Source organism: Nemorincola caseinilytica (assembly GCF_039540515.1).
GTDB classification, from domain to species: domain Bacteria; phylum Bacteroidota; class Bacteroidia; order Chitinophagales; family Chitinophagaceae; genus Nemorincola; species Nemorincola caseinilytica.
Genome location: NZ_BAABFA010000023.1, coordinates 1 through 57,671 on the forward strand (window position 1 = coordinate 1; position 57,671 = coordinate 57,671).

Genomic DNA, 57,671 nt, shown 5'->3' on the forward strand with positions numbered 1-57,671 from the left:
ATGTGAGGCTCTTTGCTTTTATATATCTACCAGGCGCATGTACACAGGCATCATTGCTTATCTTTGAGCCTATGACCCGTTACATAGCTTTCCTCAGAGCCATCAATGTTGGTGGGCGCACCGTGAAAATGGAAGACCTGCGCCAGCATTTTGCAATGCCCGGCCTCAAGAACATATCTACTTATATACAGAGCGGGAATGTGATCTTCGAACACAGCAGTACCGATGTTCCAGCACTCACAGCCAAAATAGAGGCCCGCATGCTAAAGACACTAGGCTATGAAGTAAAGACATTTCTCAAAACCCCTCCCGAATTACAGGCCATAGTTGCTGATACGCCATTCAAAGACATACCCGCCGATATGGCCCAGCATGTGAGCTTTCTTTCTGCAGTGCCTGCAAAGGAGGCCGTAGAGCAGCTATTGCAGTTCCAGAATGAGAACGAGCAGTTCCACATCGTGGGTACAGATGTTTATATACTGGTAAAGAAGGGAGCATATGGCATGACGAAATTCTCCAATAATTTCTTGGAGAAAAAACTGAAAGTAGCGGCCACCACGCGCAACTGGGCCACCATCAGCAAGCTGGCTCAGATATGAGCTATACTTTTGTTTTGGTCTATTACTGAGTATATTAGCATATGCGCTTTCTCAAATGTCTACTTGTTATATTTTTTATAGGGCTGCATTATGGCCAGGCTCATGCGCAGAACAAGCAATTGAACGATAGCCTTGAACAAGTACTTAAGAATTTGCCTGCCAACGATACCATGCGTGTGCATGTACTGAATAAGCTAGGCAAGATATACCGCAGCATTGACGGCAAGAAAGCGCGTACCTATATACAGCCATCCATAGAGCTGGGGCAGAAGCTGAATTTTTACCAGGGTGTGGCCGAGGCATATAATGTGCTTGCCATGATATGCGACTATGAGGGCAATTACCCCGAGGCTGAGAGGAATTACCATGCAGCTATAGCCATGGGCACTCGTTCTCCCGATAAACTGAAGGTGGCAAAATTGTGGGATAATCTCGGGGGACTGTACAGCAGGATGAGCAAGTTCGATAGTGGACTTGCGGCCTACGACCGCTCCATGAAGATAAAAGAGATACTGGGCGATAAAAAAGGTATAGCCCTTACGCTAGATCAGGTAGCCAATGTATACAACGCACAGGGCCGTTACCCAATGGCCCTTGAGCATTACCTGCGTTCGCTGAAGATAAGGGAAGACCTGCCCGACAATAAAAAATTGCTTGGCACCAGCTACCTCCACCTTGCAATAGTATATGCGCAAATAAAGAACGATACCGAAGCGCTCAGTTACTATGCACGCGCATTGGACATACAAAAAGAAGAAAAGAATACAGAAGAGCTTCTGGCCATATACCTGAACAGGTCTTTCCTGTATGTGAACATGCAGCGCTACGAAGATGCCCTTGCTGATAACAAGGCCGCGCTGGAAATACTGAATAATAGCACCAACATAGCAGCGCTTGTGAATTGCTACAATAGTATGGGCAGCATTCATAAGGCTTTGAAGAATACCGATGAGGCTATAAAATATTATAAGCTGGCATTGCCCCTGGCTATCGAGATGGAAGACCGCTACATGATGGCCACGCTGAACAATAGCCTTGGCGAGATGGCGGCCGTGAAGAAGAATTATGCCGAAGCACTAAAATATCTGGCCACAGGCCACGAGAACGCTGTGGCCGCAGGAGTGCTGGAGTATATAAAAGAGAACTACCTGGCCTATGCCGATGTATACAATGGCATGAACGACCATCGCAATGCATATAAGTACTACAAGCTGTACAGCGAAACAAAAGATTCTATACTCAATAAGGATAATAATGAGGTGATAGCGGAAATGAAGACCCGCTACGAAACAGAGAAGAAAGAGAAAGAGATACTGCAGCTCACCAGCGCCAGGCAAAAGCAGCAATTGCTGCTGAACGAGCGCAATAGGCAACTCACCCTATTCATAGGGCTGTTCGTGATGGTGATAGGGGTAGGGGGCTGGCTTTACAACCGTAACCACCTGAAACAAAAAGCAAGGCTGGATATTGCCATAGCGAATACCGAGACAGTAAGGATGCAGACCATACTGGAGACCGAGCAGGCAGAGCGGAAGCGCATAGCCAAAGACCTGCACGACGAGTTGGGCTCGGGTATATCGCGCATAGTGCTCAGTAATGAGCAGGCGAAAAAACACATCAATGGCAATGTGTCACTGAACAATACGCTGCATAATATAGACAGGACCGTTACAGAACTGGCAGGTAATATGAACAGCCTCATATGGGCCCTGCAGGTAGAGCATGTGACACTCGATAACCTCTTTGCCAGGATGAGGGAATTCGCCAGCGACTTCTTCGACGATTCGCCCATAGAACCTGTGCTGGACCTGCAGAACATCACTGATGTGATGCCCATGAACAAGGAAGAGCTGAAAGACCTGTACCTGGTGTACAAAGAGGCGCTGAACAATGCCATGAAGTATTCCAAAGCCTCGCAGATACACATAAACGCCTCACTGAACGAGGATATGCTGCATATATCTATACAGGACAATGGCGTAGGCATGAATACCGGTAATGAGCAACGTATGGGCAATGGCATAAATAATATGCGGCACAGGGTAGAGAAACATGGCGGCCGGTTCCAGATAGCCGGTGGGCCGGGAGGCACACATATACAGATAGCTGTACCGTTCATACCGGCTACATCCCGGGCCTGAAGCCCTCATATATCATAATACATACCTGCCTTATTCTTAGTGGCCTTTGCAAAGGCATAAAAAAACTATATCAGCCTATGTACATAGTCGATACAGGTAGGTACATGTTTATGGTCAAATGTCCTAATTTTGATAGGATATCTCATTCATGAGCCTACCTTCATTATCGCTGCGACGCCCGGTTCTGGCCATTGTGCTCAACATCATCATTGTTGTATTCGGGGCTATAGGGTTCAAAACGCTGGGCGTAAGGGACTATCCGTCCATCGATCCGCCCATCATCAATGTAAAGACCACCTATGCAGGTGCCAACCCGGATGTGGTAGAATCGCAGATCACAGAGCCGCTGGAAAAATCTATAAACGGTATTGCCGGTGTAAAGAACATTTCATCGACCAGCCTGCAGGGTACCAGCAGCATCAGTGTAGAGTTCGATCTGTCTGTCGACCTGGAGGCTGCGGCCAATGATGTGCGTGATAAGGTATCGCAGGCCATAAAGAGCCTGCCACAGAACATAGATGGCCCACCTGTAGTGGCCAAATCGGATGCCAGTAGCTCGCCCATCATATCTATGACGGTACAGAGCATGACAAAGAACCCCATGCAGCTTACCGACTATGCAGAGAATGTACTGCTGGAACGTCTGCAGACCATACCGGGTGTAAGTAGCATACAGGTATGGGGGCAGAAGTCGTACGCCATGCGCCTCTGGCTCGATCCGCTGAAGATGGCTGCCTATGGTATCACTTTTTCCGATGTGCAGGCAGCGCTCGATAAGCAGAACGTAGAGCTGCCCGCGGGCAAGATATCGGGTGCAGGTACCGAGCTTGCTGTGCGTACACTGGGCAGGCTCAATAACGAGGAGGATTTCAATAACCTCATCATTCGCAATATAGACAGTACCGATATACACCTCAGCGATATAGGCGAGGCAGTGCTGGGCGCTGCCAATGAGGAAACACAGCTAAAGGAAAGTGGTGTACCTATGGTGGCGCTGGCCATCATCCCGCAGCCGGGCTCCAACTATGTTGCCATCTCCGATGAGTTCTACAAGCGTTATGAGCAGATAAAGAAAGACATCCCCGGCGACTTCAAGGTAGATATCGCAATGGATACCACTACTTTTATCAAGAAGTCTATAACAGAGGTAGAGGAAACACTGCTCATTGCCTTCCTGCTCGTTATCATCATCATATACCTCTTCTTCCGCGACTGGCTTATTGCCTTCCGCCCCCTTATCGATATCCCGGTGAGCCTTATAGGTGCGTTCTTCATCATGTACATCATGGGCTTCACCATTAATATCCTCAGCCTGCTGGCCATAGTACTTGCCACCGGCCTTGTGGTAGATGATGGTATAGTGGTAACAGAGAACATCTTCCGAAAGATAGAGCAGGGCATGAACAAGCACCGCGCCGCCAAAGAGGGTAGCGAGGAGATATACTTTGCGGTTATCTCTACTTCCATCACACTGGCTGTAGTGTTCCTGCCCATCATATTCCTGCAGGGCTTCACCGGCAGGCTCTTTCGCGAGTTCGGTATAGTGGTGGCGGGCGCCGTGCTTATATCGGCATTCGTATCACTCACCCTCACACCTGTGCTCAATGTGCTCATGACAAGGGATGTACACAAACCCTCGCGTTTCTACACTCGGTCAGAGCCCTTCTTCCTGTGGATGGAGCGCACCTACAAGAACGGCCTGGTATGGATAATGGGCCGCCGGTGGATAGCGCTTGCAGGTGTGCTGGCATGTTTCGCGCTTATATGGTTCATAGGCAAAGGTCTGCAGAGCGAGCTCGCGCCCATGGAGGACCGCAGCCGTTTCCGCCTGCAGGTCAGTGCGCCCGAAGGCACATCTTACGATGCCATGGACAACTATATGGATCAATTGGTGAATGTGCTTATGGACAGCATACCCGAGAAGAGGGTGGTGCTTTCCATTACAGCGCCCGGCTTCTCCAATGGTTCCATCAATTCGGGCATGGCCAATGTGCGCCTCTCTGAGCCCAATGAGCGTACCCGCAGTCAGGCCGATATAGTGCAGAACCTGGGCAAGGGACTGCAGAAAAAGAGCTTCGGTAAGGCATTCCCCATACAGGAGCAGACAATATCGGTGAAACGCAGCGGTAGCGCCTTTCCTGTAGCCTTCGTGTTGCAGAACATAGATTTCACCAAGCTGCAGAAGGTGTTGCCACGCTTCATGGACGAGGCCAATGCCGACAAGACCTTCCAGGGTGTGGATGTGGATCTCAAGTTCAATAAGCCGGAGCTGTCCGTAAGCATAGACCGTGCAAAGGCATCGGATATGGGCGTGTCCATCAGCGATGTATCGCAGACGTTGCAGTTCGCCCTCAGCAATGGCCGCATGGGTTACTTCACCATGAGCGGCAAGCAGTACCAGGTGATAGGCCAGGTGTTCCGTGGCGACAGGGACGAGCCTGTGGACCTCGGGCAATACTATGTGCGCACCCGCAGTGGCGAGCTCGTATCGCTGGATAACATTGTAGAGATGAAGGAGACCACAAGCCCTTCGCAGATATTCCACTACAACCGTTACAAATCGGCCACCATATCGGCCAACCTGGCCACGGGCAAGACCATAGGCGATGGTATAGATGCCATGACGGCCATCTACGAAAAGCTGGAAAAAGAAAAAGTGATAGACGATAGCTTCAGTTATGGACTGGCAGGTTCTTCGCAAGACTATGCAGAGAGTGCGTCCAATACTTCGTTCGCCTTCCTGCTGGCGCTGGCGCTCATATACCTCATACTTGCAGCCCAGTTCGATAGCTTCATCGATCCTTTCATCATTATGCTTACAGTGCCCCTTGCGCTGGCAGGCGCTGTCCTCACGCTCTGGGCATACGGGCAAACGCTCAATATCTTCTCGCAGATAGGTATGATCATGCTCATAGGCCTTGTTACCAAGAACGGTATACTGATAGTAGAGTACGCCAACAACCTGCGTGAGAAGGGGGCATCAAGGATGGATGCAGCAGTAGAGGCCGCCAGCCTGCGTATGCGCCCTATACTCATGACCAGCCTGGCCATGGTGTTCGGTGCGCTGCCCATTGCGCTGTCGCTGGGTGCAGCATCTACCAGCCGCAAGCCACTGGGCCTGGTCATAGTAGGCGGAGTCATGTTCTCGCTCGTGCTGTCGCTATTCATAGTACCGGTCATATACAGCTACCTTTCGCGCCGCAAGGTGAAGGAAGCATCTATACCCGAGGCCGATAGGCTGGGGGAATGATAGCTCACTCCGCGTTACGTTCCCGCCATTGTTCGGCCCTCATTTCGAAACGTATCTCGCCCTTGTCATATGTACCTGTCTCCTGCCAGCCTGCTGTGCGGTAGAAGGCCGCTGCACGCGTACCCGGCGATGTACTGAGCCATATGGTGGCAGCGGTCTGCGAGAAATACCAATGCAGCATGGCATCGTGCAGCCTGCGGCCTATGCCCCGGCGTTCGTAGGCCGGGTGCAGGAAGAGGGCCCATACATTGTTATGCAAAAGGTCGGCGATGGCAAAGCCCACCACATGTCCATCGGCCTCATACACCCATCCCTTACCATATTCGGTCATATAGGTCACATAGTCCGCATCGGGTACCAGCGCGGGGTCGGAGAGTACATTCTCGCGTACCGAATTGCGCACCACCTGCATTTGTGGTATGTCGGCAAGGGTAGCTTCTCTTAGTGCCATCAGGCCAGTTTTACCAGGCATCTTACATCATTTGGGTTCAGGTACATTTCCAGGCAGTAGCCGTTCGGGTCTATACGGTCGTCCTGTATCATTTGCTGAAATGTGCGGCCTATGCTCTCTACATCGGCCATGAAGTTGTGAATGTCCTTGCCCAGGTATTCGCCTTTCTTTATCACAAAGGGCGAGAACTCGCCACCCGGTATGCCGTCGGCCTCGGTCAGTTTTACCGCTGCCTTATATACCAGCGACCCCTTTCCATCCGGCCACGATATGCCGAAATAGGTACGGCCATTGCCGGGCGGATAAGTGGCATGCAGCCTGTTGTAGATATCTGCCAGTCCATCGGGGAAGGAAGTGGCAGTGAGGCAGTATATCGTAATGTCGTTCTCAAAAGTGTAAATGTTCATAGCATTATTGTTATGCTACAAAAATACCGGGCATTCGCCAGTGCGGCAAATGCCCGGTACTATGGTTTACACTCCTTATTATTTCACCACCGATAGCAGTTGCGATACGCGTATATCGCCGCTGCGCAGCATTACGGTATAAAGGCCTGCGGGCAGGTCTGCAGTAGATATGCTTATCTCCTGCATGCCTGCCATTTGTCGGGCGGGCGCTATGGCCACTCTGCGGCCCAGTGCATCATACACACATACATCCGTCACAGTGGCTTCGCCTAGTGCAAAGGATACCCTTACTTCATCGCTGGCAGGGTTGGGGTATAGCCGCATCTCTACGGGTGCTGCGTTACTTGTGCTGCTTACAGCAGCAGGCGCACCGGCCACCGGCGGGTGCGATGTGGTAGCGCTGTTCAGCACATGCCCATAGGTGGGGCTTTCAGTATTATTGTCTATCAGCAGGGCTATGCAGCGCAGCCTGTTGGGGTTCCAGTTGGCAGGTATGGTCACAGCCGGAAAGTCGTAAGAATAGAAAGAGTCGGTATGCAATGCAGAGGGCAGGCTTCCGGCTATACCATTGGGGTTCCTGTATAGGTCTTCGGGAATGCTCCATCGGGCTACAAAGCGGAACTTTATGCTGCCGGGGGCTATTATATCGGCAGAGTCGTCAAAGCTGTAGCCGCAGCCATACATTTCCAGCGCAGAGATATGGTAGGCGTTCGCCTGCTGGAACCACCAGTCCGTACCCGTCACGCCATCTTCGGTCACTATCAGTTCCAGCCTGTGGTCGCCGGTCAGTTCCATGGCGGGTTTTATGGTGGCGCGTGCTTTTAGTACGCCGCCGGTAGTGGTCTGTGTCACGCCTATGTCTGCAAAGCCGAATGTTTTCTTGTTCAGCCGCATCTCGTTGAATGTCTCGTCCAGGAGGTGCTTCTTGCGTCTGTCCAGTATCAGCGATGGGTAGCCATTCATCATATTGCGGTTGGTGAATGTGTCGTATATGCGTGTGGTAGCATTATCTTTCGCCATACCATCCTGCTCTACTTTAGAGTGTACACATACTATGCTGGCATATGCCGAATCCATCTTCCACAGCGAGTCCATATATACTATTCCCTTGGGGCACCAGCCGCACCATGTACCTGTCAGTTCCTCGGTAAAGAGTCTTTTGGTAGGCATGTGTGGTGCCGCGAACCCGGTGATGGTGGTGCGTATGGTATCGTTGGCGGGGTTGGTATCGCCGGGTGCCGCTATCCATATCTTCACATCTTTAGGACCCACAGATGGCACCACATAGGGTACCGAGAACGCCGTGAAAGATGTGACCCCGAACGAAGTACAGACCGGAGAAGTGAAGAACTGCGACATAGGCGTACCGCTGCCTATCTGCCAGTATACCGTATAGGCCGTTGCATCCGTCAGGCCGGCATTGTATATACCGCCTATGAAGGTGGCGGAATCGCCCACCCTTACATAGCTTTCTACTGTGCCCTTCTGTGGGGTTATGTAGGTAATGCCCAGGTCGGCAGCGGCTATGGGGTCGAAGATCTTTATGTTGTCGATAGCTAAGCCGAACAGGCCGCCACCATAGGCGCCCGAACCGGGCGTACTGTGATAGCAGAAACGCAGCTTGCAATTGGTAGCGCCAGTATAGGCAGACATGTCCATGAATTCCGTTGCCCATAGGCCGGTGATATCCACAGTATCCAATACGGTAAAAGAGGCGCCCCCGTTCGTCGATATCTCCACCCAGGCTATCTCATATCCCCAGAAACCCATGTGTACGCAGTCGAAAGAAAGGTGTGGGTTCGTAGCCCCTGCCATGCTGAAGGTAGTTGTGGTCAGTTGTGCTACATCGTTCCAGAATTTTTTGTTGTCATCTACTATGCAGTATGTAGTGTGGTCGGCCACCTCACCTAGTGGCCAGCGTGTGGGGCCTTTATGTGTCTCCCACCCGTCGCCCCCGCCAGAGTGGGTCTCTGTCCACCCCGTAGGCAGGCCGGGTACGGCAACGCTCTCAAAATTCTGAGAGTAGATGATGGTCTGCGCGTATGCCCTTAGCATACCGCAGGTAATGACAAGAACGAACAATAAATATTTTCTCATGTTTTTAGTTCCTCATGGTAGATACACACTTTAAGACAGTACAGAAATAGAAAATGTTTGATAGAAGCGCACATTTAATGGTAAAATGATGTGGTCGCAGTTATCGGCCGATACTTATACATTGTTGCTTATTCACCTGCGGTATATGGAAATGTTATAAAAAGTATGCTACCCTGCAAAAACGTCCATCCATCCCCAAATTCCCTTAAATTGCGTTGTTACAGAACTCTATGAACAATTACGATTGGCTGGTAGCGAGATTGGATGCATTCATACGAAAGTATTATGCCAATAAACTGATAAGGGGTGTACTCGTATTCCTTAGTTGTGTGTTGTTCTATGTGCTTATGGTCACCCTGGGCGAGTATTACCTGTACCTGCCGGTATGGGTGCGCGTAGGGCTGCTTTCGGTATTTGTGGCGCTGGGTCTTTCGGCCCTGGTGGTATGGGTAGCCATTCCGCTGGCAAAAATGGCACGCCTTGGTTCTGTTATCTCTCACGAGCAGGCCGCCGAGATCATAGGCCGGCACTTTCCCGAGGTAAGTGATAAGCTGCTGAACATTCTGCAACTGCACAGCCGCCCTGCCGACCGCGAAAGCCGCGAACTGGCCGAGGCCAGCATCAGCCAGAAGATAGGGCAGATATCTGTTGTTCCCATCTCATCGGCCATAGACCTCTCGGGCAACCGCAGGTATCTGCGTTTCCTGCTACCTCCGCTCATGGCCGGTATCTTCATACTGATAGCCGCGCCCAATGTGTTCAAAGAAAGCAGCGAGCGACTGCTGCGTCCCACTACAGAGTTCGAGCGGCCTGCGCCCTTCCGCTTCGTGGTGAAGAACAAGGACCTTACTGCTGTTCGTAACAGCGATCTCTCCATCACCATGCAGGTAGAGGGCGATGCCCTGCCTGCCGATGCATCTGTAGAGATAGGCGACGAACTGGTAGCCATGCGCCCCACAGAAGGCCATACTTTCGAATACACTTTCCGCAATGTTACCGAGGCCATGGAGTTCCGTTTTCATGCGGCAGGTTTCCGCTCCAGGCCATATGCCATACGGGTCATACAGCGGCCCGTGCTGCGCTCTTTCAGTATAGCCATACACTATCCTGCCTATCTGGACAAGAAGGACGAGGTGCGCAACAGCCTTGGCGATATGGTATTGCCTGTGGGCAGTACCGTAAGCTGGACACTACTTACCAACCATACCGATGCTGCTGCCATCCGCTTCGAGGGTAGCAATGCAGTAACACTGGGTAGCGGTACCGACAAGTATTCATATAGTTCGCGCTTCATGGGCGATAGTGCCTATACGCTTACCCTCTTCAACAATAAAGCAGCCGTTGCCGATAGCTTTACCTACCATGTACAGGTCATCCCCGACCAGTACCCTGTCATAGAGCTGCAGCAGTTCCGCGACAGCCTTAGCGGCAAGCAGATACTCCTGAGCGGATCGGCCGGAGACGATCATGGTATCTCCCGCGTACTCTTCCATTACAACATTACCGCTGGTGCCAAGACCGTAGAAAGCAAGAGCATACCGCTGAAGATCGGCTCAGGCGCGCTCGCCAGTTTCGAGCAGTACTTCGATATTCACTCGCTCAACCTTGCCGCCGGGCAGAAGGTATCCTACTACATAGAGGCATGGGACAATGATGGGGTACATGGCAGCAAGGCATCGCGCAGCGATGTGATGAGCTACCAGATGTACGATGCCGAGCAGATGGACTCTGCCATAAAGGAGAACAGCGAGCAGATAAATGCAGGCATAAGCAGCAGCGCCGAGCGTACCAAACAGTTGCAGAGCGACTACAAGGACGCCCAGAACAAAATGATGCAGAGCAGCAACATGGACTGGCAGACAGAACAGATGCTGCAGCAGATGATGGAGAAGCAGAAAGACCTGAAAACACAGGTGGAGAAGGTGAAGGAACGCTTTGAAGAACAGATACAGCAGAGCGAGCAGAAGAACTATAGCGAAGACCTGAAGGAAAAACAGCAGGAGCTGAACAAACAGCTCAATAATATGCTGAACGAGGAGCTGAAGAAGCAGATGGAGAAGCTGCAGGAGCTGATGCAGAAGCTGAACAAGGAGCAGGCCATGGAGGCCATGAAACAGCTGGAGCAGGAGAACAAGCTCTTCAGTATGGACATGGAGCGTATGCAGGAGCTGATGAAGCGCATGGAACTGCAGATGCGCATGGAAGACCTGGCCAATAAGGCCGAGGAGATAGCACAGAAGCAACGCGACCTGAAAGACCAGACCGTACAGAATAAAAAAGATGCTGCCACCCTGGCCAAGGAGCAGAAAAAGCTGCAGGAGCAACTGGAAAAGGCACTGAAGGAAGACCTGAAGGAGGCACAGCAACTGGCCAAAGAGACCAAGGAGAAAGACCGCATGGAGAACGAGGAACAGAAGGGCAAGGATGCGGCCAAGGATATGGAACAGGGCGCTCAGGACCTGGATCAGAAGCAGAACGACAAGGCAGGTAAGGAACAGGACGATGCCGCGAAGAACCTGGAAGAAATGGCCAAAAGCCTGCGCGAAAAGGCCGCAGGTATGGACATGGAGCAGATAGAGCTGGACATAAAGGCCACGCGCCAGATACTTTCTAACCTCATACGCCTTTCATTTGCGCAGGAAGACCTTATGGACAAGGTAAAGGTCACCTCCCCGGCATCGCAGGCATACCTGGAGAATATGACCGAGCAGAACAAGCTGCACCGCAATTCGAAGATGATACGCGACAGCCTGTTCGAGCTCAGTAAGCGCATAGTGAAGCTGGCGCCCAATATCAACAAATCTACCACAGACCTGGAGCGCCGTATGCAGATGGCCGTGAAGAACCTCGAGGATCGCCGCATACCCACTGCCACTACCGATCAGCAGTACGTTATGACGTACACCAACAATCTTGCACTCCTGCTCAACGAGCTTCTGGCCAACCTTATGCAGCAGCAGAGCCAGGGCAAGCAGGGTGGCTCGGCAGGTATGTGCCGCAAGCCGGGGGGCAAAAAAGGCCAGTCGGGTAGCGGGCCGCAACTGTCCGATATCATTACCCAGCAGCAGCAGCTGGGCGACGGCATGTCCAAGATGCAGAAGCCCGGCAACAAGCCCGGCGATGGCAAGGAAGGTCAGAAGGATGGTGATAAGCCGGGGCAACAGCCGGGTCAGAAACCGGGCCAGGGCAATAAGCCCGGGCAGGGACCCAACGGGCAGGGTAGTGCGGGTAGCGGCAATGGCCAGGAGGGTGATAATGGCGAATATGGCAATGCCGAACAACTGGCAAAACTGGCCCAGCAGCAGGCCGCCATACGCCGCCAGCTGGCCGAGATGGCCAGCAAGCTCAATAGCAAGGGCATGGGCGCACTGAGCAAAGAGCTGCGCGAGCTGGAGCAGAAGATGGACAAGAACGAGACCGACCTTGTGAACCGCCGCGTCAATAGCCCCGACCTCATGATACGGCAGAAGGAGATAGAGACCCGCCTGCTGGAGGCCGAAAAGGCCATACGCGAGCAGGAGCAGGACGAAAAACGTTCTTCCAAGAGCGCCGGGGACCCCAGCCGCCCCATACCGGCCGAGCTGCAGAAGTACATCACCGATAAGAAGCAGATGCTGGAACAGTACAAGACCGTTCCACCGCAGTTGCGTCCCTACTACCGCCAGATGGTAGAGCAGTATTTCCAGATCATCGGGAATAAATAAAAGCACTGGGTATAAAAGAGGCAAGGCAGCAAATGAAGAAGAGTTGCAGATGATGCGTATTTTTGCAACCGTTCAAAATATCCCTTGTTATCTTGAAAGACATTAAGTTGCACATACTGGCCATTGCGGCCCACCCCGACGACCTGGAACTTGGCTGCGGGGGAACCCTCATCAAGCATGCACAGGCCGGGCAGGCCATAGGTATAGTAGACCTTACCGAGGGCGAGCTAGGCACACGCGGCAGTGTGGCCCAGCGCTACGAAGAGGCCGCGCACGCTGCCAAAGTGATGGGTGTAGCGGTGCGCGAGAACGCCCGCATGGCCGATGGCTTCTTTGTGAACGACGAGGCCCACCAGCGCAGGCTCATAACATATATACGCCGTTTCCGGCCAGAGATAGTGATAGCCAATTCCCTCAGCGACCGCCACCCCGATCATGGCAAGGGCGGCAAGCTCATTGCCGATGCATGCTTCCTGGCCGGGCTGGCCAGGATAGAGACCATGCACGAAGGCGAGGCGCAAAAGCCATGGCGCCCCAAACGTGTCTTCCACATCATACAGGACAGAATGCTGGAGCCTACCTTCCTCGTAGACATATCAGACACCTTCGAGCAGAAGATGGAGGCCATAAAGTGCTATACCAGCCAGTTCCACGACCCCGCGTCCACAGAGCCAGCCACATATATATCTACCGGCCGTTTCCTTGACGACCTCCGCAGTCGTGATGCCCTTATGGGCAAGCGCATAGGCACCCGCTATGCCGAGGGTTTCGTATGCGAGAACATACCCGGCATAGCCAGCCTTGATGCCCTTATACTGCCCGAAATGGCCTAAAAACACTTACTTTTGCCCGCTTGTACACCAGGAAGAAACAGTACGTCTATCATTTTTTTATTTTTTTATTTTTTTATTCTGATCTTTCCCGTACCTTTGCGTTCCCAAAAATAATCGATCATGGCTCGCGTTTGTCAGGTAACAGGTAGAAAACCCGTAGTAGGACACAAAGTATCTTTCTCTAACAAGAAGGCGAAGCGCCGTTTTCTGCCCAATCTGCAGACAAAGCGTTTCTACCTGCCCGAGGAAGACCGTTGGGTAACGCTGAAGTTGACCACTGATGCTATCCGTACCATAAACAAGAACGGTCTGCTCAATACAGTGAAAGACCTCCGCGCTAACGGTGTCGCTATCTAATTTTTCAGTCAAGTAAAGTAAATAATTCTATAAAATGGCCAAGAAAGGAAACCGCGTTCAGGTAATAATGGAATGCACCGAGCATAAAGGTACCGGCATGCCCGGCACCAGCCGCTACATTACCACCAAAAACAAAAAGAACACTACTGAGCGTCTGGAGCTTAAGAAGTACAACCCCATCCTGAAGAGGGTCACAGTTCACAAAGAAATTAAATAATCTTATAAAATATTCTGATCAATGGCAAAAGCAGCTAAGACCGCGATAAAGAAAGACCCTAAGCTGGCAGCAGAAGCAAAGAACTACACCAAGGTCATAAAGGCGGTACGCAGCCCCAAGACCGGTGCATATACTTTCAAAGAGGGTATGGTGCACAAGGATAAAGTGAAAGATTTCCTTGCCAACGTAAAGTAAGCCAACCCCTGTAGGCCCGGGAACTATAATACCCAGGGACCTGTAAACATATTATCATACAGCCACTCTCACGGGTGGCTTTTTTTGCTATGGCCATTCGGCCTGCCTTTGTTATGCATACCATCGCATTGCTGTCCATACCACTAGCCATGGCGCTCACCGCCTGGTGCACGGCCTACTTCCTTTTGTGGGGTGTGCTGTACCCGCTCAGGCCGGCGCGTGTGTTCGGTATCTCCCTGCAGGGCTCCCTGCCCCGGCAGTTGCGCACATCGGCCGGGGCCATGGCCAGAGTGCTGGCCGTAGAGGTAGTGGCCGCGGCAGGCAGTATGGCCGCCTCTGCAGGCTCCACAGGTATGGCCGCCATGCGCCCGCTTATCGAAAGCCACCTCGATACCTACCTGCGTGTGCGCCTGCGCGAAAAAATGCCCGTCATAGCCTCCTTCATAGGCGATAGCACCATACTGAAGCTGAAAGAGAGCATGATAGAGGAGATAGATGTGCTGCTGCCGCAGGTGATGGCAGGCTACATATCATCTGCGGTGACCGTGCCTGCCGTACAGGACAAGATAAGGCTGGCGCTGGAAGCTACCGATGAGCAAAAACTGGAGACCCTGGCAGGTCCTGCGCTCAGGCAGGCACGCGCCCGTATACCGTGGTACTGTGCCCTTACGGCATTGGCGGCTGGTATACTCCTCTCTGCACTACTGTACTTTTTTGCCTGCTGATCCCCTTTGTCACCCGCTCACTGCTATTTGCGGTAAGAAATTTCATCTTTTTTTAACATGCATTGTGGAAAAAAGATGCGGTAAAAAACAAAAAAAATCGTAGAAAAAAGCAGTATGTATCTATTAATTATATAGCTTTGAACCTCATTAATTTATTGGCAATGATAAAAAGATCCTTACTATTAGCTGCTGCTTCGCTTTGTCTTATCCCTACAGGAAAGGCGCAGTCGCAGTTGCAACCTTGTGCTACAGACGAGATGACACATCTGAGGATGGCGGAACATCCTGAAATAGCAGACCTTGAAGCAGACTTCGAAAGGCAGATACAGGCAGCTATCAAGAAGATAGATCTCGGTATCGCTAAGAAGGGCACCGCCGATCAGAGCAATAACGAGAGCTTCTGGTACGATATTCCCATCGTTGTGCACGTTATACACGATTACAATACTTATAACACCACCACCTTCAACGGTGATTTCATACCCGACGACTTCATTTACAAAGCAGTACGAGACTGGAACATCGTATTCGCCAAGAAGAATGCCGATACTGCCGATGTTATCGCTCCATTCAAAAAATGGATAGGCAACCCCCGCATAAGGCTGCACCTCGCCACTGTCGATCCCTATGGCAACCCCACAAAGGGCATCCTGCGCAAGCGCTCTTACCTCACTTATGCAGGTGGCGATGACACCAAGTTCGAGAACTGGCCCAACAATGCTTACATGAACCTCTGGTTCATCAACAAGATGAGCGCAGACCATAGCCAGGCCGCAGCCTATGCCTACAAGCCTTCTACTGCTGCCTTCATACCATACTATGACGGCGTTATAGCCCTTGCAGGTTACATGAACAACGGCTCTAAGACCCTGCCGCATGAGCTGGGCCACGAGTTCAACCTGAGCCACACATGGGGCGATACCAACCAGCCCGATGTAGCATGTGGCGATGACAACGTGGATGATACACCGCCCACAAAAGGTCATAACACTACAGGCTGTACTGCATCAAGCATTTACGACAGCACCTGCGCTACCAACTACTTCAAGATCTACACCGATACGCTGGGCAATATACAGCTCATCAACTATCCGGATACTACCAACGCGCAGAACATAATGGATTACACCTATTGCGACAAGATGTTCACAAAGGGCCAGGTACAGCGTATGCACCTGACACTGAACAGCGATATAGCAGGCAGGAACAATCTGTGGGACTCTACCAACCTGGTGCTTACAGGTGCCATGCAGCCAATGCCAGACCTGAAGCCTACCCCCGACTTCTCGCTCACATATCCCGGCGTGGCAAGCTACCTTAGCAAGAATGCGAATTTCGCATTCCCCGATAAGGATGTGACCTTCACCAACTTCTCTTACAACGATACCGTTACCAATGTAGACTGGACATTCACTAACGGTTCTACAGTAGTTACCAAGTCTTCTATCACCAACTTCAACCAGCAGTTCTCTGTACCAGGCTGGTACGATGTGAAGATGGTGGCAAGGGGCAACAACTCTGGCGATGCAGAGCGCACATGGTCTAAAGCATTCTATGTGGCCGACCCCAACTCTACGTCTGCTGCCGGTTACATACAGGAGTTCGCAGAAGGTGGCGACCGCGATAAGTGGGCTATGTTCAACTACTTCAACAACGAATTCAAGTGGGAATATGCCAATGTAGGTGTGTATGACAACTCTTGCGTGAAGTACAAAGGCTATGACGACAGGTACAATCCTCCGTTCGCAAGGCCACTCACAGGTACCCCTAAAGGTGATTATGACGATCTGTTCTCTATACCGTTCAATGTTACCGGTATGGGCTCGTCTCCTTACCTCTACTTCCACTACTCTGGTGCTACACGTTCCAGCGCTACCGTCAACATCACCGATACCCTGCTTGTAGAGTACTCTGTGAACAAGGGCGTGAACTGGAACTCTCTGGCCAAGCTGGGCAAATCAGAGCTGTTCAACAAAGGTTCTATATACACTCCGTATACACCTACAGTTGTTACCGACTGGGTAGAGAAAGGTATAAAGCTGCCTGCTAACGCTGTTACCAACTACACTATCATCCGCTTCCGTTACAAGCCTAACGTAGGTTCTGACGGTATGAGCACCGGCAACAACTTCTTCCTGGACAGGGTGTCTATCAGCCCATTCGCGGTGAATGTGAACAATGTTGCAGCTAATACTGCCAACGTGTTGGTGCTGCCTAATCCTACACAGGGCGATGCCTATGTAGTGGTGAAGAGCGCTACTAATACTGATGCCAAAATATCGGTAACAGACATAACAGGTAAAGTGGTATACACTGCCGAGGCTGCTGTTACTGCCGGCGTAGCACAGATACAGATACCTGCATCTGCTATAGCTACCAAAGGTATGTACCTGGTACAGGTGCTTACCGGCAGCGAGACCTCTACACAGAAGCTCGTAGTGTACTAATAGCCAGCACATAAAAGAACAATGATAGCAGCGGTCGCACCACATGGTGCGACCGCTGCGTTTTTTCTTTTTGTTTCATTGCAACACCTCTATCTTTGTATAAACGCATAGCATGATAGAGGAAAGCACTCCGATGGAACAGCACAGCGACAGCTCGCTCAATATAGTATCGCTCAGGCAGGCCAATATATACCAGGGCAACAGCCTGGTACTGAACAACGTGAACCTGGAGGTAGATAAAGGTGAGTTCATTTACCTGATAGGTAAGACAGGTACCGGCAAGTCCAGCCTGCTGAAGACCCTCTATGGCGATCTGTACCTGAAGGAAGGAGAGGGCAATGTGGCAGGCTTCGACCTGAAGCAGCTCACATGGAAGAAGATACCGCTGCTGCGTCGCAACCTGGGTATCGTTTTCCAGGATTTCCGTCTTCTTACCGATCGTGATGTGTATGACAACCTGGAATTCGTGCTGAAGGCCACCGGCTGGAAAGATAAGGTGATGATGAAGGAGAAGATAGAGAACGTGCTGGCCAAGGTGGGCCTCAAGAACAAAGGCAGTAAAATGCCCTACGAGATGTCGGGCGGGGAGCAGCAGCGTGTAGATATAGCAAGGGCGCTGCTCAACAATCCCATGCTCATCCTGGCCGACGAACCTACCGGCAACCTGGACCCCGACACTACCGACGAGATCATGCAATTGCTCTTCAACATTTGCCGCGATATACAAACGGCCTTCATCATGGCCACGCACGACTATGGCATCATACAGCGCTACCCGGCCAGGGTGGTGCGCATAGAGCATGGCCATGTAAAAGAGATAAGCGCAGCAGGCGTATGACCCTTCTAAAAGCATACTACGCTACTACATACACAATGAAAAATGCCATCATAACAGTAATGTTGCTCTGCGGCCTGGTATTTGCAGGCTGCAAGAAGAAGAAAGGCGATATAGTGGCCTATGCCATGGAAGAACGTGCCCGCATAGAAAAAAAACTGAAAGAGTTCTCCATTCGCCAGGCCGATGACGTCATTTCTAAAGAAAAAGGGGCGCTCATAGGTTATTTCGACGGCGATGTGCCGCAAAAGGTAAGCAGCCAGAATTTTGGCTCGCGCAGCCGTACCTTCCGTACCTACTATTTTTCTGATGGGATGCTCATTCTTGTAGAAGAGCAGCGCTATGTGTACAATATGCCCGTTACCTATACCGAAGACGTGGCCCGTGCCCAGGGCGACAGTGTATGGTACGATGATAGCAAGACCGTGCTGGAGAAGAACTATTACTACCTGGATGATAACCAGTTGGTGAAGTGGATAGACGAGGAAGGACACGATATACCGGCGAACAATGCGGAATTCGTGCAAATGCAGCCCGAACTGCTCTCGCAGGCCATATATGCACTGAAGCAGTTGGAAGAGAAGTAATGCGCAAAAAAAATGGCACAGCGGCCGGTCATCCGGCTCTGGTGCCATGTAACATGCGTTCTTATTCGGGGGGAAACGCAAAGGGCCGGTCTACAGGGGCTTAGCAAGTGCTGCTATATAAGACGTGATCGCGGCCTTATATCTTGGGTACACGCAAAATAAAATACGTCACACAGTATCCACATCCGCTATTTTTACCCGGCAAAGAAGCTAAATTATCGTACTTTCGCACGCGGTATCACAGCCCTCTACATGTTGCAGCAAGAGACCATACAAGCCGGAGGTAACAGTAACCTTATCACTCGCATTAAGGACTACAACCAGTTGCTGAAACCCAATCTCAGCGGTATGGTAGTGTTCAGTAGTGTCATAGGCTACCTTATGGCGCCAAATATATCCTTCTCATGGGGCGATATAGGTATGTGGTTGCGGGTCATTGTGTTGTTCATAGGGGGTATGATGGTGACCGGCGGTGCCAATACCATCAACCAGATACTGGAGCGCGACAGCGACCGCCTTATGAAGCGCACCCGCACCCGCCCCCTGCCTGATGGCCGCCTCGGCGATACCGAAGCCTGGATATTCGCTACCGTCATGGGCGTTACAGGTGCCATTACCCTGGCATTTTTCTTCCATCCCCTTGCGGGTCTGCTTAGTTTCTTCTCCCTGTTGCTGTACGCCTTTGTGTATACACCCATGAAGAAGATACATCCCGTGGCCGTTTTCATAGGCGCCATACCGGGTGCATTGCCGCCACTTATTGGCTGGGTGGCAGCTACCGGCAGCATAGATGCAGGTGGCCTTGTGCTTTTCTCATTACAGTTCTTCTGGCAGTTCCCGCATTTCTGGGCCATAGCCTGGGTGGCCTTCGACGACTATGCCAATGCAGGTATACGCATGCTGCCCACGCGTGAGAAAGAATCGCGTTTCACGGCCATACAATGCATTATGTACAGCCTGGTGCTCATACCTATGGCCATGCTGCCCAATATGTTCGGTATGACGGGCAATATAGGCACCATACTATCGGTGGCATGTGGGGTCATGTACCTTGCCGCATCTATCGCTTTCTACATCCGCAACGATCACAGGTCGGCCCGCAGGGTCATGTTCGCATCTTTTATCTATTTGCCCGTAGTGCTGCTGGCATTGGTGATAGACAAGCTGTGAGCACCCGTTGGCGCGCTGTAGAACGGCATAGAAGAGAGCACGTCGCAGGAGGAGGTTCAATATGGAAATGATCAAAGAAAGACGGAAGATACATCCGCAGAAATTCATGATGTGGATAGCCATAGGCAGTATGGCCATGGCGTTCGCGGGTCTTACCAGTGGTTTCCTGGTAAGGCAGGCACAGGGCAACTGGCGCTATTATGAGCTGCCCTCCATGTTCTGGTATTCTACCGTGGCAGTGGTCATCAGCAGCATCACCATGATAATGGGTGTACGCGCCTTCAAAGAGCGCCAGATGCCCCGTTTCAGGTTGTTCATCTCTACCACGCTCGTTCTGGGTATTCTCTTCGGCCTGCTGCAATATGGCGGTTTCTACCAGCTATACCACCAGCTACAGCAGATCCGCATCAATGGCGAGACCCTCAAACAGGCCGCTCCCGTGCGTATAGACGGCAACCCCAGCGAATCTTTCCTTTTCATCATAGCAGGCCTGCACCTGGCCCATATGGCAGGGGGCGTTATAGGCCTCATTATAGTGTTTTTCAGGGCGTTCAGCACCCGTGTAAAGGTCTACAATGCCACCGGCCTGGAAATAATTGCCACTTACTGGCATTTTGTTGATATATTGTGGGTATATTTATTTGTCTTTTTTCTGGCAAATCAATAAAATTGTTTCGAAATTCGCACACGCATTCACAACTGATAATACATACACTTTCAAAGCACATTATGTCGCATTCTACAGTAGTTACTTCAGCACCTAAAGAAAATGTTTGGATAGGTGGCCGCTCGCCCTACAACGTGAGCTATGGCAAAATGATGATGTGGTTCTTCCTGTTATCGGATGCGCTCACTTTCGGAGCGTTGCTGATATCTTACGGTACCACTCGTTTCTTCAGCGCCGTATGGCCCGACCCCAACGAGGTCTTCAAGGCATTCCCATTCATGCATGGCAGTGCGCCCCTCCTCTTCGTGAGCTTGATGACCTTCATCCTCATCATGAGCTCTGTTACCATGGTGCTTGCTGTACATGCCGGTCACTATGGCGATAAAAAAGCAGTGGCCAAATGGCTCCTGTGGACCATCATAGGTGGTATATGCTTCCTTGCCTGCCAGGCCTGGGAATGGACACACCTGCATGGCGAGCTGGGTGGCCTGTGGGGTACATTCACCGATCCTAACACACCTGTTAGTTCGTTCCATCACTTCTTCAACCACCACACTGCCGGCCATGTGCTGGAAACACAACCGCTGGTGGCTATGCAGGCTACGCACAACTTCTTCAACTACTTCTTCACCATCACCGGTTTCCACGGTGGCCACGTTACATCGGGTGTTGTCTTCAACATCCTCATACTGGTGAATACCGTGAACGGTGTATACGAGCGCCGCGGCCACTACGAAATGGTAGAGAAGATAGGCCTCTACTGGCACTTTGTAGACCTCGTTTGGGTATTCGTGTTCACCTGCTTCTACCTGCTCTAACAGTAAGGGTCAATTCATAATTCATAATTCATAATTCATAATTATACAAAGAAATGTCAGCACATCATTCAGATAGCATACAGTCCCTGTACGAGGGCGATCAGTCGAAGCTCTACTCGGGTGTAATGGCGCACCACCACGGCGATATCAATTCCGCCGAAAGCAAAGCACAGATAAAGAAGATATGGAAGGTATTTTGGATACTGCTCGTTATCACCGTGGCCGAGGTGGTAGTAGGTATGTTCTTCAGTCATGCCATTGCCAAGGGTCTCGTTAACTTCTTCTTCCTTGCCCTCACCATCCTGAAGGCAGGCTATATCGTATCCATATTCATGCACCTTGGCGATGAGGTGCGTGCCTTCATCTCTACTGTGCTCATACCACTGGTACTGTTCGTATGGTTCATCATAGCCTTCCTTGCCGATGGCTTCTTCTGGCTGCGTATGAACAATTCATCACCTGCACGCGGCGATAAGGTCGAAGCAGTTCAGCATCACAAATAATGAGTACTAAAAAGAACGGTAATAAATTCATTTTCGGGTTAGCGGTGGCGTTCGTGCTACCGCTTTCTTTTTACATGATAGCCAAGCTGCTGTCGAAAGATAAGATACACCTGCCCGGCCATTACAGGGTAGAGCGTGTGAACGCTGTGGAGGAAGATGGCAAGACCTACAACGACACCATTTACCATTCCGTGGCCGACCTTTCGCTCACCAACCAACTGGGCGATAAGGTGACCCTCAATGGCACCCTCGGTGGCAGGATACTGGTGGTAGACTTCATCTTTACCAACTGTACCGGTACCTGCCCCAGGCTTACAGGCAATATCCGTATGCTGCAAAAGGCTTTCCGCCGCAACCCCAAGATGGAGAACGGGCTGGAGAACTCCGTGCATTTCCTCTCCATATCCGTCGACCCCACGCGCGATACTATAGAGGCACTGCGAGCCTATGCCGAGCGTGCAGGCGCCGATCACGACCATTGGTGGTTCCTTACCGGCGACAAGGCCGCTATATACAACTATGCCCGCAACGAGCTGGGACTGGCAGTAGGCCCCGGCGATGGTGGCGCCGAAGATTTCATACACACCGAAAAACTGGTGCTGATAGATGCCAAGCGCAACATCAGGGGCTACTACGATGGCCTCGATACCGTACAGATAAAAAAATGTGCCGACGATATAGTGCTGCTGACCATGGAAAAGGAAAAGAAACACCGTCGCTAACTATGTGACGATAGTTTTACCGTCAATAGGTACACTCTCATTAATTTCGCTTATTCATTCTTATACAATTCAGAAAGATGCTCACACCTGCGCTCAATAAGAACGACAAACAGGCCCGCTTGCTCATCATTACTTTCTCTTTCGTGGTATTTGCGGCCGTAGTGCTCCTTTCGCGCTTCAAGCTCGATGTGGACCTCGGTTTCGATGTACACATATTCGCCCTTATCAATGCTGTCATCAACTCTATAGTTTCCATACTGCTGGTAGCTGCGCTGATGGCGGTAAAAAAGAAGAACTATGTGCAGCACAAGAACATAATGATGGCGGCAATGGTGCTTTCCATCTTGTTCCTTGTATCCTATATAGCGCACCACCTGCTTGCCGGCGAGACAAAATTTGGCGGTACAGGCGCTATGAAGAGCATCTATTATTTCATACTCATCACACACATACCGCTGGCCGCTATCATACTGCCGTTCATTCTTTTCACGGCCTATCGGGGTCTTACCGGCGAATACCCCAACCACAGGAAGCTGGCCAAGTACACATGGCCACTGTGGCTCTATGTGAGCATTACGGGCGTGCTGGTGTATGTCTTCATCAGCCCATACTATGTATAGTACTATTCCGGTGATTTTCTCATGCCTATGACCTATTTTTATGGTCTTACGCTGTCTATGGATCTTCCTGCAAGGATATGTATCATGTTTTGCCTGCTGCTGGCCGGCAGGGTAGGGGCACAGTCGCCCGCTATCGACTCGCTGCAGCGCGTGGCCAAAAAGGGCAATGCTGCCGCACAGGTAGCATTGGGCGATGCCTATTTTCATGGTGCAGGTGTGCAGAAGAACTATATAGAGGCTGTGAAATGGTACCGCAAGGCTGCTGATGCAGGCGATGCCGAAGGGCAGAACGACCTGGGCTATATGTACGAGCATGGGCGAGGCGTGGAACGCAGCAATACCGAGGCCATAACCCTCTATCGCAAGAGCGCGGCACAGGGCTTTGCGCGTGGCGAATGCAACCTGGGCAATATGCACGAGAAAGGTAATGGCACCTTTGTAGACTATGCCGAGGCCATGAAGTGGTATCGCAGCGCCGCCGATAAAAAGTACGACTATGGCTACCTGAATGTGGGCAGGATGTATGAGAATGGATATGGTGTGCCTAAAGACGAGGCAGAGGCTGTGAAATGGTACCGCCTGGCATCGGATGGGGGCAATACCATGGCACAGGGCATGCTGGGCTATATGCTGGAGCAGGGCCGTGGCACAAAGGCCGATACTGCCGAAGCCCTGCTGATGTACCGTCGCGCTGCCCACAACGATGATGCCACTGCCCAGGCCAACCTGGGACGCATGTACTACTTTGGTAACCCTTACCTGAAGAAAGATGCGAAAGAGGCGGAATACTGGTTCCACAGGGCGGCAAGGGGTGGCAATGCAGGTGCACAGTATATACTGGGGCAGATGCACGAGACCGGTGTGGGCGATGTGATACCCAAAGACCTTACGGAGGCCGCAGAGCTGTATATGGCCGCCGCCAAACAGGACCATAAAGGCGCACAGGCCCGCCTGGGCAGAATGTACTACTATGGCTATGGCGTGCCGCAAGACCATGCCGAGGCCGCCCGCTGGTACAAGAAGGCCGAGGCCAGGGGCGATGCCTTTGCGGCCGGCTGCCTGGGTATAATGATGTACGAAGGGCAGGGAGTGGCAAAAGATAGCGTGAATGCCGTGCTGCTGCTGCGCAAGGCGGCGCGTGCAGGCATAAGAGATGCACAGACCTATATGGATACCCATGGTCTGAAATAAGAAGATCTGATAAAAACTGGCAAATGAAATTCGGTACGGAAGAGCTCATATATAGTGCGGCCATAGTGGCGCAGGTAGGCCTGGCATATTACCTTTTCAAAAGGGTGCAGAACAGCCGCAGGCAAAAGGCCGATGTGCCATATGCGTCCGGCTCTTACGAACAGAACAGGCATACCGCACTGCACATCACGCCACAGCAGTTGGGGCTTGCCATGCAGCCTGCCGTTACCAAGGTATATGGCGTGGTCATGGATTGGGATATGAGCGGTACAGTGCTTTCGCTATGTGCCTACATCACAGGCGCTGCCAACGCCTTTCTAAGTAGTGGTACCGCGGTAACAGGTGTGGGCGCCAACCCCGCCATTGCAGAGCAGGCATCAGAGCTGGTGCAGATGGCGCAGGGGTACCTGAGCAAGTGCATGCCCGTGGCCGATACAGGGCTGCCGCTACCGGGTACAGTACGCTTCTACCTCCTTACCAACAACGGTATCTATGCCGCGCAGGAGCTGCTGGGCGCTATAGAAGACAACAGTTCTCCCTGGCTGGGCCTTTTCTTTCGTGGCAATATGTTGCTGGATGAGATAAAGCAGGGGCCTGCTGCACAATAAGGATCATTCGCATTCCATGTTGTAGAACTCGCCCAGCTCTACCAGCCGCAGGTGTGATGAGTAGGTCTCATCGCCCATGCGCTTTTGCCTGAACACACAATGCGCTACCCCGCAGCGGCCATCGCGGGTCTCGCCATATAGCTCCATGTGTATGTAGCGGGCCACTATATTGCCGTCCTCGTTGGCCAGCACTTCCCAGTCGTCCGATACTATTTTGGCCAGTATATAATGCTCCTGGCAGCGTATGCTGGCCGCTTTCTTATTGGCCGCTACCAGCCCACTGTATTCCAGTTCGGGATCTCTCCATGAGCGCTTTATATCCCTGTAGCGCGCACTGTTCTGCGCATATGCACCCATAGCGAATGCGCACATAACAACAGCGGTCATAAGTAGCCTTTTCACAGCATAGGTATTTGCGTAAAAGTATAAAAATATAGATGGCCTGCGGCGCTATATCTTCTCTATGGAATAGCTCACCTCTTCATGCTCTGCCAGGAAGGCTATCAGCTCATCGCTTATCAGTATCTTCTTGTTTTGCGTCTTTAGGCGTATGCCCATATCGGTCTCCAGGTCCCTTACACTTATCACCAGTTCGGTATTGCCGGGATACTTCCTGATGTTGGCCTCCATAAAGGTGGCTATCTCCTCGCTCAGTTTATCCAGCGGTATGGCCATGCTTATCTTTTTGGTCATGGTCTTGCGTACCTCGTCCAGCAGCATCATTCCCTGTATCTGGAATTCCATAGTGCCCGGCCTGAACCTGTGCTCGTCATATACACCCGTTATCACCAGCTTCTGCCCGTTCACCAGGTAGTTGCCATAGGCCACATAGTTCTTCTCCCACATCACTATCTCCATATTGCCCGAGTAGTCGTTCAGCACCATCTTCCCGAATTTGCTCCCCTTCTTCGTGGTCATATGCCCCGCATCTGTTACAAAGCCTGCTATACGCACCTGCCTGCCGCGTAGCTTTTCCAAGTCGGTTATAGCCGTCATGCCATAGTGCGTCATCTCGAACTTATAGCCATCCAGCGGGTGTGCGCTCAGGTAAATGCCCACTACTTCTTTCTCACGGTCCAGCAGTTCGGGCAGGCCCCATTTATCGCACTCGGGTATGGTAGGCGGTTTTATCTCGGGCATGGTGGCTGCGCCAAAAAGGCTATTGGCCGTCATAGATGCCGTTGCCTGTAGCTGGTTGCCAAAGCGCATCAGGCGTTCCAGCCCTGTTATAGGGTCTACCGCAGGTGCATAGAAATACTGCGCCCTGTGCATCTGCGAAAAGCAGTCCAGTGCCCCTGCCAGTGCCAGGCTTTCCATCGATTTCTTGTTCACCGTGCGTTGGTTCACGCGTTTTATGAAGTCGAAGATGGTCAGGAATGGGCCGCTGGCCTCGCGCTCGGCTATGATGTCCTCTACCGCGGCCTCGCCCACGCCTTTTATGGCGTTCAGCCCGAAGCGTACCACGTTCTCCTTGGCCACGGCAAAACCTTTCAGGCTCTCGTTCACATCCGGCCCCAGTACCTGCAGCCCCATGCGCTGGCACTCCTCCATGTAGAATTTTATCTTCTCTATGCTGCCCTGGTTGTTCAGTACGGCCGCCATATACTCGGCGGGATAGTGGGCTTTCAGGTAGGCTGTCTGGTAGGCCACAAGGGCATAGCAGGTAGAGTGCGATTTGTTGAACGCATACTGTGCGAATGCCTCCCAGTCCGTCCATATCTTCTGCAGCTTGTCCTCGGGGTGTCCCTTTTTCTGCGCCCCTTCCACGAACTGGCCCTTCATCTTGTCCAGTACGGCCTTCTGCTTCTTACCCATTGCCTTGCGCAGTACGTCGGCATCGCCCTTGCTGAAGCCCGCAAGGCTCTGCGACAGTAGCATCACCTGTTCCTGGTACACGGTTATGCCATAGGTGTCGCCCAGGTACTCGGCCATCTCCGGCAGGTCGTAGGTTATAGGTTCCTGCCCATGTTTGCGCTTTATATAGTTGGGTATGTATTCTATAGGCCCCGGGCGGTACAGGGCGTTCATGGCTATCAGGTCATCGAATTTGTCCGGTTTCAGGTTTATGAGGTGCTTCTGCATACCCGGACTTTCGAACTGGAACGTACCATTGGTATCGCCCCTCTGGTACAGCTCGTAGGTCTTCTGGTCGTCCAGCGGCAGCTCGTCTATATTGATGGCTATATTGTAGTTGCGCTTTATCAGTGTCAGTGCATCTTTGATGATGGTGAGCGTTTTCAGCCCCAGGAAGTCCATCTTTATCACACCCGCGTTCTCTATCACATTGCCCTCATACTGGGTTATCAGCAGTTCCACATCCTTGGTAGCGCACACGGGCAGCAGTTCCGACAGATCCTTAGGGGCTATGATGATGCCCGCCGCATGTATGCCCGTATTCCTCACCGATCCCTCCAGGGTCTCTGCCGACCGCAGTATCTCGCTATGCAGCGATCCCTGGTTATATATGGTTCTCAGTTGTTCCACAAGGGCCATATCCTCTGCCACCAGGCCTTCCTTCGCTTCCAGGCTGTTCTCGCCCTTTAGCTCGGCATGCAGCAGGCGCTTCAGCGATATGCCGGGCTTTTCAGGTACCAGCTTGGCCAGTGCATTGCTCTCTGGCAGGGGCAGGTCCATCACGCGGGCCACATCCTTTATACTGCTCTTGGCGGCCATGGTACCATAGGTCACTATGTGTGCCACCTGGTTCTTGCCATATTTCTGCACCACATAGTCTATCACCTTCTGGCGGCCCACGTCGTCAAAGTCGGTATCTATATCCGGCATGCTCTTACGGTCCGGGTTCAGGAACCTTTCGAACAGTAGCTTGTATTTTATGGGATCTATATTGGTGATGCCTATGCAGTAGGCCACCACCGAGCCCGCCGCCGAGCCACGGCCCGGGCCTATGAACACACCCAGGTCGCGCCCCGCCTTTATGAAGTCGCTCACTATAAGGAAGTAGCCCGCAAAGCCCATCGTCTTGATGGTGAACAGCTCGAACTTTAGCCTGTCCTCTACCTCGGCCGTTATTTCCTTATAGCGCTCTTTGGCGCCCATCCAGGTTATATGTTCCAGGTAGGCGTCCTGGTCATCATGAAATTCGGCTGGCACCTTGAAGTGGGGCAGCAGTATGTCGCGCTCCAGCTTCAGGGGCTTTATCTTATCCAGTATCAGGTTGGTATTGTCTATCGCCTCCGGCAGATCGCTGAACAGATCTGTCATCTGCTGCGTGTTCTTGAAGAAGAACTGGTCGTTGTAGAAGGCAAAGCGTGCATCCTTCATATGCACCTCATCGTCGCCACCCTCCTTATACTTCGGTGTACTCTGTTTCTCGCCGGTGTTTATACACAGCAGTATGTCGTGCGCATTGTAGTCGCTCTGGTCCACATAGTGGCTGTCGTTGCTGGCTATGATGGGCACATTGTATTTGCGGGCAAAGCGTACCAGCACCTCGTTCACCTTTATCTGTTCGGGTATCTCGTGGCGTTGCAGCTCTACATAGTAGTCATCGCCAAAGAGGTCCAGCCACCATTTGAAGACCTTCTCTGCCTCATCCTCGCCCTTGCGCAGTATGGTGCGCGGCACATCGGCCGCCAGGCAGCAGGTAGTGGCTATCAGCCCTTCATGATACTTTAGTATCAGCTCCTTGTCTATACGCGGGTACTTGCCATATAGCCCCTCCATATACCCCAGAGAGCATAGTTTCACCAGGTTCTTATAGCCCACCTCGTCCTTGGCCAGCAATAGCTGGTGGCAGCGCTGGTCCTTATCGTCCTTCGAGAATTGGCGCTTATGCCTGTCGGCCACCAGGTAGAACTCGCAGCCCACCACCGGTTTTACTTCCGGCTCTTCTATGTTCTTTCCCTCGGGCGTAGTGCCCACCACCTTCTTTTTCTTCCAGGCCTCTGCCACGAATTCGAACACGCCGAACATATTGCCATGATCGGTGATGGCCATCGCAGGCATGCCATCCTTGCGCGCCTTATCGTACAGGCGCGATATATTAGAAGCCCCGTCCAGCAGGGAGAACTGTGTATGATTGTGTAAATGAGAGAATTTCATGAGAGAACCGCACTCGTCCGCCATCGGCAGACACCCTTACAGCGTCTCACAAAGTAACGAAAAATGAGGGGGTAGGCGAGGGGAAGTTTTCCACAGAAAAGTAAAATGATACCTGTCTTATCGTGGGACAAAAGAGATCTTAATTATTTTCATAGATTTGTATTTTATATACTCTATCTATGAAACGATCAATAGGGATAAAGTCCAATGAATTTGGTAATTCACCTGTCAAGGGCCAGAAAAAGAACTTTCATCCTATCAATACAAAGGAGATACACATTCCTTTCTCGACCTCGAAAATGGAGGTGCTCCGTGAAGAGACTCCGGAAGAAGTAAAGAAAAGAATAGAGCGGTCTATGAAGAACATGGAAAAGGGAAATAGTGTTTCCTTTTCGGGTGAGGAGTTTCAGCAGTTATCGAAGGTTTTAAGCGGTGCTTAATTATTTGAATTTTTTCATTCAATACGTTTACTTAAATAGATATGAAAGACCAATCACTAAAACTATGGCAAGAATTTAGAAGAAGTTTTATTTTTCATCTCAAGAATACTCCACAGGAAAAATACTATGGAATGCTTGATCAAACAACAAATGTTTCGATAAAGAAGAATAGGACAAATTTTTATTCGAATTATTTTATAGACAAAATTGCTCTAGACTTAGAATTAGAAAAAGAAAAAAAAGAGTTTTTAAAAATAGACATCTCATTAGTTCAAAGATCTGTGAATTTCGGATGGCCTGTAAGAAAGATATTTATTGAGGTTGAAAACGATTTAGATGGTGATCCAGAGAGAGAAGTGCAAAAGCTATGCTCAGTATATGCCCCGCTAAAAATACTTATTGTATGGACATGGAATTCTTGGGATACTATTAGACAAGATCACTTAGTTGATAATTGGAGTTACATATTAAACTCATATCATGATGTATTTGTAGATTTAGCCGGTACGTTTATTGTAATAATAGCGGAAACTAATTTCAATTCTAACACAAAAAAAATAAGATTTCTTGCCACATCATGGAATGAAACTCAAAAAACGTTCGATGCCGAAGAAGTATTGTTTGAACGGACATTCTAGTTGCCCCGCCTGATTGAAGTTCCACTTGCGAAAGGAGCCGTTCCCCCTGTTTGGCCACAAGTAATGCATCGTGCCCGACCTGGTCGAAGTGTCTCGCTTCGTCTTCGCTAATGCAAGCGTTCGCTTGCGAAAGGAGCCACTAAAACCTCTGTTTTGGTCGCAAGTAATACATCATGCCCATCCTTCCATCCTACGGATCAGGGGGTCAAACCATGATGTACACTTTCTCTGCACATCATGTCACTCCATTTTGGTTCACTCCTATCCATATCTCATATTTGTTACGGTCGGCGCCCACCACTACAAAAGGCGCCTGCACCGGCACAATATGTACATATACCTACATGGCACATCACTATATACTTTTTGGGGCATTATCCGGGTACCCGTGTAAACTAATTCAGGTACTCACACCTACACAAAAGGTGCATAGACCGACATAGAAGGTACATTTTATGTACATAAGACCGACATGAAACAAGCATAAAATGTGCATAAAATGAGGCGAAAACGACTATAAATGATTGATTATCAATGAAGATGCCTTCCTATAAAAATATTTCCACAAAATGCACCTTTCCCGATTGTCAAATTGTAATCACATTACCGCATTGCCGAATTACCCGCCACACCTCCTCCCTCGTACCATACTGCTCCCGCAAGTACCTCACCGATGTCGCCCCCGCCGATTTAGATAACTTCATCCCATCCGCCCCCGATACCAATCCATGATGATGAAAAGTTGTATCAAGAAATGAGCCAGCACGCAGCAGTTTTGCCAGGTACAGTTGCACCAGTGTCGATGGCCGCAGGTCCATACCTCGCACCACCAGGTCCACCCCATAGTGCATATCATCTACCACCGATGATAACTGGTATGCAGGGTAGCCATCCTTTTTCCGTATCACAGGGTCTGCCATCAGGGTAGGGAAGGGATGTTCTTCTATGCCCTGCAATGTGCGCATATGCACTACGGCATTCACATCAGTACGCAGCCGCCAGCAGGCGTCCTTTGTATCCGGCGGCAGGCCTTTATGCCTGCAGGTGCCGGGATAGCTGCCATCCTTGCTGTGGCTCAGTACCTGCGCGCGCGAGCAGGTACAGGCAAATACATGCCCTACCTCCCACAATTGCTGCAGTGCGGCACTGTATAGCGGCAGACGGTGTACCTGCGAGTATTCTTGCTCGAATTCCTCGTAGTTGCGCGGCCCCTCATGCCAGGGTATCTCCAGGAAGTTCAACGTATCGAAGATGTCCTGCACATACTCCCGCTCTACGCGGTCGCGGTCCATGTCGTCTATACGCAGCAGTATTTTGGCGCCGGTGCGCCCGGCCAGTGCGGCAGTGGTGGCGAACGACAGTACATTGCCTATGTGCAGGTAGCCGCTGGGTGTGGGCGCTATGCGTGTCTTTCCGAAAGTTGTGTGCACCGAAGAACTATTGTGCCAGTTGTATGATGTCCTTACCTTCTATCACATCACGCTCATACCCGCGCTGGGTAATGTGTATCATGGCCAGTCCCAGCTCGCGCATGGTACAGAAGCCACCGGGCGCTATCGCCCTGCCTATGGGGAACAACCAGTTGATGTACTTGTAAAAGCTATGTGTACGCGTAAGCCCCGGTGTAGGCTTTATAAAACCCGGGCGAAAAGCATATGCTTTCCGGAAAGGCAACTTCATCAGGTCGTTCTCGGTCTTGCCCTTTACGCGTGCCCAGTTGCTGCGTCCCTGCTCGGTGCTATCTGTGCCCGCACCCGATACATAGCAGAACACCATATCCTTATTGAGCCGGCAAAGGGTTTCCCCCACATGCATGGTGAGCGTATGGGTTATCTTGTAATATTCTTCCTTGCTGATGCCTACCGACGATATACCGAGACAGAAATAGCAGGCATCATAGCCCGAAAGGTGTTGTTCTATAGCAGAAAGGTCGTAAAGGTCGGGGTGTATCACCTCCCTCAGCTTGGGGTGCGACAGGCCAATGCTTTTGCGGTTTATCACCAGTACTGCGGCCACGTCAGGATGGTTCAGGCATTCGTGCAGTACCCCTTCGCCCACCATGCCGGTAGCGCCGGTGATAATGATCCTGAGCGCATTCTTATTCATGACCAGTTATTTCAGTATCATCACATCCTTATACCCGAACCACTGTTTCAGAGAGTCTTTCACTCTTGTGGTGTCCATTATGCGGCAGGAGATGGTAGTGACCACGAAGAAATTGGCAGAGTCTTTTTCAACAACTTCTACTTTGTTGCCGTTCAGTGTCAGCATACCTACACGCTTGTCGGCGCGGTCCTTTGTGCGGTAGCTGCCTATCACCATCTTGAAGTCGTTCTCCAATGTAGAGTCTACTACCAGTTGTGCATTGCTGTCCACGGTGTCTACCTGTGGCGCCAGGGTGTCCGGCTCGGGCAGTACTTGCTTTGCGGTAGTATCTATCACAGGCGCGGCCACCGGTGCAGGTTTATTGTTCTCGGTAATGTAGTAGTAAACGAAATAGCCACCTGCACCCAGTATGATGATGAACACCAGCACCAGTACCACCATCCGCCAGTTCACCGAATCGGCCTTGGCAGGCGGCGGGTAAGAGGGTTTGTGCGACAGTTTCGAGTTCTGTTCATCCAGTTGCTTGCTGTTCTTTATCACCGGTATACCTGCGGGGGTATAGTTGAATTTCTCATCGGTAATGAAAGATACTTTGCCATCCTTTTCTACGAACCGGCCTATATTGGGTATATGCACCTCCTTGCCCATGGCCAGGTCTTTGCGGGCCTGTACACTGTATTCGCGCAGGGTATTGGCCGCTTTCGATATGCTTATCTGCTCATTGGTGGCTATGAAATTGGCAAAGCTGTCATCTATCGATCCGCCCGGGGTCACGATCACCTCGTAAGAGGGTGGTTGCAGGGCATTGCCATCATAAGTAGCGCGTACTTTCCGCAACTCCATATTGCCCAGCCCATGTATGTAACAAAATTGGTTCTTGAGCAGGTACAACCCTATATACTTCGCTATATCCATTGTGACAATTAGCCTATGAAAGTAGTGCTTTTATTTAGAATTTCAACCGCAGGCCGCCATAAATGTTGATACCGTATACCTGGTATCCGTACCAGCGCTGGTACTTGTTGTTGAGCAGGTTGTTCACCTGCAGGAAGGCAGAAAGACGGGGCAGTATCTGGTATTCACCGTTGATGTTCAGGTCGGTAACGGGGTTCAGGACAATGGCATTATACTGCGCATCGCGGGCATGTATGCCGCCCAGGAAGCAGAAGCCCAGCGATGTGTGCAGTTTCTTGGTCACGTCATAGGTCACATCGGCGGTTATGCGTGTAGTAGGCTCGTGCCATACATGCAGGTCGGTGCTGCTGTAGAAGCTGAACAGCTCTGCTGTAAGCCCTGCCGACCAATGCCTGGCCACAAAATACCTGCCCGATACCTGTGCCGATATGGCCTGAACATCCTGGTATATAAGGCGGAAGGTCTTCTGGTCGCCGGTATCGTTCAGGAAGGTGGGCAGACCGGCATAGTTCCACCAGCTGGCCTTGGCCGAGTAGGCGAAATGATCGCCGCCGCCACCCTGTACCTGCAGGAATATCTCATCGCGGCGGGTCTGTACCACAGGATACAGGCTGGCCATATAAGGGTTCTCTGTGGTAAGCTGTTCATAGGTGTTCTGCCGTAGCGATGCTTTCCATCCGCCTGTTACCCATGCGCTCAGGTTCGGTAGCTCCAGTGTGGCCTGCAGATCGGGTAGTATATATCCGTTACTGCCTTTACCAAGGCCAAAGCCCACCAACGCATGGCCACTAAAATTCTTCGTATTCAGCTTCAGGCCGGGGGCGGCTATCACATAGTTGTTGGGTGTGGTAATGGTATCGGCCTTGTAGCTGGCCACTGCGCCCGAAAGGTCTATGTGCAGGCCCAGGCTCTTGTTCAATTTGTATGTAACGGGCACATGCAGCATGGCCGATATCTCCGATGTATTGTGTCGCGCCGCATAGTAAGATGCACTTATATCGGGCGCATAGGACAATTCTGATGAAGTATCCTTGTTATTGTCCATCCCTGCCGATATCCTTACCGAGGTGTACGCCTGTCTTACATCTTCCTGCTCATAGTTGTACAGCATGTGGTCGTAGCCATAGTAGCTATACCTGTTGTGGGCTGCCGACAGGCCGGCATGCCAGTCCTCTGCAGGCTTGTGCATGGCAAAAGCGGCATCGGCGCCCGACAGTGATGAACGCTGGTTCACTATCTGTCCCTTCTGCGATATATGATGCAGATGTATAGCCGTTTCGTGGTCCTTGCCGCGTATGCTGCCTATACCTGCCTCGCCATATATGGTAGACAGGTTGCCCCCGCCCAGCTTCACATAGTTGGGGTAGGCCTGCTCGCCGGTATTCTTGCCAAGGGCCAGCGGGCGCAGCGGGGTAGAGTTGTATGCGTAGTAAAGTGTCTGCTGTGGCACATCGAAGTTAAGGCGTGGCCTGGAAGTGTCTACTGCAGGCATGGCCGGCTTCCACTCGGGTTTTGGGGCCTGTTTCACTTTGGGCTTGTAAGACTGGGTCACTTCTATGGTAGAGCCTTTCAGCACAGTATCGGCGCCACGCTGTGCGTGCACCATCGTTGCAGACATAAGTGATACCAATATGAGGCCGTGCCTTATTCTCATTGTACGCTTGTCTTGTTTTTAATCCTCCAGCTTGCTTTGCTGCTTTTCCATTTTCTTTACTTCATCCAGCTTCCTGGTAGCTTCTTTCTTCAGCTCTGCATTCTTTGTGTTCTTCACTATGCTTTGCAGCAGTGCCTTTGCGTTGAAGAGGTCTTTTTCCTCTATCAATATATCTGCCAGCAGCAGGTAACTTCCCGTCACCCAGGTCTCGTAGCCCGATGACAGCCTTATGCTTTCGTTCGCGGCATCCTCTGCCTCTTTCAGCTTGCCCTGCTGTTTCAGTGTCAGGGCTATGTGGTAGCGGGCCTCGGCTGCTATTTCGCCTGTTTTGCCAGTTGCCAGTTGTTTATATATCTCCAGTGCCTCGGCAGCCTTATCGGTCACTTGCAGGCAGCGGGCCTTGTAGAGCTTTGCCTCGGCAAGGCCATCGGCCGATGTAGTGGGCGAGGCCGTGAGCGTATCGGAATATGCGTTGGCCTCGGTATGCCTGCCCGAGTGGTATGCACTCTTCATCAGCCCACGGTATATGGCCTCGCTCTGGCTATTCTCGGCGCTATTGGTGCGCAGTAGCAGATAGGTCTTATAGGCGCTTTCGGCGTCTTTCAGTTCCATGGCTATCACCGCCGCACGGCGTGCGCTGCTCTCAGAGAAATCGTTCCATGGTGTAGCCAATACCGCATTGAAATGTTCGCGGGCCTCGGCAAATTTCTTCAGCCTGTAGTTGCTTTCACCCAGGTAGTAATGGGCTTTAATGGCATTGATGCCGTTAGGGTAGTGTTTCAGGTAGTCGGTATAGGCACGGCGGGCCTCTTCCCATTTACCTGCTATGAATTGCGATTCGCCCGCGGCATAGTAGGCCGATTCTACAGCGCCACTATCGCCCGATGGCAGGTCGCTCTCGTTCAGCAGCTCGGCATATTTGCCCGGCTGGTTCGACTGTACATACAGGTTCTTCAATGCCTCCAGCGCTGCAAAACGCTCCTCTGCACCCGGGTGCTCTGTCACCACGCGCCTGTAGGCGGCTATGGCATTCGCATTGTCGTTCAGTTGCTGATAAGCAAAGCCCGTCTTCATCAGCGATCGCGCTACGAAGCTCTTATCTGCCGCAGAATCTATCAGGTATCTGAAAGAGGAAATGGCCGGCTTATAGCTTTCCATATCCATCTGTGTCACTGCTATCTCGTAGCGGGCATTGGCCGCGTATGTGGATGGTGGCTTCGACCTGGCTATCTGCTGTAGCAATGCCAGTTTCTCCTGGTTGCGGTTCAGCAGACCCAGTATTATACCTTTCTGGAACTGTGCGTACTCAGCATCGGTACTACCCGATGCTATTATCTTCTCATAAAGGCCCAGCGCCTTGGTATAGTTCTTTTGCAGGAACACGGCATCGGCTTCCAGCACATTGGTAGCTGCCACGAATTTAGTATCGCCCGATGCCGCCAGCCTGGCCTGAGCGAAGTAGTCCTGTGCGGCTACATAGTTGCCCATTTCCAGTGCAGAGTAGCCCATGTTCAGGTAGGCATGCTGCACGGTGGCCTGCGGGCTTATCTTCTCTACTATCCTTATGTCGCCTATACGGCTTATGAAGTTCTGTGAATAAGTTATAGCATCCGAATAGCGTTTGTCGTGGTAGGCAAGCTCGCCGCGCCAGAAGTAGGCGGCACGCTCATACTCGGGTATCACCGGCGTAGATAGCGACTTGGCAAAATATTCATCTGCCACAGCGGCCTCTCCCTTGCGGAACTGCTGCACAGCATAGCCATAGGTGGTCTTCTGGTACACCATGTTGTAATGCTCGTCCTTCGCCTGCACATCCTGCAGCAGTCGCAGAGCGTCCTCGTATTGACTGGTCTTTATCAGCAGGTCCGAGCGCAGGGTCTTTGCCTCGTCCGTGAATTTCGAGTTCGGGAAGTTGGTGAGCAGGGTATTGGTCATGCGCAGCGCCTCGTCATTGTTGCCGTTCTCATAGCTGAGGCGGGCGTACAATATCATGGCGGCTTCCTGCTGCGGCTTGTTATATGGCATATCTGCACACAGCCCGAACGCATTGCGCGCACTTACCCTGTTACCTGTTTTCAGGTAGCAGTCGCCCAGCAGGTACATAGATGTCTGGCCCAGCGAGTCGTGGGCATTGCTCAGCATCTTGAATTTTTCGGTGGCGTTCTTCCATTCGCCCAGCCTGTAGTAGCAATAAGCCATCTTGTACAGGTCTTCCTTGCCTATCTTCTTGGTATGCTCGTAGTAATACTCGAAGTAGGGCCTTGCACGGGCATATTCCTGCTCTTCAAAGAGGCATTGTGCGGCCAGCAGGTGCAGCTCATTGTGGTAGAACGACTTCTCCTTGCTGCTGATAAGGGTATCTGTCAGCGACAGCGCCCTCGCCCTGTTGCCTTTGAAGTAGTATATCTCGGCTATGTAGTATGGTACATAGGCACGGTATTCTTTCTCGTCCTTTATGATGTCGAAGCTGCGGAGCGCCTCATCATACTTGTTCTCGTTATAGCATAGCAGGCCATAGTAGTAGTTGCCCGCCATGTAGTATTTGGTACCCTTCAGGTCTTTGATGTAGGCAAAGAGAGGTTTGGCCTTATCCAGTTGTTTGTTATTGAAGTAGCAGTACGCCAGCTCGAATTTCTGGTCGCCTACCTCATCATTGTCCAGGTTGGCCACGCCTGCCTCTTCGTAGTACTTTATGGCCGCAGCATACTTGTCTTTCTGAAAGTAGTATTGCGCCAGTGTGTAGCTGAGGCGTTGCGTATATGCGGGGTTCACTGTCTCGCTCAGCGTCTTCACGGCATAGGCAGGTGCGTCCCCGGCATCGGCCTTCAGCTTGGCCACCGCCATATTGAACCTGGCCTTGTCAGCATCCGATGGGTCGGGCTGCGCTACTTTGCGGTCGTCAGTTTTTACGCCTTTCGAGGCCGACAGCCCCGATACCGCATAATGGCCCTGGTGCTGCTGTTCGTCCGAAAGGGATGGATATTTATTATGCGGTGCCTGCGAAGCATTCACTTGTGCATATGCATAGGGTGCCCTCACCGCGATAGCGATACAGGCCATGATCATAAGCGAAGGTCTCCGGGGTAGTAAGTTCATCAGACAGTTTTAAAAGTTCCATGTCAGATTTACACTCGGGAATAAAGGTAGCTGGTATTTCTTAGTGTTCGTCAACCTGTCCACATAAAAAATGTTATTGCGGTTGTAAGCGTTCGTAGCAGCGAACGTCAGATCTAAGCTCGAGTGCTCCCTCAGCGGTATATGCTTCTTGGCAGAGAGGTCCAGCCTGTGGAAGTAGGACAGGCGGCCGCCGTTTATCTCGTCGGCATATATTATGTTCACCTGGCCATTAGGCACTGCGGGATTGGTCTGCAGGCCCATAGAGAAGTTCTCGTAGAAGCCCTGTGTCTGCGTGAAGGGGAATGGTGCGCGCAGGTTGTAGCGTGCAGAAAGTTCCCAGTCCTTTTTGCTGCCTGCAGTGTAGGAGGCCACTATATTGCTGTTGAAGCGCGTATCGAAGGGGGCAGGGTAGGTCTGCTTGTTGCCTTTGCCGTCTATGCCGGTATAGTTCACCACCTGGTAGCCCATAGCGGCCCAGAGGTAGATGCGGTCCTTGCTGTATTTGGCAGAAAGGTCTATACCGCTGGCTATACCCGATGAGGCTACAAAGTCGGGGTCGTTCACCTGTGTCTTGTGCCTGTTCAGTTCATTTATCTGGTCAAAGTATTTTATCCAGGGCTCTGCGTTCAGTTCCACGCGGTTCACGTCCACTTCCAGGCCACATACTGCATGGTACGATTTCTGCAGGTTCGATTTTACGATCTCTCCGTTCGCGTTCCTTATCCTCTGGTCGGGGCTCAGGAGGAAACCTGCGAACAGGTTCACGATGTCTATATCGGATTTAGTACTAACGATGGTCTGCGAATAGATACCCGTAGCGCCCTTCAGGCGAACGTTGTCCGATATGTTGTACTTGATACCAAGGCGGGGCTCAGGAGACATCCTGTTCAGCTCAGAGTAGTACTGTATACGCAAGCTGGGCTCTATTATCACTTTGGTGTTCAGGTTGTGGCGGTACATGAAGTAGAGCGATGCTATGGTGCCCTGCCTGTCCTGCGTGGTAGATACCCCCGCGCTGCTGTAGTAGCTCAGCGATGTGTTCAGGCCATTTATCTCCACACCGTATTTCAACTGGCTGTAGTTCTTCAGGAAGTAGGTGAAGTTGATAGCCGCCTCAAAGCCGCCTACGCTGCTGGTGCGGGGCAGGGTATCGGTGCCGGAGCTCAGTTTTTCGTTGCTTATGTCGTAGTGCGAGTAGGCGAACTTACCGTCTATAAGTGCAGAAGTACCGGCGGGCGATACCACGAAGGTAGCGCCGCCACCTGTGGTCTTCCAGCGGTAGTCGGCTATTTTCTCGCCTGTGGTATCGTTCAACAGGTTGGCCCTGTCGTCAAAGTTGAAGCCGAATACGTTCAGCTTGCTACCATTGTCACCGCTGAAGGTCACCTTGCCATACAGGTCGCGGAACTGGAAGGGCAGGCCGTTGGCATATGCATCGCCCAGGCTGCCATATAGTGCTTTGGAAGATTCGTAAAGGTAGCTCTGCTTGCCTGTCACCAGGAAAGAGATACCGGCGCCATTGTCTTTCTTAGACTTCACCAGTGGGCCTTCTACCATTGCCCTCGTCATGATGGGCGATGCCGAAAGCAGGCCGCTTATCCGGTTCTTGTTACCGTCGCGGGTGTGTACGTCCACTATGGCCGCAGTACGGTTGCCGTACTGTGCGCTGAAGCCTGCTGTATAAACGTCCACGTTACGGATGGCCTCTGTCTCGAACACAGAGAACAGGCCTATAGAGTGGAAGGGGTTGTAGATAGTAACACCATCAAGATATATGCCCACCTGCGATGGAGAACCACCGCGTATGTATAGCTGGCCACCCTGGTCGCCGGTGAAGATAACACCCGGTATCACCTGCAGGTACTGTGCCACATCGGGCTCGCCACCGGCACTGGGCAGCATCTTCAGCTGGCGCGGTGTTACGGTGGTCACACCTGTGTTGATGCGCGTGAGCTTCTCGGTCTTGCGGCCCGATACCGTCACGTCCTTCAGCGATACCTCTTTGGTAGTGATGTATATCTTTTTGGTCACGATAGCGTCCGGCAGTATGTTCGCATCGGTGATGCTGCTGTCATAGCCTATTGCGGTCACCAGCAGCTTGTAGCTGCCCGGTGCGAGGGTTAGGGAGAAGTAGCCGTTCACATCTGTCTGCACACCTGTTTTGCCATTTATCACCGTCACGTTGGTGTAGATCATAGGTTCGCCCGTTTTCTTGTCGTATACGAAACCTTTTATCGTACCATTATTATTTTGCGCGCTGGCAAGAAAGGGCAATAGGAAAAGAAAAGCGGCCAGGAGGCCTAAGCTTTTTTGCATGATATAAGTGTGTTTAGAATGTATGTAAAATGGCTTTCGGTATACGATGCATACCCAATTTTCAAACCGGACAAAGATAGGAATAACCTAATGGCTAACAAATGCTATAATTTTGTGAAAATTCAGATGCGACCGCCCCTATATTCTGTTAGGACAGAGCCATTTCCCTCCAAAAGGGGGATATCGCCAATGCAGGAAATATGAAGCAGAAAGTGGAGCCACTTCATACTTCATATTCCATTCTCACATGCATCACGAATTCATAATTCATAACTCATAATTCATAATTCATAATTCTAAACTTTCACCGTCTTCCATCTACCCATGCGGAAGAACAGGTATACGGCCAGCGCCATCAGGGTCTCGGCCACAGGTACGGCTATGAATACCCCTGTCACCCCTATGTCGGTATACTTGTGCAGCAGCCATGCAAAAGGTATCTGGAACACCCAGAAGCCGAAGAAATAGATCCATGTAGGTGTGCGGGTATCGCCCGCGCCATTGAAGGCCTGTGTCACCACCATGCCTATACCGTAGAATATATAACCCGCACTGATGATCTGCAGCGCCTGTGCCGCATATTGCATTTGCTCCGTTTGCGCTGCAGGTATGAACATACCTGCCAACGGATGGGCAAAGAACAGGAACAGCACCGTTACGCAGGCCATGAATATCACATTGTATTTTATGGTCATGGTCACACTCTTTTCTGCCCTGTCGGGTAGCTGTGCGCCCAGGTTCTGCCCCACCAGCGTGGCCACGGCATTGCTCATACCCCAGGCGGGCATTATGAAAAATACCACCATGCGAATGGCCGTCTGGTATCCTGCCGATGCCGCACTGCCATACTCTGCCACCATAGTTGCCAGGAATATCCAGCTGGCCGATGCTATGATGAACTGGAAGGTAGCAGGCGAAGCTATGCCTATCAGCCCTTTCAGGATATTGGCCGACGGCCTGAAATGATGGGCCTTTATCTTCAGCGTGCCCGATGCCTTCCACAGGTGGTATAGCTGGTACAGCACGCCTATGCTGCGGCCGGTAGTGGTGGCTATGGCCGCGCCTGTTACCCCGAATTCGGGAAAGAACCCTATGCCGAATATAAGCAGGGGGTCCAGCACTATATTAAAGGCATTGCCCAGCCAAAGGCTCTTCATGGCTATAGATGCGTTGCCCGCCCCGCGGAACACGCCATTGATAAGGAACAGCAGTATGATGGCTATATTGAAGCCGTACATGATGCGGGCATAGGTGATGCCCTGCTCTATGGCCGCAGGCTCGGCGCCCATCAGCCGCAGTATATCACCTGCATATATGTAGCCCGGTATACCTATCACTATCGATGATATGACGCCCAGCAGTATGGCCTGTGCGCCGGCATGGGCCGCCTCTTCGGTATTCTTTTCGCCCACGCGCCGGGCCACCATAGCGGTAGCGGCGGCGCTAAGGCCTATGCCCACCGAGTATACCAGTGTGATGACGGACTCCGTAAGGCCTACTACCGACACGGCATGTACGCCCAGCTTGTTCACAAAGAATATATCCACCACTGCGAATACCGATTCCAGTGCCAGTTCCAGCATCATAGGTATAGCCAGCAGCGCCACTGCCTTGCCCAGGCTTATAGTGGTAAAATCGTACTCGTCTCCGCGCAGGGCAGAGCGTATTATGGCCCAGTAATTGGGCTTCCCGGCCTTTACGGCCTCATTGTTGTTCATTGTTATAGGTCTTGTGTGTTTGTAAGGGTAGCAAAGGTAAAAGGATGCCCGATGCAGATATCCACAAATTTCTGAATGGATGCGGTGTCCTTATCTCATGCTCCCAAGGTGTTTTTCCAGTTTTTCTATGTTCTGCTCCAGGCCCTTGTCCGCCTTGAACTGCTCTATCACTTTATCCAGTTGCTCCGGCGAGTCGAATTCCATGTGCCACGAAAGATGTGTGCTGTCTCCATCGGCCCTGAACCGTATAGTGGCATGGAACTTTGGCCCCGATACATGGTCGTAGGCTATCAGTTCGTTCTCTACTACCTCGGTAAAGATGCTTTTGTTCTTATAGTCGGTACCGTCAGGCCCATGCATCACCAGTTCCCATGCGCCACCGGGGCGCAGGTCCATTGTATATATGGTATTGCTGAAGTCGTTGGGTCCCCACCATTTGGCTATATGTGCCGGATCGGTGAATGCCTTCCATACCAGGCTCACAGGGGCATTGAGCGTACGCTCAATGAAAAGGCTTTTATCGGTCTTTTTCATAGGTCAGGCGATGGTCTTTAGTAGTATTCCCAGTTTATCGAATGTGCCACCATAGCCTTCCACCATAGAGCCCGTCATGCTGCGGAACATATCCTGTTCTTTCTCATTTGCATTCAGGGCCTTTATCCAAAGGTTCAGCGTGGTCTTTCCATTTTCTTCCTTCATTTCCACTACGTTCAGTATCTCCAGCGGCCAGTCGGCGCTGAAAGGTGCCCGTGTCACGCCTGCGTTCTCGTCAGAGAAAGACACTACGAACACCAGCCTGTTCGGTTCGCTCACTTCATGGAAGATGAACCTGCCCCATTCCACCGGGCCGCCGGGTGCTGCAAAGCTGTAGTGGAACAGCCCGCCGGGGCGCAGTTCCAGCTCTGCCACCTGTGTGTCGAAGCCTTTCGGGCCCCACCATGTGGCCAGGTGCCTGGCCTCGGTCCAAGCCCTCCATACCAGCGATATGGGGGCGTCAAGGGTGCGGGTCATAAGATGCGTAAGGCCTGTACTATGATCCTGTATGGCTGCCAGGTGGTCTTCCAGCTTGTTTATGGTCTGTCTGCCACCTTCTACGGCATATCCCGCTACTGCGTCTCGTTCGGACGCAGTAGGGAATACGCAGCGCATTGTAAGTTTGGTCTTGCCATCCACATCTTCGAAGGTCACCGTCACCTCGAAGCGGTGAGGGTCGCCCTCTATACCTGTACCGTGGTCGTACACCAGTCTTTCGGGGCGTACCACTTCCTTGTACTTTATCAGGTTGGGGTAGTTGGTGCCATCAGGGCCATGCATGGTCGATCGCCATATGCAGCCCTCTTTTACTTCCATTTCGTGTATGGTAGTAGTGAAGCCGGTAGGGCCCCACCATTTGGCTATATGCTCAGGGCGTGTCCACACATCGAATACCAATTCTCTTGGTGCGTTCAGCAGGCGTTCCTGTACTATTTCGCGTGTATGTGTGTCAGTGTGTAGTGTGTCAGTGTGTTGCATCTTATTTGTTTTTCTTTTGTAGTTCGTTCAGATAATTTTCCAGCGAGTCCAGTTTGGCCGTCCAGAACTTACGGTATTGTTCCACCCAGTCCGATACTTCGCTCAGTCGTTCCATTTTTGCTTCGCAATAGCGTTCCCTGCCCTGCTGCTTTACATCTACCAGCCCGCACTCTATGAGTATCTTCATGTGTTTGTAGATAGCGGTACGACTCACATCGAAGTGCTCTGCCACCGAGTTCACGTTCAGCGGCTTGTACGCTATCATATTTAGTATCTCTCGGCGGGTGGGGTCGGCAATGGCCTGAAAAACATCTCTGCGCATAAATGAAACCTTTTGGTTGCAAAAATATGCAACCTTTTGGTTTTGTAAAATATTTGCACAGAAAATTATTCCTGTTGTCGTTGCACGAATGCATCAGCAGGTCATACGATGATCTGACAACACTTCTGTTGCAGAGTACTGATAAGATATCCGGGGAAAAGAAAGGTTATTTACCTTCCTGCAGCTTCAGCAGGTCTCGGGCGGGTACGCGCTTTATTTCGCCATTCACGCATATCACTGCCGTTTCATTATTGGCAGCTTTTTGTTCATAGAGCTTGCGTATCGCCAGTTTAAGACCGGCCTCTATTTTATTGAGCAACTCAGCGTTGTCCTGTTTACGGCTCATGAAAGCTTTTTTAGCGCAGACCAAAGGTCGGGGTTTTCAATGATATTTTCAAATTCCGACTCCTTTCGGGCTATCGGTTCCAGTATTCCGTACGAGTTGTCGGCCACTATCCATGTATCGCATATGGGCATGAACAGGTGAAAGAGGTTGTGTGCACCCTTGTAATACCTGCGCCTCACCACATTGCCGGGTATGTTATGGCCACCCTTTTGCACGCGCTCTGCCACGCGTTGCAGCGCCAGTTCGGGCGTGGTAAGCCATATGTAAATGAGTGTTACCGTATATCCCATCCGGTGCGCCCTATGCACCAGCCCCACATAGCTGCGGGTGGCCAGGGTGGTCTCTATGGCAAAGTCCACGCCGGTCTCCAGCAACTCGTCTATACGGTGCAGCATTATGCGGCCGGCCTCTATGGCCACACTCTCGGGGTTGAAGGGAGATATACCAGCAGCTATATTATCGGCATTCACAAATTCGCGGCAGCCCAGTACATCAGGAAATACGGTAAAGCTGGCCGTGGTCTTACCCGCGCCATTGCACCCCGCTATGATGTAAAGATCGGCCATGTGTTATTGTTCCGCCGTTGCGCTAGTGCGCTTTTATGGTATAGTTCTTTGGTATGGAAAAGGGATAGTCCAGCGCCTTGTCGAATTCGGGATTCGTGATGCTCATTTCCAGGTGGTAGTTCTTCAGCCCGTTCTGCACATCTACGGTACGCTCTGTAGATAGCCTGCGGTCGCTCACCATGGCATAGGCAGCATATACCAGCAGTGCATGTGGGCCGCCCGCCTGCAGGGGCTGCAGGTCACAGGTCATCAGGGTACTGTCTGCCATCCTGTATGATAGCTGTTGCATATAGGTGGCATCCAGCATGTGTATCGTCCACATGGCATCTTTCTGCTCGGCGCTCATAGGGGTAGCATCCACTATAGGGTCTCCCGTTAGCACATGCTGCAGTTGTGGCAGCGTTACCGATACCGGTAGTACTTTGCTTACATCGGTCAGCGGCAGCAGTGTCACCTCTTTTTCTATATGGTTCACCATAAAGAAGCTGTCGCGGGTCATCAGCATCCTGGCCACAGGGTACAGTCCGCCAAGGGCGGTCACATTCACCCACATCACACTATCTTTTTTCAGGCGGAAATTGGCAGAGAAATCGGCAGACTTGTCCGGGCTTTGAAAACTCACCTTTGCCTTGCCGCTGAATGTGCGGTAGTCCATACGCTTGCTTTGCAGTGGCAGCAGCATGGTCAGCAGCTCTGCGTCGGGTCGCACTGTTGGGGTAGTGTCCGGTGTTGCCTGTACGGTCTGTATCGTATCGCGCACGGTGGTGGTCACCGCCTGCTCCTTCTTGTTCTTCTTTCCTGCCTTTTTCTGTAGTATGCAGGAAGAGAACAATACAGGCAGCGCTACCAGCGCCACGATATACGAACCTATCTTATTCATACAGTTTCCCCTCCCCGATCTTTTTATCGATATTCTTGTCATCCGTCCCTTTTTCTTTGGCCTTTTTCCATGCTTCTACGGCCTTGTCCTTTTCGTTCAGCTTATACAGCACATCGCCCAGGTGGTCGTACAGGGTGCCGTCGGCATTGCTGCCTGCTATGTCTATTGCTTTTTGTATAAATACTTTGGCCTGTTTCAGGTCGCCCTTCTTATACAGTATCCACCCGTAAGTGTCCAGGTAGGTTCCCTCATCAGGCCGCAGCTCCAGCGCACGCTTCGACATCTTTTCTGCATCGTCCAGCCGCAGACCGCGCTCCGACAGGTAGTAGCTGTAGTTGTTCAGTACATTGGTATTAGCGGGGTCTATGGCCAGCGCCTTATCAAATGCCTCGTCCGACCGTATGTATTGTTTGGCCGTATAGTATACATCTCCCAGGGTACTGTACATAGCCGCAAGCGCATCTTTATTGTTATCGGGCTGCAGGTCTATGGCGCGGTTCAGCGCCTTTATGGCGGCAGGGTTGTTATCCTTGTTCATATACCCCAGGCCGTTGTAGAAATGCACTATGGCCTGGTTGGGAAAAAGACGCATGGCCTTTTCGGTATACTTTATCAGCGAATCGGCATACTGTTTTTCCAGGTATACATTCAGCAGGTGCCCCCAGGCATCGTATGTGCCCGGCCGCAGTGCCACTATGCGCTTGTATATTATGGCTGCGCTGTCTTTTTTGCCACTGTTCTCCAGCGTTTCGCCATAATACTCCAGTATAGAGGTATTCAACTCTTGTATGGCAGCATCACCAGGGTCTTGTGCTGCCAGCTGCTCCACCACGGGTAGTGCATCTGCCAGCGCCGCTGCCGGGTTGGGCGCTCCCTGTATGTAGTCCCTTAGTATATCTACCTGTACATCGGTCTCTGCATAGGGGTTAGTGATGGCTTTTCTTATATAGGTAGTATAGCGCGTGGTATCGCCCATTTTCAGTGCATGTTCGGCAATGCCCGATTGTACAAAGGCATCATTTGGCAGTTTTTTCAGGGCCTGCTCATACAGCGTGGTGGCCTTTGCCGTCATGTTGTTGTTGTCGTAGAGCCTGCCCAGCAGCCTATAGTATTCGCCATTGCGTGGCTCGTTGGCTATCATCTGCTCTACTACCTCAGTAGCTTTTTCAGGCTTGTTCATGCCCAGGTATAGCCTCAGTTTGCGCACCATCAGTTCCTCATCGTCCATGTTGCGCTGCAGGGCTATATCCAGGTATTTCAGCGCTTCCTCCTTCTTGCCTGCTTTCTCATAGGCCTCTGCCGCCAGGCCGGGGTAGTCCTTGTCGCGTACATCCCTCCGCGATAGCTGTGCATACACATCTGCTGCCCCGGCATAGTTCTTTGCAGAGTCCAGCAGGGCGGCATATATCTCCTGGTACCACTTATTGTTCGTGTCCAGCGCTATCGCCTTTTTCATGCTTTGCATAGCGGCGTCCATGTTCTTCCTTTCGGCATGTATGCGCGCCATCTCAGAGTGAGCTGCAGCTACCTTCGGCCTTTCGGCTATGAATTGTGTGAGCAGGGTAGCGGCCGTTGCATTGTCTCCATGCCTGTGCGCCGTTATGGCCTCAAAGAAAAGCTCGTCCGTACGCGCCTCTTTTCCTTCTATGGTCTTGTTCTCGGCCGTGGTGGTATCGCCTATCTGCAGCGATGCCGGCTGGGCCAGCACACTGCCAAAAGGCACGATAGACAGTAACAGGGTATATATGGAAGCCTTTATGTTCATTGCTGTGTGGAGAAGTCGCCTATGCTCAGTTCAGAGGGCTTTTCCATGTAAGTTACGCTTTTGCCCAACATGGAATTATCGATGCAGGCATTTTTAACAATGCTGTCGGCCTGCACTATACTGTTGGTGATACGCGAGTCCGATACCCGTACTCCTTTCTCCAGCGATACCAGTGGCCCTATCACCGAATTGGTCACTGTGACACCGGCGCCTATGTAGCAAGGGGGTATTATCACCGAATCGGTGATGGTGGCCGATGGGTGTATCAGCTCTTCCTTGCCATGTTTTATATCCAGTATGCGGCCATTGGTATATACGGTAGCATCCTTATTGCCGCAGTCCAGCCATTCTTCTACCTGCCCAGTATAGAATTTCACGCCGTTGTTCAGCATATGCTCCATAGCGTCGGTAAGCTGGTATTCGCCTTTCAGCTTTATATCGTTGTCTATGAGGCGCTGCAGCTCTTTCTGCAGGCGCAGCCCGTCGCGGAAGTAGTACACGCCTATTATCGCCAGGTCCGATACGAAGTCCTTCGGTTTTTCTACAAAGGCCTCTATCTCATTCTTCTTATTCAGCTTCACTACGCCGAATGCCGAAGGGTCGTCCACCTTCTGTGTCCACACTATCGCATCCTTCTCGGTATCTATGCTGAAGGTGGCCTTGAACAGGGTATCGGCGAATGCTATGAACACATTGCCAGCCAGGGTATCGCCTGCGCACAGTATGGCATGTGCGGTGCCCAGCGGGGTCTCCTGGTAGCATATCTTGCCTTTTGCGCCCAGCGCCTCTGCTACCGAGCACAGGTGCTGCTCTACCTCCTTGCCAAAGGCAGGGCTTATGATAAAGGCTATCTCTTCCACCTTCTCATTGCTGGTGGCCAGTATATCCTCTACCAGCCGTTGTACTATAGGTTTACCGGCTACAGGCAGCAGTGGTTTGGCAGTAGTAAGCGTATGCGGCCTCATGCGTTTGCCCATGCCGGCCATTGGAATGATGATGTTCATGTTATTATAAAGAGTTTAAAATTTTTGCTTCTTATCGATCGGAAATGATAGGGAAGGGTAGTGACGCATCAGTTCACTCCAGAGTGGCCAAAGCCACCTGCGCCACGCACCGTCTCATCCAGTTCCTCGCTCTGTTCCCATGTTACGGTAGTGTATTCAGCTATCACCATCTGGGCTATGCGCTCGCCATCGTTTATGGTCTGCTCCTCGCCCGACAGGTTGATGATACCCACCATTATCTCGCCACGGTAGTCGCTGTCTATGGTGCCGGGGGTATTTACTACGGTAAGGCCCCTTTTTATAGCCATACCGCTGCGGGGGCGCACCTGGGCCTCATAGCCTACAGGCAGGGCCATGTACAGGCCTGTGGGAATAACGGCACGCTCCAGCGGGCGCAGTGTCACAGGTTGCTGCAGCCATGCACGCAGGTCCATGCCGCTGCTGCCCGCGGTCTGGTATGCCGGTAGCGGGTGCGGCGATCGGTTGATGATCTGTACTTGTATCATTTCGGGTGACAAAGGTAATACCAATTACCGGGTAAAAGAGACATACCGGCACAGGCGTACTACGCCGGGCGGTGGATATGGGGGATCTCTGTGCAAAGAAAAAAGAATGCCGCAACGCCAGAGGGCGGCGCTGTAGCTATAGGCTTACCAATCCCTGTTGTGGTGTTTGTGGTAAGACCTGTACTTCTTTTTGTGTACATAATGGCCCTTGTGCCTGTACCTGGCCCAGGTGCCCATGTAGCAGCTACTCAGGTTGGCCATCAGTACTATCAAGGCTATTATACGCAGTATCTTGTACTTCATAAGGACATTATGTATGTTGATGAATGAGTCCGTTTTCTGTAGATGGCAGCTAATATCGGCATTTTTTTCTCATTTTCTCAATAATGCAGGCATCATGCCCATTTTTTATGGCAAAAGGCCCGCTCATAGCGCACTTATGTCAGTTCTGTACACCGCTGCCGAATTAGCATTTAGCTTCGCCTATCTACCGTTTCCTCTATTGTGTTATCCACCAGCCGTATATGATGTAGGGCATTATATATATAGTAATTATACAAGAAACTTAAATAATTCAATAATAATGTGCCCCCGACACCGTAGTAACTTGTGTGTACCAAAAACTATGCACTATGAGAAAGTACATCTTATTGTTCTCCGCCATCATCGCTGCCATGACAGGATGCAAAGACGAGGCCGCTAACATGCCACAGGGTGCAGAGCTGGCCACCACATCGGAAAGGACCTCTAAGGATGAAACAAAGGCCACGCCGCTATCGCAAGAGGTGAATACCCTGACCATGGATCCCACAGAGGCCGCCATCAAAAATATGACCCCGGGCCCCGAGCATAAGGAGCTTGCGGCATCAGAGGGCCGGTGGGAAACATCTATGACCTATTGGGACCACGAGGGCGCCACTCCCACCGTTACCAAAGGCACTTGCGAAATGAAAATGGTACTGGGCGGGCGCTACCAGCAGTCCATATATAAGGGCAATGTGAACGGAACAGAGTTCGAAGGTATAGGCTATGTGGCCTACGACAATGCCAAGAAGATGTTCGTAAATACATGGATAGATAATATGGGTACCGGTATATTGTACCTGGAAGGCGCATACGATGCCAATAGCAACTCTACCGAAATGGTAGGCAAATGCATGGACCCCGCTACCTGCCGGCAAAAGGGTATGCGCCAGATAACCAAGAACCTGGATGAGAATACACAGGTAATGGAAATGTACGAGACGCCCGAAAATGGCAGGGAGTACAAGACCATGGAGATACGCTTTGCCAAGCGTTAACTGTTGCAATATTCATAAATGCATAACGGAGATGGACCCTTGCGGCCATCTCCGTTATTGTAATGTGGTCGGGTACAGCCAATGCTAGTTGTTAGAGTGCATGGCCACAGCATTGCCTTCGCTGTCGGCAAAGAAGGCCATATGACCTATCTCGGGCGATATGTGGGTCTTGGGCATCAGCACCTTTCCGCCGGCGGCCTCTACGCGGCCCAGCGCCACATTCAGGTCGGGGTTACCGTTGAAGTATATCTTTGCGCCATCCATACTGGGGGCATAACCCTCGCCCTGTACCAGCCCGCCCGATACTTTGCCGCTTGTGGGGTCCGATGGGAAGAAAGCCATCTTCATGCCCATCATTTCGGCCTCATCCATCTTCACGCCGAATACTGTCTCATAGAATTTTTTTGCCCTGGCCATATCGGTCACCGATATCTCGAACCAGTTGAGGGCGTTCACGTTTCCGTTCATGTTGTATTTGTTTTTAGTTGTTAAGAATAGTTCTTTGCTGAAGGATATGTAATATACGAATATAACACATTTTAGGGAAGGGGTATATAAGATCCCCCCTGAAAATACCTATTCGTTACATACTCTCCATCAGCGGTATCATATGGCAAACTTAGAGCCGGTAGCATTATTCGTCTTGTACAAAAACGACATTTTTCAGACCGGCATTTTGTCCTTTCTAAGTGTTTTGTTTATTTTTGTTGCAAATATTTTAAACAATTGGGCGCATACCAGATAAACGATCTAGAGCGGCTCACAGGTATAAAAGCCCATACCATAAGGATATGGGAGAAAAGGTATGGCCTCATAAGACCATACCGTACGGATACCAATCGGCGGTACTACGACGACGACCAGGTGCGCAAGTTGCTGAATGTGACCACATTGCTTTCTTACGGGCATAAGATATCGAAGATAGCAGCGCTCAATGATGAGGAGATATATAAGAACATAGAGAACGGAGCGCCTGACCGCAATAATGTGCATGCGCATACCGGTTATGTCAACGACCTGGTCACCAGCATGCTCTCTTACGACGAGCAGGGCTTCGAGCGCATATTCTCTGCCGCCGTGCTGCGCATGGGCCTGTACGATGCTATGGTGATGGTGGTGTACCCCTTCCTGGTAAAGGTGGGTGTGCTGTGGAGCATCAATAAGACCGCGCCCATACAAGAGCATTTTGCATCGTGCATAGTGCGGCGCAAGCTGATGGCGGCTATCGATGGCCTGCTGGCACCCGCAAAAAGAGACAAAAAGTTCCTGCTCTTTCTTCCGCCCGATGAATGGCATGAGATAGGGCTGCTTTTCGCAAATTATATGTTGCGGGCACATGGCTTCGAGACCGTTTACCTGGGGCAGAGCGTACCGCTTGCCGATCTGGAGAAAGTAGTGGAGGGTGTAAGGCCTCATGCCATATTCACTCTTTTCATAGCACCGCGTCCCGAAAAAGAGATACGGATGCTGCTGGGCGAATATGCGGTTCATAACGGCACTGCTGTTTACTTCTCCGGCGATACCGATCTGCTGCAGCACATAAGCGATCTTCCGCCCAATGTACACAGGTTGAAAGATGTGCTTTCAATGGCCGAAACACTGGAGCTGTTATAGCTTGTTTTGTTGCTGAAACAGAAAAATAAACAAAACATACACGAACACGACCTCATTACAGAGACGACCCTTATATATGACCACAGAACAAGTAGTGCTGGTAGACGACCAGGACAGGGAAATAGGAGTAGCAGGCAAAATGGAAGTGCATGTGACAGGCGCGTTGCACAGGGCCGTGTCTGTGTTCATTTTCAGTTCGCACAATAAACTACTGCTGCAGCAGCGTGCGGCTGTAAAATACCATTCCGGCCTTTTATGGACGAATACTTGCTGCGGCCATCCGCTGCCCGGCGAAAGCCCCATTGAAGCTGCTGAACGCAGGCTGTACGAAGAGATGGGTATACGCTGCCTGCTGATACCGGCATATACCTTTCTCTACAAGGCCGATATGGGCAATGGCCTTACAGAGCACGAGTTCGACCATGTGTTCGTAGGCCTGTACGATGCAGCGCCCGATCCTGACCCTGCAGAGGTGGCCGCCTGGCGGTATGTACCCCAAAGCGACCTTATGGCAAGCCTGCAGCAAGAGCCGGAGCAGTATACCGCGTGGTTCAGGATATGCATGGCCGACCGCGGCAGCGAGCTTTTCGGTACCATGCAGCACGGTATAAGGCCCTAGGGCGTTCGGCCCGTCGGCTATATCGTTGGCCTATTCTGCATTTTTTAACATTTAAGTTAACCGCACGATATGTTTTTGCTGTAATTTCGCGGCGTCAAATAAAAATTATGTCCAATAGAACGTTCACAATGATAAAGCCCGATGCTGTAAAAGCAGGTAACATCGGCAACATCCTCCAGATGATCAATGCCGCAGGTTTCCGCATCGTGGCTATGAAATACCTCAACATCAGCCGCCAGCAGGCCGAGAAATTTTACGAAGTGCATGCCGAGCGCCCCTTCTATGGCGAGCTTACACAGTTCATGAGCAGCGGCCCCATAGTGGCTGCCATACTGGAGAAAGACAATGCCGTGGCCGACTTCCGCAAGCTCATAGGCGCTACCAACCCCGCCCAGGCCGAGGAAGGTACCATCCGCAAGAAGTATGCTGCATCGGTAGGCGAGAACGCCGTACATGGCTCTGACAGCGATGAGAACGCTGCTATAGAAGGCAACTTCTTCTTCAGCGGCCTCGAAAGGTTCTAAGTTCATACCAGTACCTCATATAGCAGATACCCGGGCTTTTGTCCGGGTATCTTTTTTATATCCGGGCCTTGCCAAAATTACCCGTGGCACGGTATACCTGCATGTGCAAATGATGTAACTTCGCAGCCGTTCAAATCAACTTACGAATGCAGAACCTGCAGATGGTAGACCTCAAGCGTCAGTACGGCAAGATAAAGCCACAGATAGACGCTGCGATACAGAATGTTATAGACAACACCGCTTTTATAGGAGGCAAGGATGTGAGCCTGCTGGCCGATGAGCTGGCCGCTTATGTAGGCGTAAAGCATGTGATACCCTGCGCCAATGGTACTGACGCATTGCAGATAGCCCTCATGGCGCTGGGCCTGAAGCCCGGCGATGAGGTCATCACGCCTTCCTTCACCTACATAGCTACTGTAGAGGTAGTGGCACTGCTGGGCCTGAAGCCTGTTTTCGTAGATGTACATCCCGATTCCTTTACCATGGATCCGGCATCTATGAAGGCGGCCATAACGCCGAATACCAAGGCCATAATACCCGTACACCTCTACGGCCAGTGTGCCGATATGGATGCCATACTGGCCATAGCCAATGAGCATGGTATACCTGTGATAGAAGACAATGCACAGGCCATAGGCGGCACTTATACCTTCCCCGATGGCCGTACGGTAAAGACAGGCTCTATGGGCCTCATAAGCTGCACATCGTTCTTCCCGTCGAAGAACCTGGGCTGCTATGGCGATGGTGGCGCCATCTTCACCAACGATGATGCCATGGCCGAAAAGCTGAAGATGATAGCCAACCACGGGCAGAAGGTAAAATACTATCACGAGATGGTGGGCTGCAACAGCCGCCTCGATACCATACAGGCAGCCATACTGCGCGTGAAGCTGCCGCACCTGGATGAGTACTGCGCTGCACGCCGTGCCGCTGCCGACTTCTACGACAATGCCTTCAAAGGTCACCCGAAGCTGACCGTACCATATCGCGCACCCTATGCGTATCATGTTTTTCACCAGTATACTTTGAAAGTAACAGGATACGACCGCGATACCCTTAGCAAGAAGCTGGCCGAAAAGGGCATACCATCAATGATCTATTATCCTGTGCCCAGCCACAAGCAGAAGATGCTGGAGAGCTATGGTACGGCCGATGCCTACCTGCCTGTTACCGCAGCGCTCAATGCCTGTGTCATATCGCTGCCCATGCATACCGAACTGAGCAAGGAAGAACTGGAATACATAACCGGCAATTTATTGGATATCTTAGCATAAAGAGCGCTTATGAACGTTATTAAGACCCCCCTGGAAGGACTGCTGATACTGGAACCCAAGGTACATGGCGACGATCGTGGTTATTTCTTCGAAAGCTATAATATGCGCCAGTTGGAGGCCCTCACAGGCTATGATACCGCTTTCCGCCAGGACAATCAGGCGCGCTCTGTGAAGAACGTGCTGCGCGGTCTGCATTACCAGAACCACCCCACACCCCAGGCAAAGCTGATACGCGTACTGGAAGGCCGCATATGGGATGTAGTAGTGGACATTCGCAAAAGCAGCAAGACCTATGGGCAGTGGTATGGGGTAGAGCTTTCGGCAGAGAACAAGCTGCAGTTCCTCATTCCCCATGGTTTTGCCCATGGCTATGCAGTACTTAGCGAAACGTCGGAGGTGTTCTACAAATGCGATAATTTCTACGACAAGGCCGCTGAGGGTGGTGTCTACTTCAACGACCCTGCCCTGGCCATAGACTGGAAGATAGATATCTCAAAGGCCATCATTTCAGAGAAAGACCAGAAGCAGCCCCTGCTGAAGGATGCGGTGAACCTTTACGAATAGTATACAGGACCCATTATTGTTTATGAGGTATGGTAAAGGTGATCTCAGTGCCTTTGCCTAGTTCGCTTACCACATTCATGGTGCCGCCATGCTGTGTTACGAACTCGTTGCAGAATATCAGTCCCAGCCCGGTTCCTTTTTCGCCTATAGTGCCGGTGGCAGACCGCTTGTGGTCCGTTGTGAATAACGTGTCTACCTGTCCGGCGCCCATACCTATACCATTGTCCTTTATGGTTATGTTCGTGTTATTATTGTCTTTCTCTGCCGATAGAGATATTCGTGCCGATCCATCTGTCTCGCTGTATTTCACCGCATTGCCTATCAGGTTCCTTAATATGAAAAGTACCTGTTCCTTATCGGCATAGATAGTGCTGCCCGGGTGTATCTCGTTCTCCAGTGTTATCTGTTTTTTGCGAAGCATATCATCATATAATATCGCAAGATGATCGGTCACTTCATATAGGTCGAATATGGTCTCCTTCTTGCCTATTGCCGATGTCTGCTGCCGGTAGTGCAGCGATGCCCAGTCCAGCAAGGATGACAGGGTCTTGCTGGATACATCTGTTTTCTGTCGCAGCTCATTTATCAGCACTTTCTGGTCCGTCTTCGACATCAGGCCACTTTCCAGCGCATACAGCATATCCTGCAGGCTATGTAACGGGCTTTTTATATCGTGCGCTATCATGGAGAAGAGTTTATCGCGCAGTGCGTTCGACTCTGCAAGCTTGCGTTTCTTTTCCGTCATGGCCCTTTGCTCGGTATGCGTATCGTTCAGCATAGAGCGGCATATGAGGGCTATGAACAGGCAAGTGATAATGATGTTGGCGATATAGAAGTAGCGCGAGAGCGAGGGGGCAGAATAATAGGGCGTGCCATAGGTATTGTACAGCTTCACGAATATCAGCCCCAGCGCTATCATTATCACATTTGTGTAGCGCCACCGGGTATCTGTCTCCAGCACCAGCACACCTACCAGTACTACATACAGGTAGTTCTCTAACCCCATGGCAGGCCCAAAGCCGGTAGCGGCATGTATGAGCCATACGCAGATGGTGGGTACGGTAAAGTACCTGGCGGCACTTATCTGGCCTTTATGATTGAGCCATACAGGTAGCAGCAATATAGGTACCAGTATTATAAGGTTCCATACGAATGGGCGGGAGTCCATGCCCACGAATATGCTGGCTATCACCAGCTTCGAGCTCATGAGCAGACTTAGGTTCAGACCGCGTAACCGTACCTTTTCATTGAAGGGGGTCTCAGAAGTTACCCCGGAATTGATAAGTTCATTAACGACCTGCAGCATTGATACAAATATAATGTATCCCGCTGTTTAACGAAAGCGTCGAAAAGCTAAATTTCTTTAGCTATGGTGGTGCGATCTACCAGGCAAGCAGCTCTCCTATTTTTGTAGCCACCTTGTCTGCACTGGGCAGCATGGCCGCTTCCAGCCCCATGTTCATGGGTACGGCGGGCAGGTCCAGTGCGCCTATTGTCATCACAGGGGCATCAAGGCTGCTGAAGCAGTTCTGGGCTATACGGCCGGCCAGTGCTTCACAGAAAGAATTGCGCAGTTGCTCCTCTGTCAGCACTATGCATTTGCCATGTTTCCTTACCGTATCGTACACCAGCTTTTCGTCCAGCGGGTATATGGTACGCAGGTCTATTATCTCTACACAGCCGGGGTACTGTTTGGCCGCATTTTTGGCCCAGTATACGCCCATGCCATAGGTGATGATGCAGAGGGTCTCTCCATTCTCTACGGCTTCTTCATCAGCGGCCAGCACCACATTCCCCTTCCCGAAGGGCACTATATAGTTCCTGTCAGGCTCTACGGTCTTAGCGTCCTCGGTGCCGGGTACCTTGCTCCAGTACAGGCCCTTATGTTCCAGCATCACTACAGGGTTGCCATCGTAGTAGGCCGCTTTTATCAGGCCCTTTATATCGGCAGCATTGCTGGGGTAGGCTATCTTGATACCCTTTATGGTGGCCAGTGTGCTTTCCACACTGCCGCTATGGTAGGGACCGCCGCCGCCATATGCGCCTATCGGCACACGCAGTATCATGGATACCGGGAATTTGCCACAGCTCAGGTAGCACGATTTGCTTATCTCTGTAACCAACTGGTTCAGCCCGGGGTATATGTAGTCGGCGAACTGCACCTCTACTATAGGTTTCAGCCCCACGGCATTCATACCTACGGTAGAGCCTATTATATATGCCTCCTGTATGGCGGTGTTGAACACGCGGTCATCGCCGAACTTGTCGGCCAGTGTGGCCGCTTCGCGGAACACACCACCCAGCCTGCGGCCCACATCCTGCCCGTAGAAGAGCGCTTCCGGATGGTCTTGCAGTATCTCTTCCACGGCATGCAGTGCGGCATCTACCATTACCACCTTCTCGCGTCCCTCGGGGCAGCGGTCGCCTTTTTCTTCCGTCACTGGCGATGGCGCATATACATGTTCTGCCACTGTACGCGGGTCGGGGTCGGGCGCAGCCACTGCCGCATCGAACTCCGCTTGCACATAGGCCCTTTCTTCCTCTTCTATCTTGTCCAGCTCGGCCTTGCTTACCTTATGTTCGGTCTGTAGTTTTTTTCTCAGCTTCGGCCCCGGGTCATCTATGGTATGCTTGGCCAGGTCCGCGGCCGTGCGGTACCACTCCCTGCGCACGCCCGATGTATGGTGGCCCAGCAGGGGCACTTTGGCATGTACCAGCATGGGCTTGCGGTACTCGCGTACATAGTGTATGGCTGCTTCCATCG

Annotated in this window: 53 protein-coding genes (1 of these 53 running past the window's edge); 28 read left to right on the plus strand and 25 right to left on the minus strand. The window is 51.5% G+C overall.

The annotated features are described in order from the left end of the window. From ABD843_RS14200 to ABD843_RS14210, 3 genes are all read left to right on the plus strand, one after another. On the plus strand, positions 1–599 hold a 599-nt coding region (locus ABD843_RS14200; protein ID WP_345084440.1), incomplete at its 5' end, for a DUF1697 domain-containing protein. Positions 600–718: 119 nt separating this feature from the next. After that, positions 719–2,740, plus strand: coding sequence for a tetratricopeptide repeat-containing sensor histidine kinase (locus ABD843_RS14205; protein ID WP_345084443.1), 2,022 nt, complete (start codon positions 719–721; stop codon positions 2,738–2,740). 148 nt (positions 2,741–2,888) lie between these two features. After that, complete coding sequence (locus ABD843_RS14210) at positions 2,889–5,990, plus strand: efflux RND transporter permease subunit (protein ID WP_345084446.1); 3,102 nt, start codon at positions 2,889–2,891, stop codon at positions 5,988–5,990. 4 nt (positions 5,991–5,994) lie between these two features. Here the strand turns inward: ABD843_RS14210 and ABD843_RS14215 are convergent, their stop codons facing one another. From ABD843_RS14215 to ABD843_RS14225, 3 genes are all read right to left on the minus strand, one after another. Next, complete coding sequence (locus tag ABD843_RS14215; RefSeq protein WP_345084450.1) at positions 5,995–6,441, minus strand: GNAT family N-acetyltransferase; 447 nt, start codon at positions 6,439–6,441, stop codon at positions 5,995–5,997. Continuing rightward, complete coding sequence (locus tag ABD843_RS14220; protein WP_345084453.1) at positions 6,441–6,848, minus strand: hypothetical protein; 408 nt, start codon at positions 6,846–6,848, stop codon at positions 6,441–6,443. The genes ABD843_RS14215 and ABD843_RS14220 overlap by 1 nt, the downstream gene beginning before the upstream one ends. 78 nt (positions 6,849–6,926) lie before the next feature. Continuing rightward, the gene (locus ABD843_RS14225) at positions 6,927–8,945 is read right to left on the minus strand and encodes a T9SS type A sorting domain-containing protein (RefSeq protein ID WP_345084456.1); all 2,019 of its coding nucleotides are present in this window, start codon (positions 8,943–8,945) and stop codon (positions 6,927–6,929) included. A gap of 230 nt (positions 8,946–9,175) precedes the next feature. Here ABD843_RS14225 and ABD843_RS14230 point away from each other — a divergent pair, with 230 nt between their 5' ends. From ABD843_RS14230 to ABD843_RS14310, 17 genes are all read left to right on the plus strand, one after another. Then, positions 9,176–12,649 (plus strand): hypothetical protein, encoded by a 3,474-nt coding sequence (locus ABD843_RS14230; protein ID WP_345084458.1) that lies wholly within the window; start codon positions 9,176–9,178, stop codon positions 12,647–12,649. A 92-nt stretch (positions 12,650–12,741) separates the two neighbouring features. Continuing rightward, entirely contained in the window at positions 12,742–13,482 is a 741-nt protein-coding gene (bshB1, locus tag ABD843_RS14235; RefSeq protein ID WP_345084461.1) for a bacillithiol biosynthesis deacetylase BshB1, read from the plus strand. A 120-nt stretch (positions 13,483–13,602) separates the two neighbouring features. Continuing rightward, positions 13,603–13,839 carry a 50S ribosomal protein L28 gene (rpmB, locus tag ABD843_RS14240; protein ID WP_345084463.1) on the plus strand — a complete coding sequence of 79 codons (237 nt, stop codon included), beginning with the start codon at positions 13,603–13,605 and terminating at the stop codon, positions 13,837–13,839. Between the two features lie 34 nt (positions 13,840–13,873). Next, positions 13,874–14,056, plus strand: coding sequence for a 50S ribosomal protein L33 (gene rpmG, locus ABD843_RS14245; RefSeq protein ID WP_345084465.1), 183 nt, complete (start codon positions 13,874–13,876; stop codon positions 14,054–14,056). 21 nt (positions 14,057–14,077) lie between these two features. Next, positions 14,078–14,251, plus strand: a complete 174-nt coding sequence (locus ABD843_RS14250) for a DUF4295 domain-containing protein (protein ID WP_345084467.1) — start codon at positions 14,078–14,080, stop codon at positions 14,249–14,251. Between the two features lie 113 nt (positions 14,252–14,364). Beyond that, positions 14,365–14,976 (plus strand): DUF445 domain-containing protein, encoded by a 612-nt coding sequence (locus ABD843_RS14255; protein ID WP_345084470.1) that lies wholly within the window; start codon positions 14,365–14,367, stop codon positions 14,974–14,976. Between the two features lie 161 nt (positions 14,977–15,137). Beyond that, the gene (locus ABD843_RS14260) at positions 15,138–17,423 is read left to right on the plus strand and encodes a M43 family zinc metalloprotease (protein WP_345084472.1); all 2,286 of its coding nucleotides are present in this window, start codon (positions 15,138–15,140) and stop codon (positions 17,421–17,423) included. Positions 17,424–17,535: 112 nt separating this feature from the next. Continuing rightward, complete coding sequence (locus ABD843_RS14265; protein WP_345084475.1) at positions 17,536–18,261, plus strand: cell division ATP-binding protein FtsE; 726 nt, start codon at positions 17,536–17,538, stop codon at positions 18,259–18,261. Further along, positions 18,258–18,845 (plus strand): hypothetical protein, encoded by a 588-nt coding sequence (locus tag ABD843_RS14270; RefSeq protein ID WP_345084478.1) that lies wholly within the window; start codon positions 18,258–18,260, stop codon positions 18,843–18,845. Before ABD843_RS14265 ends, ABD843_RS14270 begins: the two co-directional genes overlap by 4 nt. 252 nt (positions 18,846–19,097) lie before the next feature. Continuing rightward, the gene (gene cyoE, locus ABD843_RS14275) at positions 19,098–20,015 is read left to right on the plus strand and encodes a heme o synthase (RefSeq protein WP_345084481.1); all 918 of its coding nucleotides are present in this window, start codon (positions 19,098–19,100) and stop codon (positions 20,013–20,015) included. A 67-nt stretch (positions 20,016–20,082) separates the two neighbouring features. Next, positions 20,083–20,682, plus strand: coding sequence for a cytochrome c oxidase subunit 3 (locus ABD843_RS14280; RefSeq protein ID WP_345084483.1), 600 nt, complete (start codon positions 20,083–20,085; stop codon positions 20,680–20,682). Continuing rightward, a complete protein-coding gene (locus ABD843_RS14285) occupies positions 20,643–21,500 on the plus strand; it encodes a cytochrome c oxidase subunit 3 (RefSeq protein WP_345084486.1) in 858 nt (285 codons plus the stop codon). Before ABD843_RS14280 ends, ABD843_RS14285 begins: the two co-directional genes overlap by 40 nt. 53 nt (positions 21,501–21,553) lie before the next feature. Continuing rightward, positions 21,554–22,003, plus strand: coding sequence for a cytochrome C oxidase subunit IV family protein (locus ABD843_RS14290; RefSeq protein WP_345084489.1), 450 nt, complete (start codon positions 21,554–21,556; stop codon positions 22,001–22,003). Next, positions 22,003–22,725, plus strand: coding sequence for an SCO family protein (locus ABD843_RS14295; RefSeq protein ID WP_345084492.1), 723 nt, complete (start codon positions 22,003–22,005; stop codon positions 22,723–22,725). Before ABD843_RS14290 ends, ABD843_RS14295 begins: the two co-directional genes overlap by 1 nt. 77 nt (positions 22,726–22,802) lie before the next feature. Continuing rightward, the gene (locus ABD843_RS14300; RefSeq protein WP_345084494.1) at positions 22,803–23,345 is read left to right on the plus strand and encodes a DUF420 domain-containing protein; all 543 of its coding nucleotides are present in this window, start codon (positions 22,803–22,805) and stop codon (positions 23,343–23,345) included. A gap of 27 nt (positions 23,346–23,372) precedes the next feature. Beyond that, positions 23,373–24,536 (plus strand): tetratricopeptide repeat protein, encoded by a 1,164-nt coding sequence (locus tag ABD843_RS14305; RefSeq protein ID WP_345084497.1) that lies wholly within the window; start codon positions 23,373–23,375, stop codon positions 24,534–24,536. A 23-nt stretch (positions 24,537–24,559) separates the two neighbouring features. Beyond that, a complete protein-coding gene (locus ABD843_RS14310; RefSeq protein ID WP_345084500.1) occupies positions 24,560–25,144 on the plus strand; it encodes a hypothetical protein in 585 nt (194 codons plus the stop codon). 3 nt (positions 25,145–25,147) lie between these two features. Here ABD843_RS14310 and ABD843_RS14315 read toward each other — a convergent pair whose 3' ends face one another. Both ABD843_RS14315 and dnaE read right to left on the minus strand, forming a co-directional pair. Further along, positions 25,148–25,546 (minus strand): hypothetical protein, encoded by a 399-nt coding sequence (locus tag ABD843_RS14315; RefSeq protein ID WP_345084503.1) that lies wholly within the window; start codon positions 25,544–25,546, stop codon positions 25,148–25,150. Positions 25,547–25,594: 48 nt separating this feature from the next. Beyond that, positions 25,595–29,206: a DNA polymerase III subunit alpha gene (dnaE, locus tag ABD843_RS14320; protein ID WP_345084506.1), complete on the minus strand. Its 3,612-nt coding sequence runs from the start codon at positions 29,204–29,206 to the stop codon at positions 25,595–25,597. 179 nt (positions 29,207–29,385) lie between these two features. On the opposite strand from dnaE, the gene ABD843_RS14325 reads away from it, so the two are divergent. Beyond that, positions 29,386–29,646: a hypothetical protein gene (locus tag ABD843_RS14325; protein ID WP_345084509.1), complete on the plus strand. Its 261-nt coding sequence runs from the start codon at positions 29,386–29,388 to the stop codon at positions 29,644–29,646. Between the two features lie 41 nt (positions 29,647–29,687). Beyond that, positions 29,688–30,284: a hypothetical protein gene (locus ABD843_RS14330; protein WP_345084512.1), complete on the plus strand. Its 597-nt coding sequence runs from the start codon at positions 29,688–29,690 to the stop codon at positions 30,282–30,284. Between the two features lie 587 nt (positions 30,285–30,871). On the opposite strand, the gene ABD843_RS14335 is transcribed toward ABD843_RS14330, so the two are convergent. The 17 genes from ABD843_RS14335 to ABD843_RS14415 form a co-directional block, all read right to left on the minus strand. Continuing rightward, positions 30,872–31,714: a glutamate--tRNA ligase family protein gene (locus ABD843_RS14335; RefSeq protein WP_345084514.1), complete on the minus strand. Its 843-nt coding sequence runs from the start codon at positions 31,712–31,714 to the stop codon at positions 30,872–30,874. A gap of 7 nt (positions 31,715–31,721) precedes the next feature. Beyond that, positions 31,722–32,390, minus strand: a complete 669-nt coding sequence (locus tag ABD843_RS14340; RefSeq protein ID WP_345084517.1) for an NAD-dependent epimerase/dehydratase family protein — start codon at positions 32,388–32,390, stop codon at positions 31,722–31,724. A 6-nt stretch (positions 32,391–32,396) separates the two neighbouring features. Then, the gene (locus ABD843_RS14345) at positions 32,397–33,305 is read right to left on the minus strand and encodes a hypothetical protein (protein ID WP_345084519.1); all 909 of its coding nucleotides are present in this window, start codon (positions 33,303–33,305) and stop codon (positions 32,397–32,399) included. 34 nt (positions 33,306–33,339) lie between these two features. Next, on the minus strand, positions 33,340–34,959 hold the full coding sequence (locus ABD843_RS14350) for a hypothetical protein (protein WP_345084522.1): 1,620 nt from the start codon (positions 34,957–34,959) through the stop codon (positions 33,340–33,342). An 18-nt stretch (positions 34,960–34,977) separates the two neighbouring features. Next, positions 34,978–38,055: a tetratricopeptide repeat protein gene (locus ABD843_RS14355; RefSeq protein WP_345084525.1), complete on the minus strand. Its 3,078-nt coding sequence runs from the start codon at positions 38,053–38,055 to the stop codon at positions 34,978–34,980. A gap of 9 nt (positions 38,056–38,064) precedes the next feature. Then, entirely contained in the window at positions 38,065–40,392 is a 2,328-nt protein-coding gene (locus ABD843_RS14360) for a TonB-dependent receptor (protein ID WP_345084529.1), read from the minus strand. A 296-nt stretch (positions 40,393–40,688) separates the two neighbouring features. Next, positions 40,689–42,110 carry an MATE family efflux transporter gene (locus ABD843_RS14365; RefSeq protein ID WP_345084532.1) on the minus strand — a complete coding sequence of 474 codons (1,422 nt, stop codon included), beginning with the start codon at positions 42,108–42,110 and terminating at the stop codon, positions 40,689–40,691. A gap of 90 nt (positions 42,111–42,200) precedes the next feature. Continuing rightward, on the minus strand, positions 42,201–42,644 hold the full coding sequence (locus ABD843_RS14370) for an SRPBCC family protein (RefSeq protein ID WP_345084535.1): 444 nt from the start codon (positions 42,642–42,644) through the stop codon (positions 42,201–42,203). A gap of 3 nt (positions 42,645–42,647) precedes the next feature. After that, positions 42,648–43,622 carry an SRPBCC domain-containing protein gene (locus tag ABD843_RS14375; protein WP_345084541.1) on the minus strand — a complete coding sequence of 325 codons (975 nt, stop codon included), beginning with the start codon at positions 43,620–43,622 and terminating at the stop codon, positions 42,648–42,650. A gap of 1 nt (position 43,623) precedes the next feature. Continuing rightward, positions 43,624–43,944, minus strand: coding sequence for an ArsR/SmtB family transcription factor (locus ABD843_RS14380; RefSeq protein ID WP_345084544.1), 321 nt, complete (start codon positions 43,942–43,944; stop codon positions 43,624–43,626). Positions 43,945–44,110: 166 nt separating this feature from the next. Continuing rightward, the gene (locus ABD843_RS14385; protein WP_345084547.1) at positions 44,111–44,290 is read right to left on the minus strand and encodes a hypothetical protein; all 180 of its coding nucleotides are present in this window, start codon (positions 44,288–44,290) and stop codon (positions 44,111–44,113) included. Further along, positions 44,287–44,856: an ATPase gene (locus ABD843_RS14390; protein WP_345084550.1), complete on the minus strand. Its 570-nt coding sequence runs from the start codon at positions 44,854–44,856 to the stop codon at positions 44,287–44,289. The genes ABD843_RS14385 and ABD843_RS14390 overlap by 4 nt, the downstream gene beginning before the upstream one ends. 22 nt (positions 44,857–44,878) lie before the next feature. Continuing rightward, positions 44,879–45,736: a lipoprotein insertase outer membrane protein LolB1 gene (gene lolB1, locus ABD843_RS14395; RefSeq protein WP_345084553.1), complete on the minus strand. Its 858-nt coding sequence runs from the start codon at positions 45,734–45,736 to the stop codon at positions 44,879–44,881. Continuing rightward, complete coding sequence (locus ABD843_RS14400; RefSeq protein ID WP_345084556.1) at positions 45,729–47,501, minus strand: tetratricopeptide repeat protein; 1,773 nt, start codon at positions 47,499–47,501, stop codon at positions 45,729–45,731. The genes lolB1 and ABD843_RS14400 overlap by 8 nt, the downstream gene beginning before the upstream one ends. Beyond that, positions 47,498–48,505: a sugar nucleotidyltransferase gene (locus ABD843_RS14405; protein ID WP_345084558.1), complete on the minus strand. Its 1,008-nt coding sequence runs from the start codon at positions 48,503–48,505 to the stop codon at positions 47,498–47,500. The genes ABD843_RS14400 and ABD843_RS14405 overlap by 4 nt, the downstream gene beginning before the upstream one ends. Before the next feature lie 68 nt (positions 48,506–48,573). Then, on the minus strand, positions 48,574–49,011 hold the full coding sequence (dut, locus tag ABD843_RS14410; protein ID WP_345084561.1) for a dUTP diphosphatase: 438 nt from the start codon (positions 49,009–49,011) through the stop codon (positions 48,574–48,576). A gap of 144 nt (positions 49,012–49,155) precedes the next feature. Next, complete coding sequence (locus tag ABD843_RS14415; protein ID WP_345084564.1) at positions 49,156–49,314, minus strand: hypothetical protein; 159 nt, start codon at positions 49,312–49,314, stop codon at positions 49,156–49,158. Between the two features lie 329 nt (positions 49,315–49,643). Between ABD843_RS14415 and ABD843_RS14420 the strand changes: the two genes are divergently transcribed. Beyond that, positions 49,644–50,312 (plus strand): DUF1579 family protein, encoded by a 669-nt coding sequence (locus ABD843_RS14420; RefSeq protein ID WP_345084567.1) that lies wholly within the window; start codon positions 49,644–49,646, stop codon positions 50,310–50,312. Between the two features lie 84 nt (positions 50,313–50,396). On the opposite strand, the gene ABD843_RS14425 is transcribed toward ABD843_RS14420, so the two are convergent. Further along, entirely contained in the window at positions 50,397–50,780 is a 384-nt protein-coding gene (locus ABD843_RS14425) for a VOC family protein (RefSeq protein ID WP_345084570.1), read from the minus strand. 258 nt (positions 50,781–51,038) lie between these two features. Between ABD843_RS14425 and ABD843_RS14430 the strand changes: the two genes are divergently transcribed. The 5 genes from ABD843_RS14430 to rfbC all read left to right on the plus strand — a co-directional run bounded on the left by ABD843_RS14430 (position 51,039) and on the right by rfbC (position 54,907). Beyond that, a complete protein-coding gene (locus tag ABD843_RS14430; RefSeq protein WP_345084573.1) occupies positions 51,039–51,926 on the plus strand; it encodes a MerR family transcriptional regulator in 888 nt (295 codons plus the stop codon). 76 nt (positions 51,927–52,002) lie between these two features. Next, positions 52,003–52,545, plus strand: coding sequence for an isopentenyl-diphosphate Delta-isomerase (gene idi / locus ABD843_RS14435; RefSeq protein ID WP_345084576.1), 543 nt, complete (start codon positions 52,003–52,005; stop codon positions 52,543–52,545). A 107-nt stretch (positions 52,546–52,652) separates the two neighbouring features. Further along, a complete protein-coding gene (locus tag ABD843_RS14440; protein WP_425575763.1) occupies positions 52,653–53,069 on the plus strand; it encodes a nucleoside-diphosphate kinase in 417 nt (138 codons plus the stop codon). A 146-nt stretch (positions 53,070–53,215) separates the two neighbouring features. Beyond that, on the plus strand, positions 53,216–54,343 hold the full coding sequence (locus ABD843_RS14445) for a DegT/DnrJ/EryC1/StrS family aminotransferase (RefSeq protein ID WP_345084579.1): 1,128 nt from the start codon (positions 53,216–53,218) through the stop codon (positions 54,341–54,343). A 9-nt stretch (positions 54,344–54,352) separates the two neighbouring features. Beyond that, positions 54,353–54,907 (plus strand): dTDP-4-dehydrorhamnose 3,5-epimerase, encoded by a 555-nt coding sequence (rfbC, locus tag ABD843_RS14450; RefSeq protein ID WP_345084582.1) that lies wholly within the window; start codon positions 54,353–54,355, stop codon positions 54,905–54,907. Between the two features lie 13 nt (positions 54,908–54,920). Here rfbC and ABD843_RS14455 read toward each other — a convergent pair whose 3' ends face one another. Then, positions 54,921–56,114, minus strand: a complete 1,194-nt coding sequence (locus tag ABD843_RS14455; RefSeq protein ID WP_345084585.1) for a sensor histidine kinase — start codon at positions 56,112–56,114, stop codon at positions 54,921–54,923. Between the two features lie 175 nt (positions 56,115–56,289). After that, positions 56,290–57,671, minus strand: partial view of an alpha-ketoacid dehydrogenase subunit alpha/beta gene (locus ABD843_RS14460; protein WP_345084773.1) — the 3' portion only. It continues 673 nt past the right edge of the window; only the last 1,382 of its 2,055 coding nucleotides appear in the window; its start codon lies beyond the right edge, outside the window — the gene reads right to left on this strand; it ends in the stop codon at positions 56,290–56,292.

What these genes read in the sequence shown, in the direction of transcription:
- ABD843_RS14225 (WP_345084456.1), bottom strand. Translation starts at nt 8,945, where the DNA reads ATGAGAAAATATTTATTGTTCGTTCTTGTCATTACCTGCGGTATGCTA.
- ABD843_RS14325 (WP_345084509.1), top strand. Translation starts at nt 29,386, where the DNA reads ATGAAACGATCAATAGGGATAAAGTCCAATGAATTTGGTAATTCACCT.
- ABD843_RS14440 (WP_425575763.1), top strand. Translation starts at nt 52,653, where the DNA reads ATGTCCAATAGAACGTTCACAATGATAAAGCCCGATGCTGTAAAAGCA.
- ABD843_RS14280 (WP_345084483.1), top strand. Translation starts at nt 20,083, where the DNA reads ATGATCAAAGAAAGACGGAAGATACATCCGCAGAAATTCATGATGTGG.
- dut (WP_345084561.1), bottom strand. Translation starts at nt 49,011, where the DNA reads ATGATACAAGTACAGATCATCAACCGATCGCCGCACCCGCTACCGGCA.
- ABD843_RS14215 (WP_345084450.1), bottom strand. Translation starts at nt 6,441, where the DNA reads ATGGCACTAAGAGAAGCTACCCTTGCCGACATACCACAAATGCAGGTG.
- ABD843_RS14370 (WP_345084535.1), bottom strand. Translation starts at nt 42,644, where the DNA reads ATGAAAAAGACCGATAAAAGCCTTTTCATTGAGCGTACGCTCAATGCC.
- ABD843_RS14230 (WP_345084458.1), top strand. Translation starts at nt 9,176, where the DNA reads ATGAACAATTACGATTGGCTGGTAGCGAGATTGGATGCATTCATACGA.
- ABD843_RS14265 (WP_345084475.1), top strand. Translation starts at nt 17,536, where the DNA reads ATGATAGAGGAAAGCACTCCGATGGAACAGCACAGCGACAGCTCGCTC.
- ABD843_RS14340 (WP_345084517.1), bottom strand. Translation starts at nt 32,390, where the DNA reads ATGAATAAGAATGCGCTCAGGATCATTATCACCGGCGCTACCGGCATG.
- rfbC (WP_345084582.1), top strand. Translation starts at nt 54,353, where the DNA reads ATGAACGTTATTAAGACCCCCCTGGAAGGACTGCTGATACTGGAACCC.
- dnaE (WP_345084506.1), bottom strand. Translation starts at nt 29,206, where the DNA reads ATGAAATTCTCTCATTTACACAATCATACACAGTTCTCCCTGCTGGAC.
- ABD843_RS14380 (WP_345084544.1), bottom strand. Translation starts at nt 43,944, where the DNA reads ATGCGCAGAGATGTTTTTCAGGCCATTGCCGACCCCACCCGCCGAGAG.
- ABD843_RS14300 (WP_345084494.1), top strand. Translation starts at nt 22,803, where the DNA reads ATGCTCACACCTGCGCTCAATAAGAACGACAAACAGGCCCGCTTGCTC.
- ABD843_RS14400 (WP_345084556.1), bottom strand. Translation starts at nt 47,501, where the DNA reads ATGAACATAAAGGCTTCCATATATACCCTGTTACTGTCTATCGTGCCT.
- cyoE (WP_345084481.1), top strand. Translation starts at nt 19,098, where the DNA reads ATGTTGCAGCAAGAGACCATACAAGCCGGAGGTAACAGTAACCTTATC.
- ABD843_RS14270 (WP_345084478.1), top strand. Translation starts at nt 18,258, where the DNA reads ATGACCCTTCTAAAAGCATACTACGCTACTACATACACAATGAAAAAT.
- ABD843_RS14290 (WP_345084489.1), top strand. Translation starts at nt 21,554, where the DNA reads ATGTCAGCACATCATTCAGATAGCATACAGTCCCTGTACGAGGGCGAT.
- ABD843_RS14345 (WP_345084519.1), bottom strand. Translation starts at nt 33,305, where the DNA reads ATGGATATAGCGAAGTATATAGGGTTGTACCTGCTCAAGAACCAATTT.
- ABD843_RS14330 (WP_345084512.1), top strand. Translation starts at nt 29,688, where the DNA reads ATGAAAGACCAATCACTAAAACTATGGCAAGAATTTAGAAGAAGTTTT.
- ABD843_RS14455 (WP_345084585.1), bottom strand. Translation starts at nt 56,114, where the DNA reads ATGAGCTCGAAGCTGGTGATAGCCAGCATATTCGTGGGCATGGACTCC.
- ABD843_RS14310 (WP_345084500.1), top strand. Translation starts at nt 24,560, where the DNA reads ATGAAATTCGGTACGGAAGAGCTCATATATAGTGCGGCCATAGTGGCG.
- lolB1 (WP_345084553.1), bottom strand. Translation starts at nt 45,736, where the DNA reads ATGAATAAGATAGGTTCGTATATCGTGGCGCTGGTAGCGCTGCCTGTA.
- ABD843_RS14375 (WP_345084541.1), bottom strand. Translation starts at nt 43,622, where the DNA reads ATGCAACACACTGACACACTACACACTGACACACATACACGCGAAATA.
- rpmG (WP_345084465.1), top strand. Translation starts at nt 13,874, where the DNA reads ATGGCCAAGAAAGGAAACCGCGTTCAGGTAATAATGGAATGCACCGAG.
- ABD843_RS14415 (WP_345084564.1), bottom strand. Translation starts at nt 49,314, where the DNA reads ATGAAGTACAAGATACTGCGTATAATAGCCTTGATAGTACTGATGGCC.
- ABD843_RS14405 (WP_345084558.1), bottom strand. Translation starts at nt 48,505, where the DNA reads ATGAACATCATCATTCCAATGGCCGGCATGGGCAAACGCATGAGGCCG.
- ABD843_RS14385 (WP_345084547.1), bottom strand. Translation starts at nt 44,290, where the DNA reads ATGAGCCGTAAACAGGACAACGCTGAGTTGCTCAATAAAATAGAGGCC.
- ABD843_RS14420 (WP_345084567.1), top strand. Translation starts at nt 49,644, where the DNA reads ATGAGAAAGTACATCTTATTGTTCTCCGCCATCATCGCTGCCATGACA.
- ABD843_RS14425 (WP_345084570.1), bottom strand. Translation starts at nt 50,780, where the DNA reads ATGAACGGAAACGTGAACGCCCTCAACTGGTTCGAGATATCGGTGACC.
- ABD843_RS14390 (WP_345084550.1), bottom strand. Translation starts at nt 44,856, where the DNA reads ATGGCCGATCTTTACATCATAGCGGGGTGCAATGGCGCGGGTAAGACC.
- ABD843_RS14250 (WP_345084467.1), top strand. Translation starts at nt 14,078, where the DNA reads ATGGCAAAAGCAGCTAAGACCGCGATAAAGAAAGACCCTAAGCTGGCA.
- ABD843_RS14295 (WP_345084492.1), top strand. Translation starts at nt 22,003, where the DNA reads ATGAGTACTAAAAAGAACGGTAATAAATTCATTTTCGGGTTAGCGGTG.
- ABD843_RS14305 (WP_345084497.1), top strand. Translation starts at nt 23,373, where the DNA reads ATGACCTATTTTTATGGTCTTACGCTGTCTATGGATCTTCCTGCAAGG.
- ABD843_RS14350 (WP_345084522.1), bottom strand. Translation starts at nt 34,959, where the DNA reads ATGAGAATAAGGCACGGCCTCATATTGGTATCACTTATGTCTGCAACG.
- ABD843_RS14210 (WP_345084446.1), top strand. Translation starts at nt 2,889, where the DNA reads ATGAGCCTACCTTCATTATCGCTGCGACGCCCGGTTCTGGCCATTGTG.
- ABD843_RS14260 (WP_345084472.1), top strand. Translation starts at nt 15,138, where the DNA reads ATGATAAAAAGATCCTTACTATTAGCTGCTGCTTCGCTTTGTCTTATC.
- rpmB (WP_345084463.1), top strand. Translation starts at nt 13,603, where the DNA reads ATGGCTCGCGTTTGTCAGGTAACAGGTAGAAAACCCGTAGTAGGACAC.
- ABD843_RS14360 (WP_345084529.1), bottom strand. Translation starts at nt 40,392, where the DNA reads ATGCAAAAAAGCTTAGGCCTCCTGGCCGCTTTTCTTTTCCTATTGCCC.
- ABD843_RS14255 (WP_345084470.1), top strand. Translation starts at nt 14,365, where the DNA reads ATGCATACCATCGCATTGCTGTCCATACCACTAGCCATGGCGCTCACC.
- ABD843_RS14445 (WP_345084579.1), top strand. Translation starts at nt 53,216, where the DNA reads ATGCAGAACCTGCAGATGGTAGACCTCAAGCGTCAGTACGGCAAGATA.
- idi (WP_345084576.1), top strand. Translation starts at nt 52,003, where the DNA reads ATGACCACAGAACAAGTAGTGCTGGTAGACGACCAGGACAGGGAAATA.
- ABD843_RS14220 (WP_345084453.1), bottom strand. Translation starts at nt 6,848, where the DNA reads ATGAACATTTACACTTTTGAGAACGACATTACGATATACTGCCTCACT.
- ABD843_RS14365 (WP_345084532.1), bottom strand. Translation starts at nt 42,110, where the DNA reads ATGAACAACAATGAGGCCGTAAAGGCCGGGAAGCCCAATTACTGGGCC.
- ABD843_RS14355 (WP_345084525.1), bottom strand. Translation starts at nt 38,055, where the DNA reads ATGAACTTACTACCCCGGAGACCTTCGCTTATGATCATGGCCTGTATC.